This is a genomic window from Burkholderia sp. USMB20, assembly GCF_000949135.2.
In the GTDB taxonomy this organism is placed as follows: domain Bacteria; phylum Pseudomonadota; class Gammaproteobacteria; order Burkholderiales; family Burkholderiaceae; genus Burkholderia.
In genome coordinates, this window is record NZ_JTAN02000012.1 from 793,201 (window position 1) to 848,737 (window position 55,537).

Annotated in this window: 57 protein-coding genes and 1 tRNA gene (2 of these 58 running past the window's edge); 40 read left to right on the forward strand and 18 right to left on the reverse strand. The window is 66.0% G+C overall.

All coding sequences use genetic code 11. From position 1 onward, the window contains the following. The 5 genes from PL79_RS16960 to PL79_RS16980 all read left to right on the forward strand — a co-directional run. Window positions 1-48: the end of a DUF4126 domain-containing protein gene (locus tag PL79_RS16960; RefSeq protein WP_044844688.1), read on the forward strand. It extends 570 nt beyond the left edge of the window; 48 of the gene's 618 nt are visible here — the last part of the coding sequence; the start codon falls outside the window, past its left edge; its stop codon occupies window positions 46-48. Continuing rightward, complete coding sequence (locus PL79_RS16965; protein ID WP_044844687.1) at window positions 45-2,660, forward strand: FtsX-like permease family protein; 2,616 nt, start codon at window positions 45-47, stop codon at window positions 2,658-2,660. The genes PL79_RS16960 and PL79_RS16965 overlap by 4 nt, the downstream gene beginning before the upstream one ends. A gap of 42 nt (window positions 2,661-2,702) precedes the next feature. Beyond that, entirely contained in the window at window positions 2,703-3,113 is a 411-nt protein-coding gene (locus tag PL79_RS16970) for a group II truncated hemoglobin (RefSeq protein ID WP_044844686.1), read from the forward strand. 104 nt (window positions 3,114-3,217) lie between these two features. Continuing rightward, window positions 3,218-3,949: an alanyl-tRNA editing protein gene (locus PL79_RS16975; RefSeq protein ID WP_044844685.1), complete on the forward strand. Its 732-nt coding sequence runs from the start codon at window positions 3,218-3,220 to the stop codon at window positions 3,947-3,949. Continuing rightward, a complete protein-coding gene (locus tag PL79_RS16980) occupies window positions 3,946-4,563 on the forward strand; it encodes a DUF924 family protein (protein WP_044844684.1) in 618 nt (205 codons plus the stop codon). The genes PL79_RS16975 and PL79_RS16980 overlap by 4 nt, the downstream gene beginning before the upstream one ends. Before the next feature lie 101 nt (window positions 4,564-4,664). On the opposite strand, the gene PL79_RS16985 is transcribed toward PL79_RS16980, so the two are convergent. The 11 genes from PL79_RS16985 to PL79_RS17035 form a co-directional block, all read right to left on the reverse strand. Next, window positions 4,665-6,569: a glycosyl transferase gene (locus tag PL79_RS16985; protein ID WP_044844734.1), complete on the reverse strand. Its 1,905-nt coding sequence runs from the start codon at window positions 6,567-6,569 to the stop codon at window positions 4,665-4,667. A 228-nt stretch (window positions 6,570-6,797) separates the two neighbouring features. Beyond that, window positions 6,798-7,559: an SDR family oxidoreductase gene (locus PL79_RS16990; RefSeq protein WP_044844683.1), complete on the reverse strand. Its 762-nt coding sequence runs from the start codon at window positions 7,557-7,559 to the stop codon at window positions 6,798-6,800. A gap of 22 nt (window positions 7,560-7,581) precedes the next feature. Further along, window positions 7,582-8,163, reverse strand: coding sequence for a TIGR00730 family Rossman fold protein (locus PL79_RS16995; RefSeq protein ID WP_044844682.1), 582 nt, complete (start codon window positions 8,161-8,163; stop codon window positions 7,582-7,584). Beyond that, window positions 8,160-8,915 (reverse strand): TetR/AcrR family transcriptional regulator, encoded by a 756-nt coding sequence (locus PL79_RS17000; protein WP_044844681.1) that lies wholly within the window; start codon window positions 8,913-8,915, stop codon window positions 8,160-8,162. The genes PL79_RS16995 and PL79_RS17000 overlap by 4 nt, the downstream gene beginning before the upstream one ends. Before the next feature lie 192 nt (window positions 8,916-9,107). Continuing rightward, window positions 9,108-9,644 (reverse strand): diacylglycerol kinase, encoded by a 537-nt coding sequence (locus PL79_RS17005; RefSeq protein ID WP_044844680.1) that lies wholly within the window; start codon window positions 9,642-9,644, stop codon window positions 9,108-9,110. After that, on the reverse strand, window positions 9,641-10,675 hold the full coding sequence (locus PL79_RS17010) for a glycosyltransferase family 4 protein (RefSeq protein ID WP_044844679.1): 1,035 nt from the start codon (window positions 10,673-10,675) through the stop codon (window positions 9,641-9,643). The genes PL79_RS17005 and PL79_RS17010 overlap by 4 nt, the downstream gene beginning before the upstream one ends. Before the next feature lie 30 nt (window positions 10,676-10,705). Then, window positions 10,706-11,644 carry a UDP-2,3-diacylglucosamine diphosphatase gene (locus tag PL79_RS17015; protein ID WP_044844678.1) on the reverse strand — a complete coding sequence of 313 codons (939 nt, stop codon included), beginning with the start codon at window positions 11,642-11,644 and terminating at the stop codon, window positions 10,706-10,708. Between the two features lie 259 nt (window positions 11,645-11,903). After that, window positions 11,904-12,416 carry an RDD family protein gene (locus PL79_RS17020; RefSeq protein WP_044844677.1) on the reverse strand — a complete coding sequence of 171 codons (513 nt, stop codon included), beginning with the start codon at window positions 12,414-12,416 and terminating at the stop codon, window positions 11,904-11,906. Window positions 12,417-12,422: 6 nt separating this feature from the next. Then, window positions 12,423-13,184, reverse strand: coding sequence for a DUF3106 domain-containing protein (locus tag PL79_RS17025; protein WP_044844676.1), 762 nt, complete (start codon window positions 13,182-13,184; stop codon window positions 12,423-12,425). Window positions 13,185-13,214: 30 nt separating this feature from the next. Then, window positions 13,215-13,640 (reverse strand): DUF3619 family protein, encoded by a 426-nt coding sequence (locus PL79_RS17030; RefSeq protein WP_044844675.1) that lies wholly within the window; start codon window positions 13,638-13,640, stop codon window positions 13,215-13,217. Further along, window positions 13,637-14,200, reverse strand: coding sequence for an RNA polymerase sigma factor (locus PL79_RS17035; protein WP_040144687.1), 564 nt, complete (start codon window positions 14,198-14,200; stop codon window positions 13,637-13,639). The genes PL79_RS17030 and PL79_RS17035 overlap by 4 nt, the downstream gene beginning before the upstream one ends. A 352-nt stretch (window positions 14,201-14,552) precedes the next feature. Here PL79_RS17035 and PL79_RS17040 point away from each other — a divergent pair, with 352 nt between their 5' ends. From PL79_RS17040 to PL79_RS17070, 6 genes are all read left to right on the forward strand, one after another. Continuing rightward, a complete protein-coding gene (locus PL79_RS17040; protein ID WP_044844674.1) occupies window positions 14,553-16,316 on the forward strand; it encodes an acetolactate synthase 3 catalytic subunit in 1,764 nt (587 codons plus the stop codon). Window positions 16,317-16,428: 112 nt separating this feature from the next. Next, on the forward strand, window positions 16,429-16,920 hold the full coding sequence (gene ilvN / locus PL79_RS17045; RefSeq protein WP_034207977.1) for an acetolactate synthase small subunit: 492 nt from the start codon (window positions 16,429-16,431) through the stop codon (window positions 16,918-16,920). 104 nt (window positions 16,921-17,024) lie between these two features. Continuing rightward, entirely contained in the window at window positions 17,025-18,041 is a 1,017-nt protein-coding gene (gene ilvC / locus PL79_RS17050; protein WP_044844673.1) for a ketol-acid reductoisomerase, read from the forward strand. Window positions 18,042-18,168: 127 nt separating this feature from the next. Next, complete coding sequence (locus tag PL79_RS17055; protein WP_039370565.1) at window positions 18,169-18,813, forward strand: phosphatidylserine decarboxylase; 645 nt, start codon at window positions 18,169-18,171, stop codon at window positions 18,811-18,813. Window positions 18,814-18,828: 15 nt separating this feature from the next. Further along, window positions 18,829-19,701, forward strand: a complete 873-nt coding sequence (gene pssA / locus PL79_RS17060) for a CDP-diacylglycerol--serine O-phosphatidyltransferase (protein WP_044844672.1) — start codon at window positions 18,829-18,831, stop codon at window positions 19,699-19,701. Window positions 19,702-20,025: 324 nt separating this feature from the next. After that, window positions 20,026-21,570, forward strand: a complete 1,545-nt coding sequence (locus PL79_RS17070) for a 2-isopropylmalate synthase (RefSeq protein WP_044844671.1) — start codon at window positions 20,026-20,028, stop codon at window positions 21,568-21,570. 79 nt (window positions 21,571-21,649) lie between these two features. Here the strand turns inward: PL79_RS17070 and PL79_RS17075 are convergent, their stop codons facing one another. From PL79_RS17075 to PL79_RS17085, 3 genes are all read right to left on the reverse strand, one after another. Beyond that, window positions 21,650-23,200 (reverse strand): SulP family inorganic anion transporter, encoded by a 1,551-nt coding sequence (locus PL79_RS17075; RefSeq protein WP_044844670.1) that lies wholly within the window; start codon window positions 23,198-23,200, stop codon window positions 21,650-21,652. Window positions 23,201-23,236: 36 nt separating this feature from the next. Beyond that, window positions 23,237-23,878, reverse strand: coding sequence for a carbonic anhydrase (locus PL79_RS17080; protein ID WP_044844669.1), 642 nt, complete (start codon window positions 23,876-23,878; stop codon window positions 23,237-23,239). A gap of 386 nt (window positions 23,879-24,264) precedes the next feature. Beyond that, window positions 24,265-24,777: a hypothetical protein gene (locus tag PL79_RS17085; protein WP_044844668.1), complete on the reverse strand. Its 513-nt coding sequence runs from the start codon at window positions 24,775-24,777 to the stop codon at window positions 24,265-24,267. 190 nt (window positions 24,778-24,967) lie between these two features. Between PL79_RS17085 and PL79_RS17090 the strand changes: the two genes are divergently transcribed. From PL79_RS17090 to PL79_RS17230, 28 genes are all read left to right on the forward strand, one after another. Then, window positions 24,968-26,227: a branched-chain amino acid ABC transporter substrate-binding protein gene (locus PL79_RS17090; RefSeq protein WP_044844733.1), complete on the forward strand. Its 1,260-nt coding sequence runs from the start codon at window positions 24,968-24,970 to the stop codon at window positions 26,225-26,227. A gap of 117 nt (window positions 26,228-26,344) precedes the next feature. Next, window positions 26,345-26,614: a 30S ribosomal protein S15 gene (rpsO, locus tag PL79_RS17095; protein WP_006398792.1), complete on the forward strand. Its 270-nt coding sequence runs from the start codon at window positions 26,345-26,347 to the stop codon at window positions 26,612-26,614. A gap of 291 nt (window positions 26,615-26,905) precedes the next feature. After that, window positions 26,906-29,053 carry a polyribonucleotide nucleotidyltransferase gene (gene pnp / locus PL79_RS17105; protein ID WP_044844667.1) on the forward strand — a complete coding sequence of 716 codons (2,148 nt, stop codon included), beginning with the start codon at window positions 26,906-26,908 and terminating at the stop codon, window positions 29,051-29,053. A 143-nt stretch (window positions 29,054-29,196) separates the two neighbouring features. Next, on the forward strand, window positions 29,197-30,216 hold the full coding sequence (locus PL79_RS17110) for an NAD(P)H-quinone oxidoreductase (protein WP_044844666.1): 1,020 nt from the start codon (window positions 29,197-29,199) through the stop codon (window positions 30,214-30,216). A gap of 140 nt (window positions 30,217-30,356) precedes the next feature. Then, complete coding sequence (tpiA, locus tag PL79_RS17115) at window positions 30,357-31,112, forward strand: triose-phosphate isomerase (protein ID WP_044844665.1); 756 nt, start codon at window positions 30,357-30,359, stop codon at window positions 31,110-31,112. A gap of 72 nt (window positions 31,113-31,184) precedes the next feature. Then, window positions 31,185-31,565: a preprotein translocase subunit SecG gene (gene secG / locus PL79_RS17120; protein ID WP_042977371.1), complete on the forward strand. Its 381-nt coding sequence runs from the start codon at window positions 31,185-31,187 to the stop codon at window positions 31,563-31,565. A 111-nt stretch (window positions 31,566-31,676) separates the two neighbouring features. Further along, window positions 31,677-31,761, forward strand: a tRNA-Leu gene (locus tag PL79_RS17125). A gap of 154 nt (window positions 31,762-31,915) precedes the next feature. Continuing rightward, the gene (locus PL79_RS17130) at window positions 31,916-32,275 is read left to right on the forward strand and encodes an NADH-quinone oxidoreductase subunit A (protein ID WP_006398798.1); all 360 of its coding nucleotides are present in this window, start codon (window positions 31,916-31,918) and stop codon (window positions 32,273-32,275) included. Window positions 32,276-32,337: 62 nt separating this feature from the next. Next, window positions 32,338-32,817, forward strand: a complete 480-nt coding sequence (locus PL79_RS17135) for a NuoB/complex I 20 kDa subunit family protein (RefSeq protein ID WP_006398799.1) — start codon at window positions 32,338-32,340, stop codon at window positions 32,815-32,817. A 21-nt stretch (window positions 32,818-32,838) separates the two neighbouring features. Further along, window positions 32,839-33,441 (forward strand): NADH-quinone oxidoreductase subunit C, encoded by a 603-nt coding sequence (locus PL79_RS17140; protein WP_044844664.1) that lies wholly within the window; start codon window positions 32,839-32,841, stop codon window positions 33,439-33,441. Window positions 33,442-33,450: 9 nt separating this feature from the next. After that, window positions 33,451-34,704: an NADH-quinone oxidoreductase subunit D gene (locus PL79_RS17145; protein WP_044844663.1), complete on the forward strand. Its 1,254-nt coding sequence runs from the start codon at window positions 33,451-33,453 to the stop codon at window positions 34,702-34,704. 180 nt (window positions 34,705-34,884) lie between these two features. Next, complete coding sequence (gene nuoE / locus PL79_RS17150; RefSeq protein WP_006478266.1) at window positions 34,885-35,370, forward strand: NADH-quinone oxidoreductase subunit NuoE; 486 nt, start codon at window positions 34,885-34,887, stop codon at window positions 35,368-35,370. Beyond that, window positions 35,367-36,677, forward strand: a complete 1,311-nt coding sequence (gene nuoF, locus PL79_RS17155; protein WP_006756904.1) for an NADH-quinone oxidoreductase subunit NuoF — start codon at window positions 35,367-35,369, stop codon at window positions 36,675-36,677. The genes nuoE and nuoF overlap by 4 nt, the downstream gene beginning before the upstream one ends. Window positions 36,678-36,761: 84 nt before the next feature. After that, window positions 36,762-39,092, forward strand: a complete 2,331-nt coding sequence (gene nuoG / locus PL79_RS17160) for an NADH-quinone oxidoreductase subunit NuoG (protein WP_044844662.1) — start codon at window positions 36,762-36,764, stop codon at window positions 39,090-39,092. Further along, window positions 39,093-40,160 carry an NADH-quinone oxidoreductase subunit NuoH gene (gene nuoH / locus PL79_RS17165; RefSeq protein ID WP_044844661.1) on the forward strand — a complete coding sequence of 356 codons (1,068 nt, stop codon included), beginning with the start codon at window positions 39,093-39,095 and terminating at the stop codon, window positions 40,158-40,160. A gap of 15 nt (window positions 40,161-40,175) precedes the next feature. Further along, complete coding sequence (nuoI, locus tag PL79_RS17170; RefSeq protein ID WP_011885529.1) at window positions 40,176-40,664, forward strand: NADH-quinone oxidoreductase subunit NuoI; 489 nt, start codon at window positions 40,176-40,178, stop codon at window positions 40,662-40,664. A 114-nt stretch (window positions 40,665-40,778) separates the two neighbouring features. Beyond that, window positions 40,779-41,429: an NADH-quinone oxidoreductase subunit J gene (locus PL79_RS17175; RefSeq protein WP_044844660.1), complete on the forward strand. Its 651-nt coding sequence runs from the start codon at window positions 40,779-40,781 to the stop codon at window positions 41,427-41,429. A gap of 18 nt (window positions 41,430-41,447) precedes the next feature. Next, the gene (gene nuoK / locus PL79_RS17180; protein ID WP_004185739.1) at window positions 41,448-41,753 is read left to right on the forward strand and encodes an NADH-quinone oxidoreductase subunit NuoK; all 306 of its coding nucleotides are present in this window, start codon (window positions 41,448-41,450) and stop codon (window positions 41,751-41,753) included. Window positions 41,754-41,770: 17 nt separating this feature from the next. Then, entirely contained in the window at window positions 41,771-43,828 is a 2,058-nt protein-coding gene (gene nuoL / locus PL79_RS17185) for an NADH-quinone oxidoreductase subunit L (protein ID WP_044844659.1), read from the forward strand. 18 nt (window positions 43,829-43,846) lie between these two features. Beyond that, a complete protein-coding gene (locus PL79_RS17190; RefSeq protein WP_044844658.1) occupies window positions 43,847-45,337 on the forward strand; it encodes an NADH-quinone oxidoreductase subunit M in 1,491 nt (496 codons plus the stop codon). Window positions 45,338-45,373: 36 nt separating this feature from the next. Further along, window positions 45,374-46,828, forward strand: coding sequence for an NADH-quinone oxidoreductase subunit NuoN (gene nuoN / locus PL79_RS17195; RefSeq protein ID WP_193759852.1), 1,455 nt, complete (start codon window positions 45,374-45,376; stop codon window positions 46,826-46,828). Beyond that, window positions 46,828-47,124: a DUF2818 family protein gene (locus PL79_RS17200; RefSeq protein ID WP_044844656.1), complete on the forward strand. Its 297-nt coding sequence runs from the start codon at window positions 46,828-46,830 to the stop codon at window positions 47,122-47,124. Before nuoN ends, PL79_RS17200 begins: the two co-directional genes overlap by 1 nt. A gap of 36 nt (window positions 47,125-47,160) precedes the next feature. Further along, the gene (locus tag PL79_RS17205) at window positions 47,161-47,751 is read left to right on the forward strand and encodes an NUDIX domain-containing protein (protein WP_044844655.1); all 591 of its coding nucleotides are present in this window, start codon (window positions 47,161-47,163) and stop codon (window positions 47,749-47,751) included. A gap of 136 nt (window positions 47,752-47,887) precedes the next feature. Further along, window positions 47,888-48,310 carry a DUF1178 family protein gene (locus tag PL79_RS17210; RefSeq protein WP_006756910.1) on the forward strand — a complete coding sequence of 141 codons (423 nt, stop codon included), beginning with the start codon at window positions 47,888-47,890 and terminating at the stop codon, window positions 48,308-48,310. 54 nt (window positions 48,311-48,364) lie between these two features. Then, entirely contained in the window at window positions 48,365-49,561 is a 1,197-nt protein-coding gene (locus PL79_RS17215; RefSeq protein WP_044844732.1) for an acyl-CoA dehydrogenase family protein, read from the forward strand. Window positions 49,562-49,580: 19 nt separating this feature from the next. Continuing rightward, entirely contained in the window at window positions 49,581-50,714 is a 1,134-nt protein-coding gene (locus tag PL79_RS17220) for an acyl-CoA dehydrogenase family protein (RefSeq protein WP_044844654.1), read from the forward strand. A gap of 34 nt (window positions 50,715-50,748) precedes the next feature. Then, on the forward strand, window positions 50,749-51,210 hold the full coding sequence (locus PL79_RS17225; protein ID WP_044844653.1) for a MaoC family dehydratase: 462 nt from the start codon (window positions 50,749-50,751) through the stop codon (window positions 51,208-51,210). Beyond that, on the forward strand, window positions 51,207-51,683 hold the full coding sequence (locus PL79_RS17230; RefSeq protein ID WP_044844652.1) for a MaoC family dehydratase: 477 nt from the start codon (window positions 51,207-51,209) through the stop codon (window positions 51,681-51,683). Before PL79_RS17225 ends, PL79_RS17230 begins: the two co-directional genes overlap by 4 nt. 51 nt (window positions 51,684-51,734) lie before the next feature. Here PL79_RS17230 and PL79_RS17235 read toward each other — a convergent pair whose 3' ends face one another. Together PL79_RS17235 and PL79_RS17240 are read right to left on the reverse strand one after the other, a co-directional pair. After that, window positions 51,735-52,427, reverse strand: a complete 693-nt coding sequence (locus tag PL79_RS17235) for a glutathione binding-like protein (protein ID WP_044844731.1) — start codon at window positions 52,425-52,427, stop codon at window positions 51,735-51,737. 174 nt (window positions 52,428-52,601) lie between these two features. Then, window positions 52,602-53,393, reverse strand: coding sequence for an oxepin-CoA hydrolase, alternative type (locus PL79_RS17240; protein WP_044844651.1), 792 nt, complete (start codon window positions 53,391-53,393; stop codon window positions 52,602-52,604). 211 nt (window positions 53,394-53,604) lie between these two features. Between PL79_RS17240 and PL79_RS17245 the strand changes: the two genes are divergently transcribed. Continuing rightward, complete coding sequence (locus PL79_RS17245) at window positions 53,605-54,261, forward strand: glutathione S-transferase family protein (protein WP_044844650.1); 657 nt, start codon at window positions 53,605-53,607, stop codon at window positions 54,259-54,261. A 49-nt stretch (window positions 54,262-54,310) separates the two neighbouring features. Here the strand turns inward: PL79_RS17245 and PL79_RS17250 are convergent, their stop codons facing one another. Further along, entirely contained in the window at window positions 54,311-55,483 is a 1,173-nt protein-coding gene (locus PL79_RS17250; RefSeq protein WP_044844649.1) for a pyridoxal phosphate-dependent aminotransferase, read from the reverse strand. Between the two features lie 33 nt (window positions 55,484-55,516). Continuing rightward, on the reverse strand, window positions 55,517-55,537 hold the 3' portion of the coding sequence (locus PL79_RS17255) for a putative toxin-antitoxin system toxin component, PIN family (RefSeq protein WP_044844648.1). 477 nt of this gene lie beyond the right edge of the window; 21 of the gene's 498 nt are visible here — the last part of the coding sequence; its start codon lies off the right edge, out of view; it ends in the stop codon at window positions 55,517-55,519.

Here is a 55,537-nt window from a genome sequence, read left to right on the forward strand (position 1 = left end):
AACCACATGGTGTCGCGGCTCAACTCGATCGGGGGCAAGCGCGATTGAAGGCGCCGTCAACCGCCGAGCGGCAGCGTCCTGACCCTTCGCCGGCCGGGCGGCCCGGCCATGCCGGCCGCTTCGGCTGGCACGACCTGATCCGCCAGGCCGCACGGATGACCGCACGCGACTGGCGTGCCGGCGAACTGACGCTGCTGGTGCTCGCGCTGGTGCTCGCGGTCGCCGCGCTGACGAGCGTCGGTTTCCTCGCCGACCGGTTGCGCCAGGGGCTCGAGCGCGACGCGCGCCAGATGCTCGGCGCCGATTTCGTCGTGCGTGCCGACCATCCCGTCGATCCGTCGTTCGATCGCGAGGCGCGCGCACTCGGCCTGCGCACCGCGACGACCGCGATCTTCCCGAGCATGATCGCGTCGGCCGCCGGCGGGCAGGCGAGCGACGCGGCGCCCGCGCGCCTCGCGGCCGTGAAGGCCGTGTCGCCCGGCTATCCGCTGCGCGGCGCGGTCGAGATCGTGCCGGCCGGCACCGCCGCCGCGCACAAGGCGGTCGCGATTCCCGCGCCCGGCACCGTGTGGGCCGATCCCGCGCTGCTCGATGCTTTGCATCTGAAGGCGGGGGATACCGTGCGTGTCGGGTTGCGCACGTTCACGGTCGCCGCGTCGATCTCCCGCGAACTCGATCGCGGCTTCTCGTTCGTCAATTTCTCGCCGCGGCTGATGATGCGCGCGGACGAGCTTGCCGCGACCGGGCTCACCGGCTACGGCAGCCGCGTCACGTACCGGCTGCTGGTCGCCGGCGACCCGGCGGCCGTCGCGCGCTTCGAGGCCTATGCGCACGGGCGCGTCGACGGCGGCAAGCTGCGCGGCGTCGGTCTCGAATCGCTGCAGGAAGGCCAGCCGCAAGTGCGCCAGACGCTCGATCGTGCGCGCCATTTCCTGACGCTCGTCGCGCTCCTGACCGCATTGCTCGCGGCGGTCGCGATCGCGATGGCCGCGCAGCGCTACATGCGGCGCCATCTGGACGGCTGCGCGACGATGCGCTGCCTCGGCGTGAGCCGGCGCACGCTCGGCGCGCTGTTCGCGCTCGAATTCGCCGGCCTCGGCGTCGTCTCGGGCGTCGCCGGCGCGGTGCTCGGCTACGGCGGCCACTGGGCGCTCCTGGCGGCGCTCGGCGGCCTGATCGACGTCGCGCTGCCGCCGCCGACGCTTTGGCCCGCGCTCGTCGGTATCGGCGCCGCGCTCGTGCTGCTGCTCGGCTTCGCGTTGCCGCCGCTCGCGCCGCTCACGCGCGTGCCGCCGGTGCGCGTGCTGCGGCGCGACTGGGGCGACGCGTCGCGCACCGCGTGGGCCGCGTATGCGCTCGGTGTCGTGCTGTTCGCGGGGCTGCTGATCGTCGCGGCGGGCAACCTGAAGCTCGGGCTGATCGTCACGGGTGGGTTCGCCGGCGCCCTGGTCGGTTTCTCGCTGATCGCGCGGCTCGTGCTGTACGCGGCGGCGCGCGCGGTGCGCGATGCGCGCGTGGCGGCGGGTATCGGCTGGCGCTATGCGCTTGCGTCGCTGCACCGGCGCGGCACGGCGAGCGCGCTGCAGATCACCGCGCTCGCGCTGGGCCTGATGTGCCTGCTGCTGATCGCGATCACGCGCAACGATCTCGTCGCCGGCTGGCGGCAGTCGATGCCGCCCGATGCACCGAACCAGTTCCTGATCGACATCCAGCCCGACCAGCGCGACGACGTCGCGGCGTGGCTCGCCGCGCACGGCGTGCGCGATGCGGCGCCCGCGCCGACGGTGCGCGGCCGGCTCGTCGCGATCAACGGCAAGCCGGTGAACCCGGACGCGTATCCGTCCGACGAGGCGCGCCGGCTCGTCGACCGCGAGTTCAACCTGTCGTATACGACCGAGCTGCCGCCCGACAACCGGATCGTCGCAGGCGACTGGTTCGGCAATTCGGCCAGCCCGCAGATCTCGATCGAGGCCGGGCTGGCGCAGACGCTGAACGTGAAGCCGGGCGACACGCTGCGCTTCGACGTGACGGGGCTGACGGTCGATGCGCCGGTCACCAGCGTGCGCAAGCTCGACTGGGGCACGTTCCGCGTCAACTTCTTCGTGCTGATGCCGCCGCCGGTGCTGAAGGATTTCCCGGCCGTCTACCTGACGAGCTTCCACCTGCCGGCCGAGCAGGCGGCGCTGCTCGATCCGCTGATCGCGCGCTACCCGAACCTGACCGCGATCGACATCGCGCCGATCCTCGCGCAGCTGCAGCGGATGATGCTGCAGGTGGTCGGCGCGGTGCAGTTCCTGTTTGCGTTCACGCTCGCGGCGGGCGTGCTGGTGCTGTACACGGCGCTGGCCGGCTCGCGCGACGAGCGCGTGCGCGAGGCCGCGCTGCTGCGCGCGCTCGGCGCGTCGCGCGCGCAGGTCAATGCGGTGCAGCGCGCGGAATTCATCGTCGTCGGCGCGCTGGCCGGCGCACTGGCTGCGGCGGGGGCGATCGCGGTCGGCTGGGTGCTCGCGTCGCGCGTGTTCGAGTTCCGGCTCGCCATCGATCCGTGGCTCGTGCCGGCCGGCATCGCGGCCGGCGTCGCGTGCGCCGGTGCGGCCGGCTGGCTGAGCCTGCATAATGTGTTGCGGCGCCCGGCGCTGCAGTCGCTGCGCGACGCCTGAGCGTCGCCGGCGGCCCCGACTATCCCGTTTCCGATTATCCGTATGACCGATGTGAATGATGAAGCGCCGTCGCAGCCGACGGCGTTCGAGCTCGTGGGCGGCGAAGCCCGCGTGCGCGAGATGGTGGACCGTTTTTACGACCTGATGGACCTCGAGCCCGAGTTCGCGGAGATTCGCGCGCTGCATCCGGCGTCGCTCGACGGCTCGCGCGACAAGCTGTTCTGGTTCCTGTGCGGCTGGCTCGGCGGCCCCGATCACTACATCAGCCGGTTCGGCCATCCGCGGCTGCGCGCCCGGCACCTGCCGTTCCCGATCGCGTCGGTCGAGCGCGATCAGTGGCTGCGCTGCATGGCGTGGGCGATGGAGGACGTCGGGTTGCCCGAGCCGCTGCGCGAACGGCTCATGCATTCGTTCTACGACACGGCCGACTGGATGCGCAACCGGCCCGGTTGATCGACCGGTACGCCGCTGTCCGGACGCCGGGCGAACTGCGTCTGGGCGGCCGGCGCGGTGCGGCGCGACACTGGTCGTTTCCCCATCGATACGAGGTTCGCCCGATGATGACCCAGGCCCTGTTTCGCGACGATGCCTATCTGACGCAGTGCGAGGCCGTCGTCGCGGCCGTCGGCGAAGACGGCATCCGGCTCGACCGCACCGTGTTCTATCCGCTCGGCGGCGGGCAGGCCGGCGACAGCGGCACGCTGACGCTGCCCGACGGCAGCACGATCGCGATCGTCGACACGCGCAAGGCGAAGTTCGAAGGCGCAACCCCCGACGATGCCGTGCACGTGCCCGAGGCGGGCCAGGAAGCGCGCGTCGCGGCGCTGGCACCCGGCGCGCGCGTGGTCGCGGACATCGACTGGCTGCGCCGCTACCGGCACATGCGGCTGCATACGGCCGCGCACCTGATGTGCGCGGTGCTGCCTTACCCGGTCGACGGCTGCAGCGTGACGGCCGACTACGTGCGGCTCGATTTCGCGACGTCGGACACGATCGACCGCGTCGACGTCGAGCGCCGTCTCGCGGAACTGGTCCACGGCGCGCATGCGGTCACGACCGAATGGATCGCCGACGCGGAGATGGCCGAGCGCCCCGAGCTCGTGCGCACGATGAGCGTGAAGCCGCCACTGGGGCTGGGCCGCGTGCGGCTGCTGCGCATCGAAGGTGTCGATCTGCAGCCGTGCGGCGGCACGCATGTGCGCAATACGTCGGAAATCGGCGACCTGCGGGTCGCCAGACTTGAAAAGAAGAGTGCGCGGACACGGCGCCTCGTGCTGGAGTTTGCATGACGATCGACAACCTGACGGACAGCGCCGCGGCGCTCGATCCGCAAGCGCGCGAGATTCTCGATTTCTGGTTCGGCGAACCGGATTCGGCGGCGTTCGGCCACGCGCGCAAGGTGTGGTTCAACGGCGGCGCGGCGTTCGACGACGTGCTTCGTACGCGCTACGGTGCGTTGCTCGACGCCGCGTGCGACGGCGCGTGCGATCACTGGGCCGACACGCCGCTCGGCGCGCTCGCGCTGATCGTGGTCCTCGACCAGTTCTCGCGCAACATTCACCGCGGCACGCCGCGCGCGTTCGCCGCCGATCCGAGAGCGCTGGCGCTTGCGCGGCGCGTCGTCGCGGCCGGGTGGGACGCGCAGTTGCCGAGCGGCCATCACCGCGCGTTTGCGTACCTGCCGTTCGAACATGACGAGTCGGACGCGAGCCAGCGCGAGGCCGTGCGCCTGTGCGCGGGCATTCGCGGCGAGGCCGGGTGTGCGAGCTATCACGACTTCGCGTTGCGTCATGCGGCCGTGATCGGGCGTTTCGGCCGTTTTCCGCACCGGAACGCGATTCTCGGCCGTGCATCGACCGATGCGGAGGCGGCATTCCTGCGCGAGCCCGGCTCGTCGTTTTGACGGGCAGGGTGGCGGGATGGCGGGCATGAAGCCGCGCTCGCGCGCCGCTTGCCTGGTCTTGCGGATATGACGACGGCGCCGTTTCGCGGCGCCGCCTTGCATTACTTCGTTTCGTGCATTTCGTGCGCCTCGGGCGTGCGCACGTAGACGCGCAGCAGCTCCTCGTCGTCGCCCGGGCGGGCGCCGGTCCAGAACAGTTTCCATTCGCTGCCCGGTGCCGGATCGACGGCCCGCACGCCCTGGACGATCATCCACGTGCAGCGCGTCGTCTTCGCGTCGTCGATCGGCGTGTGCTGGATACCGGAGAAGTAGTACATCATCGGCGCTTCCGATTCGCCGAGCCCGTGCAGGCTCGCCATGCAGTCGCCGTCGCTCCACTCGAGCGCGAGATGCGCGTTCAGGTCGTCGAACACCGATCGGTAGCTCTTCGCGACGTCGAGCCACGGCAGCAGCAGCGTATAAACGAGACCCCACGCGACCAGCGCGCCTGCGCCCCACGACAGCGCGCCGCGCCACAGGCCGGTCGTGCGCAGCTTCGGCAGCAGCGACAGCCAGCCGACCGTCAGCGCGAGCGCACCGATCACGAGCCCGGGCACGATCGGCATGGTCCAGTCGAGCGGCAGCCAGCGGCCGAGCACCGCGAGGTTCGCGCGCGATGCACCGGGATCGGCCATGACCGCCCAGATCATCCACGCGAGCGCGACGACGGTGCCGAACAGCAGGCGGCTCAGGTAGTCCCATGCGAGATGCAGCCCGCGCGGCAGGCGGTCGATCGCCTGCGCGGCGACCAGCGCGAGCGGCGCGAAGAACGGCAGGATGTAGAGCTGGCGCGAGGTCGCGGACACTTGCAGCACCGCGAGGCCGATCCCGGCGAACAGCACGGGCAGCGCGATGCGCGGCGTGCGCCAGTCGCGCCATGCGCCGCGCGCCAGCGCGACGATCGCGAGCGGCGCGACCGGGAAGCCGAGCAGCAGGAACGCACGCAGGATGAAGAACGGCTTGTCGTTTTCCGCACCGAGTTCCGGCACCGAGAAACCGAAGAAGCGGCCGACGTTGTTGTCCCAGAACCACGTCATGAACAGCGTCTCGGAACGCAGGAACAGCGCGGTCGGCCAGATGAGCGCGAACGGTGCGAACACCAGCGCGGCGACGCCGAGCGAGCGTGCGAACGCGCGCGTACGGCAGGCGGGGTAGAGCACCAGCGCGCCCGTGAGCGTGGCCGCGAACACGAGCGGCACGAACAGCCCCTTCGCCATCAGCGCGATGCCGACACCCGCGCCGAAGAGCGGCGCGGCCCAGCGGCCGGACGGCCGCACCGGCAGCCCGTGCCGCATCTGCCGCGCCTGCGCGACGTGCCGCATCACGAGCTCGAGCAGGCCGCAGAAGCCCATTGCGGTACCGGCGAACAGCGCGACGTCCGTCATCATGTCGTGCACGTGCTTGATGACGACGAGCGTGCCCGCGCTCAGCACGACGGGGCCGATCACGCGCAGGTCGAGCCAGCTGTCGGCCCGGCCGGCACTGCGGGCCGCGCGAGCGATGAAGCCGAACGCGAGCGCCGCGAACAGCGCGCTCGCGAGCCGTGCCGCGTCGTGCAGCGGCATTACCCGCTGCAGCAGCCACGCGAGGCTCGTCGCGACCCATGCGTAGAGCGGCGGCTTTTCCATGAACGGCTGGCCGGCGCTGGTCGGCACGACGAAGTCGCCCGTCTCGAGCATGTGCTGGATGATGCCGAACGTATAGGTTTCGTCCTGCTTCCACGGATCGTGGCCGAGCACGCCCGGCAGCGTATACGCGCACACCAGCGCGGCAACCAGCAGCCAGACGCGCCAGCCGAGCCGGAGGACGCGATCGCGGGTGGCGTTAGGCGCGGTGGCGCCGGCCACGGCAGGCGTGCCGGCGCCATCGAGTGTCGCGCTGAGGTTGGGATCGGCGGCTGAGCGTGCGTGCGCGGCCGAAGCGGGCACGGCCGTGCGTCGCCGGCCGGGCGCTGCGGTTCCTGGCATGGAAAAGATCTCGGTCGGGTCAAGCCGGTCCGGCGACATGGGCCGGGACCAATAAGGGTCGCATCGAGGCGAAATGACAGCCGGATGACCGGCCGTTTTTGGCTTGGCGCTAGTAGAACACGGAACCGTTACGGATGTTTACTGAAACAGCCGCGATATTGTGGAGATTTGTGGTGTCGTGACCACGGACGGCCGCGGTCGGCCGTTTTTCCGCCTTTTGGGGCGGGATTACCGGCCGCCGCCGACGTCGAGCAGGGCGCCCGTCGTGTAAGACGCCGCGTCGCCGAGCAGCCAGACGATCGCTTCCGCGATCTCCTGCGCTTCGCCGGCGCGGCCGAGCGGCGTCTGCGCGCCGAGGCGTGCCGCGCGGCCCGGCTGGCCGCCGCTCGCGTGGATTTCCGTCTCGATCAGGCCGGGGCGCACCGCGTTGACGCGTACGCCGTGCGGGCCGAGTTCCTTCGCGAGGCCGATCGTCAGCGAATCGACCGCACCCTTCGAGCCCGCGTAGTCGACGTACTCGTTCGGCGAGCCGAGCCGGGACGCGATCGACGACACGTTGACGATCGCGCCGCCGCGCCCGCCGCGATCGGTGGACAGCCGGCGCGCGGCTTCGCGCGCGCACAGGTAGGCGCCGAGCACGTTGGTGTCGAACATCCGCCGCAGCCGTTCGACCGGCATGTCGGCGAGCGGCAGCGACGGCGCGACGATCCCCGCATTGTTGACGAGCGCGTCGAGGCGACCGAACGCGGTCGCGACCGTATCGAACATCGCGATGACGTCCGCTTCGTTCGCGACGTCGCCGGCGACGACGCACGCGCGGGCGCCGGCGTCGCGAACGGCTTGCGCGGTCAGTTCGGCGGCCGCCGCGTCGCGCGCGTAGTTGATGCCGACGTCCCAGCCGCGCCTGGCCGCGAGCACGGCGGTCGCGCGACCGATGCCGCGGCTCGCGCCGGTGATGAGGACGGCCTTGCGCTCGGACGGTGCGGGCATCGCGTGCGGCTCCTGATGAAGGTTACTTGGCCGCGTCGGTTGCCCATTTGTCCTGGGCGAGCGGCTGGTAGCGGCGCAGCTGTTCGATCAGCGCGACCGGTTCGGCGTCGATGCACAGCGCGTCGAAGTAGGCCGGGCGCATGAAGCCTTCGTCGACCGTATGGCGCAGCAGCGCGATCAACGGATCGTAGAACGAATCGATGTTGTACAGCGCGACGGGCTTGCGGTGATAACCGAGCTGCGCCCACGTATAGACCTCGAAGAATTCCTCGAGCGTGCCGGCGCCGCCGGGCATCGCGACGAACGCGTCGGACAGGTCGGCCATCATCTTCTTGCGGTGGTGCATGTCGGGTACGACGTGCAGTTCGGACAGCCCCGTATGGCCGACTTCCTTGTCGACGAGCAACTCGGGGATCACGCCGACCGCACGGCCGCCGGCCGCCATCACTTCATCGGCGATCACGCCCATCAAACCGACGCGGCCGCCGCCGTAGACGAGCGTGAGGCCCGCATCGACGAGCGCGCGGCCGAATGCGCGCGCGGCGTCCGCATAGACGGGCCGCACGCCGGACGACGAGCCGCAGTAAACACAGACTGCCTTCATTGTTTCGTATCCTTCGCGGCGGGCTTGGCGGCGACCGGGCTGCCCGCGGGGCGCGGCGAACCGTCGCGAGGCGGCAGGTAGTCGGTGAACTGCCGCTTGGGCAGCTTGCCGGAGACGAGATCGTCGAACAGCTGGCGCGAACGGCCGCGCAGGTACGGGGCCATGATCGAGATCACGTGCATGCTCACCTGGTGCAGCTCTTCGCGGATCGCGTCCTGGTCGTTGTACTTGCGCGGATGCATCACGTACTGATACGACAGCCAGTACGTCGAGATCACCGCCATGTTGGTGGCGATGACTTCGATCTCGGCGGGCGTCGCGACCATTTCGGCGTCGGACACGAGCAGTTCGCACATCTCGTGCGCGAAGCGCACCTTGTGGCTGATGATCTGCTTGAAGTGCGTCTCGAGCGTGCGGTTGCGCGCGAGCAGGTCGTTGAGGTCGCGATACAGGAACCGGTAGGTCCACATGAAATCGGCCATGTACTGCAGGTACGACCAGGTCTCGTCGATCGTCGGACGGTGATCTTCGGGGAAGCGCAGCCGCCGTTCGATCTGCTGCTCGAACTGCGCGAAGATGCTGTTGATGATGTCGTCCTTGTTGCGGAAATGGTAGTACAGGTTGCCTGGACTGATTTCCATTTCCTCGGCGATCGTCGTGGTCGTGACGTTCGGCTCGCCGATCTCGTTGAAGAGTTTCAACGACAACTCGAGAATCCGTTCGCGGGTGCGGCGGGGAGGTTTCGCTTCCATGTCGTCCGGCCCTGTGTGTGCCGGACTGGCGGGCGCTGCAATCGATGCTGCGGGATTCGTCCGGCGCGGGTTGCTGTTCTAAGTCTGGCGGACGATTATAAACCGCGGTTTCCTTGCATCGGGCGCATTTCGTGATCGCGATGCGTTCCGCGCATGGTGCGCCGCCGCACGCGGGCGGCGGCGCGGGGGTTGCTAGAAGCCGAGCCAGCGGGCGATCACCGGCCCGAGCACGAAGCCCCACGTCGTCACGCACGCGAACAGCGCGACCGTGACCGCCGCGCTGCCGAGATCCTTCGCGCGCTTCGACAATTCGTGGCGCTCGAGCGAGATGCGGTCGATCGCGGCCTCGACGCTCGAGTTCAGCAGCTCGACGATCAGCACGAGCAGCACCGACGCGATCAGCAGCGCGCGCGATGCGGCGGGGACCGGTGAGAACGCACCGATCGGCAGCATCAGCGCGGCGAGCGTGAGCTCCTGGCGAAACGCGCTCTCCTCGCGGATCGCGACGCGAAATCCGTTCAGCGAATGCTTGAGCGCGTACCACGCGCGCGTGATGCCGCGGTGGCGCTTGTACGGGTTCGGCGGCAGCGGCGCCAGGCGATCGTCGGGGCCGAGCGGTTCGTGCGGGTGCACGTCCGCGTCGGCGTGCGGCTCTTCTTCGTCGAACGGACGATGCAGTGGCGCCGTGATGGCAGGGGACGGGGTCTTGTCGTTCAGGTCTCGTTTCAAACGGCGGCACCTTCGGCGGGCGAGTACGCAGTCTTCGGCAGCGGCTTCAGATGCGACGCGAACTGCTCGGACGCCGCGCGCCACGAGAAGCGTTCGGCCCACGCGCGGGCCGTCTCGCGTTCGATCTTCAGCGCCTCCAGGCAGGCTTCCTGCAGGTCTTCGTGCATCGCGCCGGCAGCGCCCCCGCCGAGCACGTCGATCGGGCCCGTGACGGGGTAGGCGGCGACCGGCGTGCCGCACGCGAGCGCCTCCAGCAGCACGAGGCCGAACGTGTCGGTGCGACTCGGGAACACGAACACGTCGGCCGCAGCATACACCTTGGCGAGCTCGGCTTGCGACAGTACGCCAAGATAGTTCGCTTCCGGGTAGCGCGACTTCAGCTCGGCGAGCGCCGGACCTTCGCCCGCGACCCACTTCGAGCCGGGCAGGTCGAGGCGCAGGAACGCCTCGACGTTCTTCTCGATCGCGACGCGGCCCACGTACAGGAAGATCGGCCGGGCGGTGTTGAGCACCTTCGACTCCATCGGCCGGAAGATGTCGAGATCGACGCCGCGCGTCCACAGCACGACGTTCGTGAAGCCGAACTTCTCGAGGTCCTGCTTCACGACCGGGGTCGGCGCCATCACCGCGAGCGACGGCCCGTGGAACCAGTGCAGGAACTTGTAGGTCGCCGACAGCGGAATCCCGAAGCGCGCCTGCACGTATTCCGGAAAGCGCGTGTGATACGCGGTCGTGTACGGCAGCTTGCGCGCGCGTGCATAGCGTCGCGCGGCGAGGCCGAGCGGGCCTTCGGTCGCGATGTGCAGCGCGTCGGGGGCGAACGCATCGATCCGCGCGCGCAGCTTGCGGTACGGCAGGATCGACAGGCGGATCTCGGGATAGGTCGGGCAGGGCACCGTGCGGAATTCCAGCGGCGTCAGCATTTCGACCCGGTGGCCGAGCGCGGTGAGTTCACGGGTGGTGCTCTTCAGCGTGCGCACGACGCCGTTGACCTGCGGTTCCCACGCGTCGGTGACGATCATGATCTTCATCGCGGCATGTGTCCTGTAAGTGGAGTTGTGTCAGGCAGTGGCCTTGGCCTTGCGCGACGGGGCAGCGGACGGCGCGGTGCGCATCGCCGTCCAGTAGACGACCTTCAGTTCGCCTTCCATCGTCTCGACGAGCGCGGACAGGCTCTCGACCCAGTCGCCGTCGTTGCAGTACAGCACGCCGTCGATGTCGCGGATCTCCGCCTTGTGGATGTGCCCGCACACGACGCCGTCGCAGCCGCGGCGGCGCGCCTCGTCGGTCATCACGGTCTCGAACTGCGAGATGAAGTTCACCGCGTTCTTCACCTGATGCTTCAGGTACTGCGACAGCGACCAGTACTGGAAGCCCAGCCGGCTGCGGATCCGGTTGAACCAGCGGTTCAGCACGAGGATCAGCGTGTAGAGCGTGTCGCCGAGATACGCGAGCCATTTCGCGTGCTGGATCACGCCGTCGAACAGGTCGCCGTGCACGATCCACAAACGTTTGCCGGCGAGCGTCGTGTGGAACGCCTCGCCGCGCACCTGGATGTCGCCGAACGCGAGGTCGCAGAACTGCCGCGCGCCTTCGTCGTGGTTGCCCGGGATGTAGACGACCTGCGTGCCCTTGCGCGCCTTGCGCAGCACCTTCTGCACGACGTCGTTGTGCGCCTGCGGCCAGTACCAGCCTTTCTTCAGCTGCCAGCCGTCGATGATGTCGCCGACGAGGTACAGGTATTCCGAATCGTTGTGGCGCAGGAAATCGAGCAGGTACGGCGCCTGGCAGCCGCTCGAGCCGAGATGGATGTCGGACAGCCAGATCGTGCGGTAGCGATGGGTGGACGGCTCGGGGTCGTCGCGCTGCGTGACGTGTGCGGCCGCCGGTTCGTGCGGCGAAAGGGCATCGGTTGCGGCCGAGCCGGACAGGAAGGCGGTGACGGCGCGGGCGCCGAGCGGTTGACGGAACAGGGAGGTCGCGGACGTTTTCTGGCCCATGCATGACTCGCGCCGGTTGACATTACCGGCATTGCGCCATGCGGGCGTGACCATGCCGTGACAGTCACGAGACGTTCTTATTACTGTCGTCGCGGCGTGTTTAGCAGTGAATGTGGCGGTGTTGCGTAACCTGCCGAACCGACCGGCCTGCGGTTACCGTGCAAGCCGCGCGGGGCGGGCGTGTGGGCGGTTTCGAGGGGTTTTATATGATGAATGCACGGATGCACGGAGCCGTCCCGCGATCACGCGAACCGCGCGGTCAGCGCGGAATCGCGACGACGCGCGTGCGGGCGATGCGGTCGTGCGGAAACTGGCGATCGCTATGCAGGCGGGCGGCGCCGGCCCATACGACGATCCATGCGGCGGCGAGCGCGAGCGTGACGGGCACCGACAGGCCGAGGAGCGGATGCAGTGCGAGCGGCGGCAGGAACCACAGCCAGCCGAGCGCGTAGCGGACGAGCGCGTGGCCGGCGTTCAGCGGCCGGCCGCTCGACGATTCGAGCCGCAGCCGCCAGGTCTTCATCGGCAGCGTCTGGCCGCCATGGGTCCAGAACCAGACGAAGTACGCGCCGACGACGAGTGCGATCCACGCGGCGAGCAGGTTGTGATGGACGAGGCCGTTGCGCTGCTGCGTCGCGAGGCTGAAGGCGAGGGCGGCGAAAAATACGACGCCGAACAGCAGCACGGCTTCGTACAGCATCGCCGCGAGGCGCCGCCGCACGGACGGCGCGGCGGCGACGGCCGGGGCCTCGGGTGCGGGGGCGCTTGCCACGGCGGGTCAGGAACCCTTGAACATCGACGGCGCGTCGGCCGGCGACACGGGCGTGACGGTCGCGGGTGCGGGGGCGGTGCCGGACGTGGCCGATGCGGTCACCGGCGGCGCGCCGGCGCCGACCGATGCGGGCGCCGGTGCCGCAACAGGGTTGCTCGCCGGATGTTCGTGCGAATTGACGAGGCGGCGCACGTCGCGGTCGGCGACGGTCGGCGGCGCGCTGACGACGCTCGGCCGGCGCCGGCGCTCGGTCGCGGCGAGGCGCTGCTTCTGTTCTTCGGGCAGTTGCTGGTAGGCCTTCCATGCGCGCTCGCGCGCCTGCGCGGAAAGCTCCTTCGCGCTCTGGTAATTCTCGCGCGCGACGCGGCGCTGCTCGGGCGTCATCCGCGCCCACTCGGACATCCTGTCCTGCAGGTGTTTCTGCTCATCGGGCGTCAATTTCGCGAAACGGGACGCGATCTTCAGCCATTTGCGCTTGCGCGCATCGCTGAAGCCATCCCACTGATCGGCGAACGGCGCGAGTGCCTCGCGTTGCGCGGGCGTCAGGCGCGCCCACGACAGCGGGCCGTTGGCGGCCGGCAGCGGCAGGGGCAGCGGGGCGAGTTCGGTGGTCAGGCCGGCTGCGGCCGAGGTCGGCGCGGGCGCGCTGCTGGCCGCGGCGGAGACCGTCGCGGGGGGCGGGTTGAATCGGGAATAGGTGGCGACGTAGGAAATGGCGATCGCGATCACGCATCCGAAAAATACGGCCAGGCCGCGTTTCTGATTCACCCGTGCGATCCCCTCGTTATTGTCTGTTTGTTAGCGTGTGTGCGAAAGATACGCGTTGAACCCGTGATCGAGATACGCGTTGAGCGGCAGGTCGTCGCTGAGCATCGCCGCGTCGATGTCGGCGAGTTCGGCGGTGCGCTGCATGTCTTCCCAGTACGCGATGCCGACGAGCCCCGCGAGCAGCAGCGCGAGCGGCCACGCGCGCAGCAGGCGGCGCGCGAACGACGTCTGCGGACGGCTCGCGGGCGGCGTGCCGTATGCGGCGGCGGCACCGGCGAAGGCGGGCACGAACACCGGCGCGGTGGCGGCTTCCGGCTTCTTGCGCGCGAGCGCGGCCCGGCGCGCGACGGCCAGACGATCGGTGGTCGCGGCAGGCAGCGCCGCGGCACGTTCGTCCAGTGCGCGGCGGACCTTCAGCGCGAATTCGTGTTCTCGATTTACGGGAGCGGAGCTCATAGCGTGATTCCTTTGGCCTTGAGCGCTTGCGCCAGGGCATGGGTGGCTCGCGAGCAGTGCGTCTTGACGCTGCCTTCGGAGCACCCCATTGCGGCGGCAGTCTCGGCGACATCCATATCTTCCCAATAACGCATCAGGAACGCTTCCCGTTGACGCGTCGGAAGTTTCTGGATTTCTTCGTCGATCAGGGCCAGAACCTGCTCCCGCTCGAGGCGGTGCTCGGTGCTCTCGACACCTGCATTGTCGTCCGCGGACTCGAGCGTTTCCAGCGGATCGAAGTCCTCGTCGTCCGTATTGTTGAGCGACGAGAACAACGTGACCCAGGTGTTGCGGACCTTCTGCCGGCGGAACCAGTCGTGGATCGCGTTCTGCAGGATCCGCTGGAACAGCAGCGGCAGTTCGGCCGCCGGCCGGTCGCCGTATTTCTCCGCCAGCTTGATCATCGCGTCCTGCACGATGTCGAGCGACGCATCGTCGTCACGCACGGCGTACGCAGCCTGCTTGAACGCGCGCCTTTCGACGCCCGCCAGAAAGTCGGCGAGTTCCTTGTCTGATGCCATTCCGTAAAGGTATGCGCTGCGGACTGCGGCGTGTGAAAGGTCGAAAAATTTCGTAAAACCCGCGGATGCTAACAAATTTTCGCGCGACTTGGCACCGGTTGCGGCTCGCCCCGTTGCTTGCGAGCCGCGTCCGCGGCCCGCCGGGCGGGGCGCATGATGCGCTGCGGGATATTTTGCTTGACGACCCAATCATGACCCGCTATCGTCAGCGATTCGCAACATGAAGTGATGGTCTCATTTGAGGCTGGCCCAAGAAGCCCGCCCTTCAAACTGGACGCGCCGCTTGAACCCGAGCCACAAGCCCGGCAGAGAGCACCCGATCAATTTTTTGCCGAAAATTCGAAAGGTCAAAATGAACATGCCCAGCGCGGAATTCTCCACGTCGGAACCCCTTTCCCCTCCCGATAGCGACTCCATCGGCGCCACCGTGCTCATGAAGGCACTGGCCGACGAAAACGTCGAATTCATCTGGGGCTACCCCGGCGGCTCGGTACTCTACATCTACGACGAGCTTTACAAGCAGGACAAGATTCAGCACGTGCTGGTGCGCCACGAACAGGCGGCCGTGCACGCAGCCGATGCGTATGCGCGTTCCACCGGCAATGTCGGCGTCTGTCTCGTGACGTCCGGCCCCGGTGTCACCAATGCGGTGACCGGCATCGCGACGGCCTACATGGATTCGATCCCGATGGTCGTGATCAGCGGCCAGGTGCCGACTGCCGCGATCGGCCAGGACGCGTTCCAGGAATGCGATACGGTCGGTATCACGCGTCCGTGCGTGAAGCACAACTTCCTCGTGAAGGACGTGCGCGACCTCGCGGAAACCGTCAAGAAGGCGTTCTACATCGCCCGCACCGGCCGTCCGGGCCCGGTGCTGATCGACATCCCGAAGGACATCTCCAAGACACCGTGCCAGTACGAGCCGGTCAAGAGCGTGTCGCTGCGCTCGTACAACCCCGTCACGAAGGGCCATTCGGGCCAGATCCGCAAGGCCGTGTCGCTGCTGCTGTCGGCGAAGCGTCCCTATATCTACACGGGCGGCGGCATCATCCTCGCCGATGCGGCACGCGAACTGAACCAGTTCGCCGACCTGCTCGGCTACCCGGTCACGAACACGCTGATGGGCCTCGGCGGCTATCGCGCGTCGGACAAGAAATTCCTCGGCATGCTTGGCATGCACGGCACCTACGAAGCGAACATGGCGATGCAGCACTGTGACGTGCTGATCGCGATCGGCGCGCGCTTCGACGACCGCGTGATCGGCGACCCGGCGCACTTCGCGTCGCGTCCGCGCAAGATCATTCACATCGACATCGACCCGTCGTCGATCTCGAAGCGCGTGAAGGTCGACATCCCGATCGTCGGCGACGTGAAGGAAGTGCTGAAGGAGCTGATCGAGCAGCTGCAGACGGCCGAGCATGGCCCCGACACCGACGCGCTCGCGCAATGGTGGAAGGACATCGAAAGCTGGCGCGCGAAAGACTGCCTGAAGTTCGACCGCGACAGCGAGATCATCAAGCCGCAGTACGTGGTCGAGAAGGCGTGGGAGCTGACGGACGGCAACGCGTTCGTGTGCTCGGACGTCGGCCAGCACCAGATGTGGGCTGCGCAGTTCTACCGTTTCAACAAGCCGCGTCGCTGGATCAACTCCGGCGGCCTCGGCACGATGGGCTTCGGCCTGCCGGCAGCGATGGGCGTCAAGATGGCGCACCCGGACGACGACGTGCTGTGCATCACGGGCGAAGGCTCGATCCAGATGTGCATCCAGGAACTGTCGACCTGCCTGCAGTACGACACGCCCGTGAAGATCATTTCGCTGAACAACCGCTATCTCGGCATGGTCCGCCAGTGGCAGCAGATCGAATACAGCAAGCGCTATTCGCATTCGTACATGGATGCGCTGCCCGATTTCGTGAAGCTCGCCGAAGCGTACGGCCATGTCGGCATGCGGATCGAAAAGACCTCAGATGTGGAGCCGGCGCTGAAGGAAGCGCTGCGCCTGAAGGACCGCACCGTGTTTCTCGACTTCCAGACCGATCCGACCGAAAACGTCTGGCCGATGGTACAGGCCGGCAAGGGCATCACCGAGATGCTGCTCGGATCGGAAGATCTGTAACGGCGCGACGCGCGTCCAGGCCGGGAGCGGCCGCCTTCACGAAGGGCGGTGCGGCACCGGGCGGCGCGCGGCGCGAGTGAATCGACACGGACACATTCTGGAAGAAGCGAACATGAGACACATCATTTCCGTCCTGCTGGAAAACGAACCGGGCGCGCTGTCGCGCGTGGTCGGTCTGTTTTCCGCACGCGGCTACAACATCGAAACCTTGACGGTGGCGCCGACCGAAGACCAATCGCTGTCGCGGCTCACCATCGTTTCCATTGGCTCCGACGACGTGATCGAACAGATCACGAAGCATCTGAACCGCCTGATCGAGGTGGTGAAAGTGGTGGACCTGACCGACGGTGCACACATCGAACGCGAGCTGATGCTGATCAAGGTACGTGCAGTGGGCAAGGAGCGCGAAGAAATGAAGCGGATGTCGGACATTTTCCGCGGCCGCATCATCGACGTGACCGAAAAGACCTACACGATCGAATTGACGGGCGCGAGCGACAAGCTCGACGCATTCATCCAGGGGCTGGACGCCACCGCGATCCTAGAGACCGTGCGTACCGGCAGCTCCGGCATCGGACGCGGCGAGCGCATCCTGAAGGTGTGATGCCGAAATTGCCAAAGAGGCACGCCGGGTGCGCCGTCATGTCCCGGCCCGCAGTACTCCATCTGAACGAATTGTTGAATTTTTGAATTAGCGAAGGAACCATCATGAACGTTTTCTACGACAAAGACGCTGACCTCTCCCTCATCAAGGGCAAGCAAGTCACGATCATCGGCTACGGCTCGCAAGGCCATGCACACGCACTGAACCTGAAGGACAGCGGCGTGAACGTGACGGTCGGCCTTCGCAAGGACGGCGCGTCGTGGAGCAAGGCTGAAAACGCAGGCCTCGCGGTCAAGGAAGTCGCGGAAGCGGTGAAGGGCGCGGACGTCGTCATGATGCTGCTGCCGGACGAGCAGATCGCCGACGTGTACGCGAAGGAAGTGCACGCGAACATCAAGCAGGGCGCCGCACTGGCATTCGCGCACGGCTTCAACGTCCACTACGGCCAGGTGATCCCGCGCGCCGACCTCGACGTGATCATGATCGCGCCGAAGGCCCCGGGCCACACCGTGCGCGGCACGTACTCGCAAGGTGGCGGCGTGCCGCACCTGATCGCGGTTGCGCAGAACAAGTCGGGCGCGGCACGCGACATCGCGCTGTCGTACGCGGCAGCGAACGGCGGCGGCCGTGCCGGCATCATCGAGACGAACTTCCGTGAAGAGACCGAAACCGACCTGTTCGGCGAGCAGGCCGTGCTGTGCGGCGGTACCGTCGAGCTGATCAAGGCAGGTTTCGAGACGCTGGTCGAAGCCGGCTACGCGCCGGAAATGGCGTACTTCGAGTGCCTGCACGAACTGAAGCTGATCGTCGACCTGATCTACGAAGGCGGCATCGCGAACATGAACTACTCGATCTCGAACAACGCCGAGTACGGCGAGTACGTGACGGGCCCGCGCGTCGTCACGGAAGAGACGAAGAAGGCGATGAAGCAGTGCCTGACCGACATCCAGACGGGCGAGTACGCCAAGAGCTTCATCCTCGAGAACAAGGCAGGCGCCCCGACGCTGCAGTCGCGCCGCCGCCTGACGGCCGAGCACCAGATCGAGCAGGTCGGTGCGAAGCTGCGCGCGATGATGCCGTGGATCGCGAAGAACAAGCTCGTCGACCAGACGAAGAACTAAGCACCGCGTGCTGCTCCGGCCCTTCGAGTGGAGGGTCGGTTTCAAAAAGCCGTCCGAAGGCAGCAGTGCCCCGGGCGGCTTTTGCTATCCTACGGGCTTTGCAATTCACCGAACACCGAACGAACCCATGAACTATCCTCATCCGATCATCGCGCGCGAAGGCTGGCCGTTCATCGCGATTGCAGCCGTCATCGCGTTGTTGATCCACGCCGTCGGGGGCTTCGGCTTCGCGTGGCCGTTCTGGCTGCTGCTCGTCTTCGTCGTCCAGTTCTTCCGCGATCCGCAGCGCCCGATCCCGGCGCAGCCGAATGCGGTGCTGTGCCCGGCCGACGGCCGCATCGTCGCGGTCGAGACCACGCAGGATCCGTATGCGAACCGCGAAGCGCTGAAGATCAGCGTGTTCATGAATGTCTTCAACGTCCATTCGCAGCGTTCGCCGGTCGACGGCGCGATCTCCAAGGTCGAGTACTTCCCGGGCGCGTTCCTGAACGCGGCGATCGACAAGGCGTCGACCGAGAACGAGCGCAATGCGGTCGTGATCCAGACGGCGAGCGGCAAGACCGTCACCGCCGTGCAGATCGCCGGCCTCGTCGCCCGCCGGATCCTCTGCTACGTGCGCGCCGGCGAGCCGCTGTCGCGCGGCCAGCGCTACGGTTTCATCCGCTTCGGTTCGCGCGTCGACGTGTATCTGCCGCTCGGCAGCCGCGCGAAGGTGTCGATCGGCGAGAAGGTCTACGCGTCGTCGACGATCCTCGCCGAGCTCGAACAGTAAGCGGCGGGGCGCACGATGGCCGCATTCAAACCGCGTCGGCCGCGTAACGGCTCGGGCCAGACGCCACGTCCGTTCCGCCGCAACAAGGGAATGGCGCCCGATCCCGCGCCGCTCGAGAGCCGCCGCGCCGCGCGCCAGCGGTTCCTGAAGACACGTGGCATCTATCTGCTGCCGAACGCATTCACGACCGCCGCGCTGTTCTGCGGCTTCTTCGCGGTCGTGCAGGCGATGAACGTGCGCTTCGAGATCGCCGCGATCGCGATCTTCGTCGCGATGGTGCTCGACGGGATGGACGGGCGCGTCGCGCGCATGACGCATACGCAAAGCGCGTTCGGCGAACAGTTCGACAGCCTGTCGGACATGGTGTCGTTCGGCGTCGCCCCCGCGCTCGTGATGTACGAGTGGGTGCTGAAGGATCTCGGCCGCTGGGGCTGGCTTGCCGCGTTCGTCTATTGCTCGGGCGCCGCGCTGCGTCTCGCGCGCTTCAACACGAACATCGGCAGCGTCGACAAGCGCTTCTTCCAGGGGCTGCCGAGCCCGGCCGCCGCCGCGCTGATCGCCGGCTTCGTCTGGCTCGCGACCGACAACCGCGTGCCGATGAAGCTCGGCTGGCTGCCGTGGGTCGCGTTCGCACTGACGATCTATGCGGGCGTGACGATGGTGTCGAACGCGCCGTTCTACAGCGGCAAGGCGCTCGACGTGCGGCACCGCGTGCCGTTCGCGGCGATCCTGCTGGTCGTCGTCGCGTTCGTGCTCGTGTCGTCTGATCCGCCGCTGATGCTGTTCTGCCTGTTCGTGCTGTACGGGCTGTCCGGCTACGTGTTCTGGGCCTACATGGCCGTGCGCGGGCGGGCGAATCCCGCGCGCTCGTCGCAACGCGACCACTGACGCGCAACCTGTCCGGAAACGGCGGCCTCGGAGATGATTCCGGGCCGCCGTTTTCATTTGCCCCTTTTTCGTGCGTCGGAGCCCGGTATCCCGGGTGCCGTCCGATTGCGCACCCGGCGGAATGTCGCTATAGTCTTCGGCATGACTGCATTTCCCCGCCTCTCCCTCCTTCTAGCCGGTGCGCCGCTACGCGCGCTAGCTTTGGCGCGCCTGCCGCGCTGACCGTTCTCGCCCTCCGTCAAGCCTCGTCTGTTGTTGAGCGTCGCCAGCGGTGGCGCGATCTCATTACGTTCGATTCCCGTATAAAGAGCCCTGGAGCCCCCCATGACAGACAAGCTGATCATTTTCGATACGACGTTGCGTGACGGTGAACAATCGCCCGGCGCGTCGATGACGAAGGAAGAGAAAATCCGCATCGCGAAGCATCTCGAGCGGATGAAGGTCGACGTGATCGAGGCCGGTTTCGCGGCCAGCTCGAACGGCGATTTCGACGCGATCCACACGATCGCCGGTCTCGTGAAGGACAGCACGATCTGCTCGCTGGCGCGCGCCAACGACAAGGACATCCAGCGTGCGGCCGACGCGCTGAAGCCGGCCAACAGTTCGCGGATCCACACGTTCATCGCGACGTCGCCGCTGCACATGGAAAAGAAGCTGCGCATGACGCCGGACCAGGTGTTCGAGCAGGCGCGCCTCGCGGTGCGCTTCGCGCGCAAGTTCACCGACAACGTTGAATTCTCGCCGGAAGACGGCAGTCGTTCGGATCTCGACTTCCTGTGCCGCGTGCTGGAAGCGGTGATCGCCGAAGGGGCGACGACGATCAACATCGCCGACACGGTCGGCTACGGCGTGCCGGAACTCTACGGCAACCTCGTGAAGACGCTGCGCGAACGCATTCCGAACTCGGACAAGGCGATCTTCTCCGTGCATTGCCACAACGATCTCGGGATGGCGGTGGCGAACTCGCTCGCCGGCGTGAAGATCGGCGGCGCGCGCCAGGTCGAGTGCACGATCAATGGTCTCGGCGAGCGCGCGGGCAACACGTCGCTCGAGGAAATCGTGATGGCCGTGAAGACCCGCAAGGACTACTTCGGCCTCGACGTCGGCATCGACACGACGCAGATCGTGCCGACCTCGAAGCTCGTGTCGCAGATCACCGGTTTCGTCGTGCAGCCGAACAAGGCGGTGGTCGGCGCCAACGCGTTCGCGCACGCGTCGGGCATCCACCAGGACGGCGTGCTGAAGGCGCGCGACACCTACGAAATCATGCGCGCGGAAGACGTGGGCTGGACCGCGAACAAGATCGTGCTCGGCAAGCTGTCGGGTCGCAACGCGTTCAAGCAGCGCCTGCAGGAGCTTGGCGTGTCGCTCGACAGCGAAGCCGAACTGAACGCCGCGTTCATGCGCTTCAAGGACCTCGCCGACCGCAAGGCCGAGATCTTCGACGAAGACATCATCGCGATCGTCTCGGAAGAATCGGCGCTCGCGCACGAGCAGGAGCACTTCAAGTTCGTGTCGCTGTCGCAGCGTTCGGAGACGGGCGAGCAGCCGCAGGCGAAGATCGTGTTCGCGGTCGAAGGCAAGGAAGTGACCGGCGAGGCACGCGGCAACGGGCCGGTCGACGCGACGTTCAACGCGATCGAGGGTGAAGTCGGCAGCGGTTCCGAACTGCTGCTGTACTCGGTGAACGCGATCACGACCGGCACGCAGGCGCAGGGCGAAGTGACGGTCCGGCTGTCGAAGAGCGGGCGGATCGTCAACGGTGTCGGCACCGATCCGGACATCGTCGCCGCGTCCGCGAAGGCGTACATCTCGGCGCTGAACAAGCTGCATTCGAAGGACGACAAGGTCAACCCGCAGCGCGCGTAAGCGCTGCGCGTCGAGCGCCCGAAGCACACGAAACGCCCCGTGCGGCCTCGCGCCGCGCGGGGCGTTTTTCATGCGCCGCTCATTCGGCGGCCGGCGCGCGGAACGACCAGCGGCGAGCGGCCGGGCGGGGCGCCGGGCTGCGGCGGCGGAATTCGACCGCGATCCCGCGCCGCGGCGCATCGGCGATGAACGCGTCGAGCAGTTCGAGCACGTCGTGGTCGATGTAGTCGGCGCGCGTCGCGTCGATGATCACGGCCGCGCGGTCCGGAATGTGCCGCAGGTGATGCTTGACCTGCACCTTGCCGAGGAACGACACGTCCTTGCGGAACGACAGCAGGAAGTGGTCGTCGTGCTGCGCGAGCGTGACGGGGCTCTTCAGGTTCGCCACCGCGACCGCCAGCACGCTGCAGGCGAGGCCGAGCGCGATGCCGAACAGCAGGTCGACCGCCAGCACGCCCGCGATCGTCGCGGCGAACGGCACGAACGCGGCCGGGCCCTGCTTCAGCACCGAGCGGAACAGCGCCGGTTTCGCGAGCTTGAAGCCGGTGTGGATCAGGATCGCCGCGAGGCTCGCGAGCGGGATCAGGTTGATCAGCCCGGTGAGTGCGAACACGCTGGCGAGCAGCAGGATCCCGTGCACGATCGCCGACATCCGGCTTTGGGCACCCGCGTTCACGTTGACCGAACTGCGCACGATCACCGACGTGATCGGCAGCCCGCCGACCGCGCCCGCGACGAGATTGCCGACGCCCTGGGCCTTGAGTTCGCGGTCCGGCTGGGTCGGCCGGCGCTTCGGATCGATCTGTTCGACCGCCTCCAGGCTCAGCAGCGTCTCGAGGCTCGCGACGACCGCGAGCGTGATCGCGACGCGCCACACGTCCGGATTGACGAGTTGCGCGAAGTTCGGGCCGAGCTCGGCATGCTTCAGCGATGCCGCGAGCGCCGCGAACGATTCGAGCTCCGGCAGCGTGACGCGATGCGCGGCGCCCGGCGCGACCGACGGTGCAACGACGCCGAGCACCAGCGTCGCGCCGATGCCGAACACGACGACCGCGAGCGGCGCAGGCACCGCGCGTACCCAGCCGAAGCGCTTGAGCGCGGGCGTGTCCCACGCGACCAGCAGCGCGAGCGAGGCGAGCGCGATGGCCGTTGCGGCCCAGGCGGTCGGCAGGCCGGGCCATGATGCAAACGATTGCGCGGCCGGCCCGCCGATGCCGAATGCGAACGGAATCTGCTTCACGACCAGCAGCAGGCCGATCGCCGCGAGCATGCCCTTGATGACGGGCGACGGTACGTACGCGGCGAAGCGGCCGGCGCGCAGCATGCCGAAGCCGAACTGCAGCACGCCGGACAGCAGCACCGCGAGCAGGAACGCGGAAAAGCTGCCGAGTTGCGCGATCCCTTCGACGACGATCACGACGAGGCCGGCGGCCGGCCCGCTGACCGACAGTGACGAGCCGCTCAACAGCGCGACGATGATCCCGCCGACGATGCCGGACACGAGCCCGGCGAACGGCTCGACGCCGGACGCATTGGCGATGCCGAGACATAACGGCAGCGCGACGAGGAACACGACGATGCCGGCGACGATGTCGCGCGGCAGGATGGACAGGCGGTCGTTCAGTTTCATGGTTGGGGTGATTTCATTGGCGTAGGGAGGGGCGGGTCAGCCGAGAGCGACGGCCATGGCGGCATGCTCCGGTTCGGCTTCGGCCGGCGCTGTCGTGTAGCCGGAATCGAGTTCCTTCAGGCGGCCGTCGGCGAGCGAAAAGATCCAGCCGTGCACGAGCGGCGGCCGCTGCCGGCCATGCACGATCGGCGAAGCGCGCAGCAGCCGCACCTGTTCGAGCACGTTGAGTTCCGCCAGGCGGTCGGCGGCGGCCGTGTCGTCGAGTCCGTCGAGCGTGTCGCGATGGCGCCGTGCAAGCGCGCACAGCGGCGCGATGCGGCGCGCGACGTGCGGCAGGTCGGCCGGCGGCGGCAGCAGCGACGCGCGCACCCCGCCGCATCCGTAGTGGCCGCACACGATCACGTGGTCGACTTCGAGCACGCGCACGGCGTACTCGAGCACGCTCGCGGAATTGTCGTCGTCGGGATGGAACAGGTTCGCGATGTTGCGATGGACGAACAGCTCGCCGGGCACGCAATGCGTGATGGTTTCGGCTGGCACCCGGCTGTCGGCGCAGCCGATCCACAGCACGCGCGGATTCTGGCCGCGCGCGAGTGCGTCGAAGAAACCGGGCGTATGCTCGTGCGTCTCGCGGGCCCAGGCGATGTTGGCAACCAGCATGCTCTTGGGGCGATTCATGAGGACTCCTTTCTGATAAGGACAAACAAATACCGGACGAAGTGGAGCAATAGGATGCTTTCTAAATTGAAAGGTTCAATTTCATCCGATATTAGGGGTATGCCCTAACATCCGGTGCCAATGATACAAATTGTTTCAACTCGATCTGGCGAGGTGCACCGAATGCACCAATGCAACGCATGACATGTATCGTGCATGCCTGTTTCCCGCCGGCGGCCGCGTGGCGCGGGGCTCGCCGCGATGCTTTGGGCGCATATTCGATCGGAAAGGATTGCTGCTTCAATTCGAAATTAATCGAATATGACGGAAAAAATGAAATGGCCATTCACGCAACGATTCGTGAATGGCCATTGTGAAAATTTCGCGTAAATGCGCAATCGATCCGATCAGAACAGATTGCGGCGGTCGGGATCGTGCAGCGGGTCCGGTGTTTTCTGCGTGGTGCGCAGGATGCCCTGCGGGTCGAAGTAGAAGCTGTACATCATGTACCAGACGTTGTCTTCGAGATAGCGGTAGGTCCATACCTCGCGCTTCATCAGCGGGAAGTAGGACGTCTCGACCGGGCGGCCGAAATTGACGAGCACGTCGGTCTTGGTCCACTTGCCGATATCCGCGCGATAGAACTCGCTCGGCTGCAGCACCTGGCGCACGTTGACGATCCGGTGGGCCGCGTCGACGTCGGCCGCGATGGTGATCTCGCCCATCGGCTGGGTCGGCCACATCAGGCGCTTGCCGCCGCCGGGCAGGTCATAGATCTCGCGCGGCGGGCCCATGCGCGCGACGATCGCCGACTCGTCCTGGCCGGCCTGATATTGCTGCCACGGTTGCGCACAGCCGGCGAGCAGCGCCGCCGCACAGGCGACCAGCACCGGCAGGCGCGCGGAAATGCGAATGCGCATGGGATCCTCCAGAACGCTCTAACCGTTCAGTTGTATCACGGACGGCGCGCGCCGGCGCATCGTGCCGAAAAAATCGGTGCGGATCGCCGGCCGGGTGTCGTCGGGCTATCGTTGCGCGCCGGGCTTGCGGCCGGCGCCGCCCGCGTCCTATGATCCGCGCTTCTCGGACAGGTTGAAGGGCAGGGAGCCGATGCAGCTGTGGAAACGGTACGCGCTCGCATGGAGCGCCGGGTGGATGCTGGCGTCGTCCGCGTTCGCGGCAGGCGAGCCGGTGCGGATCGCGCTGATCGAAGGGATGTCGGGCCCGTTCGCGAACGCGGGCGCGGCCGTCGAGCGCAACCTGCGCTTCGGCGTCGAGCGGGTCAACGCGGCGGGCGGCGTGAAGCTGCGTGACGGCGCGCACCCGCTCGAACTCGTCGTGCTCGACAGCAAGGGCAGCCCGGAGGAGGCGCTGGTGCAGTTGCGCGCGGCGGCGGACCGGCACATCGGTTTCGTCGCGCAGGGCAACAGCTCGGCGGTCGCGGCCGCGCTCGTCGCGGCGCTCGACAAGCTGAACGCGCGCAATCCGGACAGCCGGATGCTGTTCCTCAACTATTCGGCCGACGATCCGGCGCTGACCGGTGCGCGCTGCAGCTTCTGGCATTTCCGCTTCGACGCGCACGCGGGGATGCGGATGGCCGCGCTGGCGGACGTGATGGCGCGCGACCGCCCGCTGCGCAAGGTCTACCTGCTGAACCAGGACTACAGCTTCGGCCACGACGTCAGCGCGCTGGCGCGGCAGGCGCTGGCCGAGCGGCGCCCCGACGTGACGATCGCCGGCGACGAATTCCACCCGATCGGCCGCATCAAGGATTTCTCGCCGTACATCGCGAAGATCCGCGCAAGCGGCGCGGACGCCGTCGTGACCGGCAACTGGGGCAACGACCTCACGCTGCTCGTGAAGGCGGCGCGCGAGCAGGGGCTGAACGCGAAGTTCTATACGTTCTATGGCAACAGCCTCGGCGCGCCGGCCGCGCTCGGCGATGCGGGCGTCGGCCGGGTGGTCGCCGTCGCGGACTGGCATCCGAACGCGGGCGGTGCGCAATCGGATGCGTTCTACCGCGCGTTCCGGACCCGTTTTCCCGCTGCCCCGGACGACTATCCGGTGCGACGGATGAGCCTGATGATCGAGATGCTCGCGGCGGCGATGAATCGCGCCGGCTCGTCCGACCCCATCGCAGTGGCGCGCGCGCTCGAAGGGCTGTCGCTCGACGACGGCTTCCACGCGTCGTCGATGCGGGCGCAGGATCACCAGTTGATCCAGCCCCTTTACATGATGGAAATGGACAAGGCCGGCACGCCGGGCGTGCGCTTCGACAACGAGGGCTCGGGATACGGTTTCCGGACCGTCCTCGCGGTGCCCGCGCAGCGCACGCAGATGCCGTCGACCTGCTCGATGACGCGCCCGTGACAGGAGGCGATGGAACGGCGTGCAGTTGTGCTACAATGCCCGCCGGTTGTAAGTCACGGCACGGCCATTCTTCCGTGTCCGCCTGTTAGTTAGCCAGTAGGAAACAAAGGAAATCTCATGTCTGTTGCAGATATCAAGAAGTCGGAAGTCGTTGCTCAGTTCGCCCGCGGTACCAACGACACGGGTTCGCCCGAAGTCCAGGTCGCACTGCTGACCGCACGTATCGTCGAACTGACGGGTCACTTCAAGACCCACGCGAAGGATCACCACAGCCGCCGCGGCCTGCTGCGCATGGTGAGCCGCCGCCGCAAGCTGCTCGACTACCTCAAGGGCAAGGATGCCGACCGTTACCGCGCGCTGATCGAGAAGCTGGGTCTGCGTAAGTAATCGAGGCGATTGCCGCCAGCAAGATGCCTGTGTCAGTCCGCTGATGCAGGCATTTTGTTTTTGCGCGGTGCGTAGCGTCACGCGCACCGCAGGTCGTCCGGCACGTGGGTGCCGGGCTGCCGGAACGGCTGATACCGGGGTCGGGATTTGTGTCATTCCAGCGCGCCGCTCGTCGAGCGGCGTGCTGGAATGGCATAAAAAACACACCTTGCTCCGGGTGATTCGGTCGGGACGCCGCCGCGCGGGATGGCCCGCACGGCGAATGAAATGAATGAATTCAAAGGAGCAACCATGTCCATGTTCAACAAGGTCGTGAAGGAATTCCAGTGGGGCCAGCACAAGGTGCGCCTCGAAACCGGCGAAGTCGCCCGCCAGGCGAGCGGTGCCGTGATCGTCGACGTGGAAGACACCGTCGTGCTGGCCACCGTCGTCGGCGCGAAGTCGGCGAAGCCGGGTCAGGACTTCTTCCCGCTGACCGTCGACTACCTCGAGAAGACCTACTCGGCCGGCAAGATCCCGGGCGGCTTCTTCCGTCGCGAAGGCCGTCCGTCGGAACACGAGACGCTGACGTCGCGCCTGATCGACCGTCCGCTGCGCCCGCTGTTCCCGGAAGGCTTCTACAACGAAGTCCAGGTCGTGATCCACGTGCTGTCCGTGAACCCGGAAATCCCGGCGGACATCCCCGCGCTGATCGGCGCATCGGCCGCGCTCGCCGTATCGGGCCTGCCGTTCAACGGTCCGGTCGGTGCCGCGCGCGTCGCGTACATCGACAACGCCTACGTGCTGAACCCGACGCGTGACCAGATCAAGGCATCGAGCCTCGACCTCGTCGTCGCCGGTACGGAGCGTGCGGTGCTGATGGTCGAATCGGAAGCCGACCAGCTGCCGGAAGATGTGATGCTGGGCGCGGTCGTGTTCGGCCACGAGCAGATGCAGACGGCGATCGACGCGATCCACGAACTCGTGCGCGAAGGCGGCAAGCCCGAGTGGGACTGGCAGCCGGCACCGAAGAACGAAGCGCTGATCGCGCGCGTGACGGAACTGGCGCACGGCGACCTGCTCGCCGCTTACCAGCTGCGCGACAAGCAAGCGCGTTCGACGAAGCTGAAGGAAGTCTACGCGGCAACCTCGGCGAAGCTCGAGGAAGACGCGCTGGCGGCCGGCACGGTCGCGGCCGACAAGGCGACCGTCGGCAACATCCTGTTCGACATCGAAGCGAAGATCGTCCGTTCGCAGATCCTGAACGGCGAGCCGCGCATCGACGGTCGCGACACGCGCACCGTGCGTCCGATCGAGATCCGCACCGGCGTGCTGCCGCGCACCCACGGTTCGGCGCTGTTCACGCGTGGCGAAACGCAGGCGCTCGTCGTCGCGACGCTCGGCACCAAGGGTGACGAGCAGATCATCGACGCGCTCGAAGGCGAATACCGCGAGCGTTTCATGCTCCACTACAACATGCCCCCGTTCGCGACCGGCGAAACGGGCCGCGTCGGCTCGCCGAAGCGTCGTGAAATCGGCCACGGCCGTCTCGCGAAGCGCGCGCTGGTCAAGTGCCTGCCGAGCGCCGACGAATTCGGCTATTCGATCCGCGTCGTGTCGGAAATCACCGAATCGAACGGTTCGTCGTCGATGGCATCGGTGTGCGGCGGCTGCCTCGCGCTGATGGACGCCGGCGTGCCGATGAAGGCGCACGTCGCGGGCATCGCGATGGGCCTGATCCTCGAAGGCAACAAGTTCGCGGTGCTGACCGACATCCTCGGCGACGAAGATCACCTCGGCGACATGGACTTCAAGGTGGCCGGCACGGAGCAAGGCGTGACGGCGCTGCAGATGGACATCAAGATCCAGGGCATCACGAAGGAAATCATGCAGGTCGCGCTCGCGCAGGCGAAGGAAGGCCGCATGCACATCCTCGGCAAGATGACCTCGGCGGTCTCGGGTGCGAACACGCAACTGTCGGAATTCGCGCCGCGCATGATCACGATCAAGATCAACCCGGAAAAGATCCGCGACGTGATCGGCAAGGGCGGTTCGGTGATCCGCGCGCTGACCGAAGAAACCGGCACGACCATCGACATCTCCGATGACGGCGTCGTGACGATCGCGAGCACGAACAGCGAAGGCATGGCCGAAGCGAAGAAGCGCATCGAGCAAATCACGGCTGAAATCGAAGTCGGCCAGGTGTACGAAGGCACGGTGCTCAAGCTGCTCGATTTCGGCGCGATCGTGAACCTGCTGCCGGGCAAGGACGGCCTGCTGCACATCTCGGAAATCGTCAACGAGCGCGTGAAGGACATCAACGACTACCTGAAGGAAGGCCAGCAGGTGAAGGTCAAGGTGATCCAGACGGACGAGAAGGGTCGCGTGCGTCTGTCGGCGAAGGCGCTGCTGAACGAAGCAGCGGCGGCGTCGCATTCGGATACGCCGCCGCAGCAGTAAGCGGACAGGCGTGAGAACGGCCGGCAGTGCGAAAGCGTGCCGGCCGTTTTTTCTGTAGCATCGTTGTGCGGCGCAGCAGCGCCGGCGAGGCGCCCGTGCCGCGCACGGGTGCGCCACCCGATTCCGATCCTGGAGCGACCACCATGCAAGCCATCGAAATCACCGAATTCGGCGCCCCCGACGTGCTGAAGCTCGCGGAGCGTCCGCGCCCCGAACCGAAGCGCGGCGAAGTGCTGATCAAGGTGGCGGCTTCCGGCGTGAACCGGCCCGACGTATTCCAGCGCAAGGGCGCCTATGCGCCGCCGCCGGGGGCATCGGATCTGCCGGGCCTCGAGGTCGCGGGCGAGATCGTCGGCGGCGACCTGTCGGATGCGGCGCTGAACCCGTTCGGCCTGAAGCTGGGCGATCGCGTCTGCGCGCTGCTCGCGGGCGGCGGCTACGCCGAGTACGCGGTCGCGCCGCTGCCGCAATGCCTGCCGGTTCCCGACGGGCTGACCGACATCGAAGCCGCATCGCTGCCCGAAACGTTCTTCACGGTGTGGAGCAACGTGTTCGACCGCGCGCTGCTCGGCGCGGGCGAGGGCGGCGAGCAGGAAACGCTGCTCGTGCAGGGTGGCTCGAGCGGGATCGGCGTGACGGCGATCCAGATCGCGCACGCGCTCGGCTATCGCGTGTTCGCGACGGCCGGGAATGCCGACAAATGCCGGGCATGCGAGGCGCTCGGCGCCGAGCGCGCGATCAACTACAAGACCGAGGACTTCGTCGAGGTCGTCAAGTCGCTGACGCACGATCGCGGCGTCGACGTGATCCTCGACATGGTCGCAGGCTCGTACGTGCCGCGCGAACTGTCCGCGCTCGCGGATGGCGGCCGCCTCGTGCTGATCGCGCTGCTCGGCGGGGCGAAGGCCGAGGTCAACCTGAACGAGATCCTGCGCCGCCGGCTGACGGTGACGGGCTCGACACTGCGTCCGCGTCCGGTCGAATTCAAGGCGCGCATCGCCGCACAGCTGAAGGCGCGCGTCTGGCCGCTGCTCGCGGACGGCCGCATCAAGCCCGTGATCTACCGCGTGCTGCCGGCCGGCGAGGCCGCGCAGGCGCATGCGCTGATGGAAAGCGGCGAGCACATCGGCAAGATCGTGCTCGATTGGGGTACGACCACCTGACGGCCGTGCGGCCGGACTTGACATGCGCGGTTTGACCGGTTCAAGCCGCGCGCAGTAAAATCGCGGGTTTGCTTCGCCAGATCCAACCTGACGGCCGGTTTCCGGTGCGTTAATGACAAGATAGTGACGAGACAGACACGATGTCGAAACAACGAACGAAGCGAGTGATCGGCAACTGGAAGATGCACGGCCGGCTGGCCGGCAACCAGGCGTTGCTGAACGAAGTGGTGCAGGGCGCAGGCGCGGTGGCGGCCGAGACGTCGATCGGCGTGTGCGTGCCGTTCCCGTATCTCGCGCAGGTTCAGGCGCAGCTCGCCGGCGGCCGTGTCGCGTTCGGCGCGCAGGACGTGTCCGCGCACGAGCAGGGCGCGTTCACCGGTGAAGTGGCGGCCGCGATGGTGGCGGAGTTCGGCGCGCAATATGCGATCGTCGGTCACTCGGAGCGCCGCGCGTATCACGGCGAGCGCAGCGAAGCCGTCGCTGCGAAGACGCAGCGCGCGCTCGCGGCAGGCCTCACGCCCGTCGTGTGCGTCGGTGAAACGCTCGACGAGCGCGAAGCCGGTGCGACCGAGCAGGTGGTCGGTGCACAGCTCGACGCCGTGCTGGCCGTGCTGACGGCCGACGAAGCGGCGCGCATCGTCGTCGCGTACGAGCCGGTCTGGGCGATCGGCACGGGCAAGAGCGCGACGTCGGCGCAGGCGCAGGACGTACACGCATTCCTGCGTGCGCGTCTTGCGGCGAAGGGGGCGGCGGACGTATCGGTGCTGTACGGCGGCAGCGTGAAGCCGGACAACGCGGAAGAGCTGTTCGCGCAGCCGGACATCGACGGCGGCCTGATCGGCGGCGCGTCGCTGAAGGCGGAAGATTTCCTGGCGATCTGCCGGGCCGCGCGTTGAGCGGTCCGGGGTCGAATTGAACCATGATGGCGGCCGGTCGGTCCGGTCGCCTGATCCAATCGGGTGGGTGTGATGCTGTTATTCAAGACGCTGATTATTGTCGTGCAGGTGCTGTCTGCACTGGGTGTGATCGGGCTGGTGCTGCTCCAGCACGGCAAGGGAGCCGACATGGGTGCTGCATTCGGCAGCGGCGCGTCGGGCAGCCTGTTCGGTGCGACCGGCTCCGCGAACTTTCTGTCGCGCACGACGGGCATTCTCGCGACGATCTTTTTCGTCGCGACGCTCGCACTGACGTATCTCGGTTCGTACAAGTCGACGCCGTCGGCCGGCGTGCTCGGCACGGCAGCGACCGCGCCGGCATCGGCACCTGCAGCATCGGCACCGGCAGTCGCGGCGTCCGCCGCGGTTGCTGGGTCGGCCGCAAGCGCGCCGGGCCAGGACGTCCCGAAATAAAAAGTTAAATTTTTTGCGGTTGTGCGTTGAACAAATCTGGAACTCGGGTTAGAATTTAATTCTTGAAGCGATTCGCGGGAAACGAGCAGTACAACCCGAGTTGCATGCAGTGCCGACGTGGTGAAATTGGTAGACACGCTATCTTGAGGGGGTAGTGGCGAAAGCTGTGCGAGTTCGAGTCTCGCCGTCGGCACCAAAGTTACTCAATGCCAGCCGCTTCTAGTGGCTGGCATTTTTCATTTGTGGGGTGTGCCTTGCGATTGTCTTGTGATTGCACGCACTCCGAAATGATTCCTTCCGCCGGAAGTGGTATTCTCCGGACGCTCAGAACCAACCGATAGAGGATTGCCTTGAACCTCGCAGCCTATTACCCCGTCTTGTTGTTCCTCCTCGTGGGCACTGGTTTAGGTATAGCGCTGGTCAGCATCGGCAAGCTCCTTGGTCCCAACAAGCCGGACGTCGAGAAGAACGCACCGTACGAGTGCGGCTTCGAAGCCTTTGAAGACGCCCGGATGAAATTCGACGTCCGGTACTACCTCGTCGCCATCCTGTTCATCATCTTCGATCTCGAAACCGCATTCCTGTTTCCGTGGGGCGTCGCGCTCCGGGACATCGGCTGGCCGGGTTTCATCGCAATGATGATTTTTCTGCTCGAATTCCTGCTGGGCTTTGCCTATATCTGGAAGAAAGGCGGCCTCGACTGGGAGTGATGGGTTAATCGCCGGTTTGCATGGGCGGCCACGCTGGGCCGCTCGTCTGGAGTGGAAAGCAAATGAGTATCGAAGGGGTCTTGAAGGAAGGGTTTGTCACCACGACGGCTGACAAGCTGATCAACTGGACGCGTACCGGCTCGCTGTGGCCGATGACGTTCGGGCTCGCGTGTTGCGCCGTCGAGATGATGCATGCGGGCGCGGCCCGTTACGACCTGGACCGGTTCGGGGTCGTGTTCCGTCCGAGCCCGCGTCAGTCGGACGTGATGATCGTCGCCGGCACGCTGTGCAACAAGATGGCGCCCGCACTGCGCCGCGTGTACGACCAGATGGCCGAGCCGCGCTGGGTGATCTCGATGGGGTCGTGCGCGAACGGTGGTGGCTACTACCACTACTCGTACTCGGTGGTCCGCGGTTGCGACCGGATCGTGCCGGTCGACGTCTACGTACCGGGCTGTCCGCCCACGGCCGAGGCGCTGGTCTACGGCGTGATCCAGCTTCAGGCGAAGATCCGCCGCACCAACACCATCGCCCGTCAATAAAGCCCCGAGCGTCCCCTCAATATGGCAAGCAAAATCGAGACCCTCAAGGCCAACCTCGAAGCCGCGCTCGGCGCGCGCGTGGTGAGCCTCACCGAAGCGATCGGTGAACTGACGCTCGTCGTGAAGGCGAGCGATTACCTCGAAGTCGCAAAGACGCTGCGCGACGATCCGAAGCTCCGTTTCGAGCAGCTGATCGACCTGTGCGGCATCGACTATCAAACGTACGGCGACGGCGCCTACGACGGCCCGCGTTTCGCGGCCGTGTCGCAGCTGCTGTCGGTCACGAACAACTGGCGCCTGCGCCTGCGCGTGTTCGCGCCGGACGACGATCTGCCGATCGTGGCGTCGCTCGTCGACATCTGGACCTCCGCAAACTGGTACGAGCGCGAAGCGTTCGACCTGTACGGCCTCGTGTTCGAGGGTCACCCCGACCTGCGCCGCATCCTCACCGACTACGGCTTCATCGGCCATCCGTTCCGCAAGGACTTCCCGGTGTCGGGCTATGTCGAAATGCGTTACGACCCGGAAGAGAAGCGGGTCGTCTACCAGCCGGTGACGATCGAGCCGCGCGAAATCACGCCGCGCGTGATCCGCGAGGATCGCTATGGCGGTCTGAAACATTAAGGGGGCGTCATGGCAGAAATCAAGAACTACACCCTCAACTTCGGCCCGCAGCACCCGGCAGCGCACGGCGTGCTGCGCCTGGTGCTCGAGCTCGACGGCGAAGTCATTCAGCGTGCCGATCCGCACATCGGCCTGCTGCACCGCGCGACCGAAAAGCTCGCGGAAAGCAAGACCTTCATTCAGTCCGTGCCGTACATGGATCGTCTCGACTACGTGTCGATGATGGTCAACGAGCACGGCTACGTGCTCGCGATCGAGCGCCTGCTCGGCATCGACGTGCCGGAGCGCGCGCAGTACATCCGCGTGCTGTTCGACGAGATCACCCGCGTGCTGAACCACCTGATGTGGATCGGCGCGCACGCACTCGACGTCGGCGCGATGGCCGTGTTCCTGTACGCATTCCGCGAGCGCGAAGACCTGATGGACGTGTACGAAGCGGTGTCCGGTGCCCGGATGCACGCGGCGTACTACCGTCCGGGCGGCGTCTATCGCGACCTGCCTGACGCAATGCCGCAATACAAGGCGTCGAAGATTCGCAACGAGAAGGCGCTCGCGAAGATGAACGAAGCGCGCAGCGGCTCGGTGCTCGACTTCATCGACGACTTCTTCACGCGCTTCCCGAAGTGCGTCGACGAATACGAAACGCTGCTGACCGACAACCGGATCTGGAAACAGCGTCTGGTCGGGATCGGCGTCGTCAGCCCGGAGCGTGCGCTGCAGATGGGCCTGACGGGCCCGATGCTGCGCGGCTCGGGCATCGCCTGGGACCTGCGCAAGAAGCAGCCGTACGAAGTGTACGACCGCATGGACTTCGACGTGCCGGTCGGCGTGAACGGCGATTGCTACGACCGCTATCTGGTGCGCGTCGAAGAAATGCGCCAGTCGGTCCGTATCGCGAAACAGTGTATTGAGTGGCTCCGCAAGAATCCGGGCCCGGTGATGACCGACAATCACAAGGTTGCACCGCCGTCGCGCGTCGGCATGAAGACCAACATGGAAGACTTGATTCACCACTTCAAGCTCTTCACCGAAGGTTTTCACGTGCCGGAAGGCGAAGCGTACGCAGCAGTCGAGCATCCGAAGGGCGAGTTCGGCATCTACCTCGTGTCGGACGGTGCCAACAAGCCGTATCGCCTCAAGATCCGCGCACCGGGCTTCGCGCACCTCGCGTCGCTCGACGAAATGGCGCGCGGTCACATGATTGCCGACGCCGTCACGATCATCGGTACGCAGGACATCGTGTTCGGCGAAATCGATCGCTAATGGTTGCGCCGCCTGCGCGAGCGGGCGGCGAGCAGTCAGTCACACGCGAAGTCACATGCGGTATGCGCCGAGCCGGCGCGGCTTCGCAAGCTGTCAACAGTGAGCGCCAGGTCTGCCGTCCATGCACAGCAGTGCGGCAGGTTGTTCGTTCGGTAGGAATTGAAAGAGTCGTGTCTGAAAATGATCTCAGCTGAAGGCCTGAAGGAAATCGATCGAGCGTTGACGAAGTATCCCGCCGATCAGAAACAGTCCGCCGTGATGTCGGCGTTGGCCGTCGCTCAGGAAGAGCACGGCTGGCTGTCGCCCGAACTGATGCAGTTCGTCGCGGACTATCTCGGCATGCCGGCCGTCGCCGTGCAGGAAGTCGCGACGTTCTACACGATGTACGAGCTCAAACCGGTCGGCAAGCACAAGATCACGCTCTGCACGAACCTGCCGTGCCAGCTTGGCCCGCACGGCGGCGCGGAAGCGACTGCCGACTACCTGAAACAGAAGCTGGGCATCGGCTTCGGCGAAACCACGCCCGACGGCAAGTTCACGCTGAAGGAAGGCGAATGCATGGGCTCGTGCGGCGATGCGCCGGTGCTGCTGGTGAACAATCACAGAATGTGCAGCTTCATGAGCCGCGAGAAGATCGACCAGCTGCTTGAGGAGCTCTCGAAATGACGTCCCTCCACGACCGTCACATCAAACCGCTGATCCTCGCTGGTCTGAACGGCGAGAACTGGCATCTCGAAGACTACGTTGCGCGCGGCGGCTACAAGCAGCTGCGCCGCATTCTCGAAGAAAAGATTCCGCCGGAGCAGGTGATTGCCGACGTGAAGGCGTCGGGCCTGCGTGGCCGTGGCGGTGCGGGCTTCCCGACCGGCCTGAAGTGGAGCTTCATGCCGCGCCAGTTCCCGGGACAGAAGTACCTCGTCTGCAACTCGGACGAAGGCGAGCCGGGCACGTTCAAGGATCGCGACATCCTGCGCTGGAACCCGCATGCGCTGATCGAAGGCATGGCCATCGGCGCGTACGCGATGGGCATCACCGTCGGCTACAACTACATTCACGGCGAAATCTTCGAAGTGTATCGACGCTTCGAGGCCGCGCTCGATGAGGCGCGCGCCGCGGGTTTCCTCGGCGACAACATCATGGGCTCGGAATTCTCGTTCCAGCTGCACGCGCACCACGGTTACGGCGCGTACATCTGCGGCGAGGAAACGGCGCTGCTCGAGTCGCTCGAAGGCAAGAAGGGCCAGCCGCGCTTCAAGCCGCCGTTCCCGGCGAGCTTCGGCGTGTACGGCAAGCCGACCACGATCAACAACACCGAGACGTTCGCCGCGGTGCCGTTCCTGCTGTCCATCGGGCCGCAGAATTACCTCGAGATCGGCAAGCCGAACAACGGCGGCACGAAGATTTTCTCGGTGTCGGGCGACGTCGAGCGTCCGGGCAACTATGAAGTGCCGCTCGGCACGCCGTTCGCGACGCTGATGGAGCTCGCCGGCGGGATGCGCGGCGGCCGCAAGATCAAGGCCGTGATTCCGGGCGGCTCGTCGGCGCCGGTGATCCCGGGCGACATCATGATGCAGACCGATCTCGATTACGACTCGATCGCGAAGGCGGGCTCGATGCTCGGCTCCGGCGCGGTGATCGTGATGGACGAGACGCGCTGCATGGTGCGTTCGCTGCTGCGCCTGTCGTATTTCTACTACGAGGAATCGTGCGGCCAGTGCACGCCGTGCCGTGAAGGCACCGGCTGGCTGTATCGCGTCGTGAATCGTATCGAGCACGGCGAAGGCCGCCAGGAAGATCTGGACCTGCTGAATTCGGTTGCCGAGAACATCATGGGCCGCACGATCTGCGCGCTCGGCGATGCGGCGGCGATGCCGGTTCGCGGGATGCTCAAGCATTACTGGGACGAATTCGCGTACCACGTCGAGCACAAGCACTGCATGGTCGGCGGCCACGCGCACGCGGCGGCAGCCTGAAGCGAAGCACCGGTTGCGGAATTTGAGCGCACGGTCGGGCGAAGGCGCGAACGGGCGGAAATAGGTTAAGGACCATTCACCATCATGGTTGAACTTGAAATAGACGGCAAGAAGGTCGAGGTGCCCGAAGGCAGCATGGTGATCCAGGCTGCGCACAAGGCGGATACGTACATTCCTCACTTCTGCTATCACAAGAAACTGTCGGTCGCGGCCAACTGCCGGATGTGTCTCGTCGAAGTCGAGAAGATGCCGAAGGCCGTGCCTGCCTGCGCGACGCCCGTGTCGGCCGGCATGATCGTGCACACGCAGTCCGACAAGGCCGTGAAGGCGCAGCAGTCGGTGATGGAATTCCTCCTCATCAACCATCCGCTCGACTGCCCGATCTGCGATCAGGGCGGCGAATGCCAGCTGCAGGATCTGGCGGTCGGCTACGGCAAGTCGTCGTCGCGCTACTCGGAAGAGAAGCGCGTGGTGTTCCACAAGAACGTGGGCCCGCTGATCTCGATGGAAGAAATGTCGCGCTGCATCCACTGCACGCGCTGCGTCCGCTTCGGCCAGGAAATCGCCGGCGTGATGGAGCTCGGCATGCTGGGCCGCGGCGAGCACTCGGAAATCACGACGTTCGTCGGCAAGACGGTCGACTCCGAACTGTCGGGCAACATGATCGACCTGTGCCCGGTCGGCGCGCTGACCAGCAAGCCGTTCCGCTACAGCGCCCGTACGTGGGAACTGTCGCGCCGCAAGTCGGTGAGCCCGCACGATTCCGTCGGCGCGAACCTCGTCGTGCAGGTGAAGAACAACCGCGTGATGCGCGTGCTGCCGTTCGAGAACGAAGCGATCAACGAATGCTGGATCTCGGACAAGGATCGTTTCTCGTACGAAGGCCTGAACAGCGAAGAGCGCCTGACGAAGCCGATGCTGAAGCAGGGCGGCCAGTGGATCGAAACCGACTGGCAGACCGCGCTCGAATACGTCGCGAAGGGCCTGAAGGGCATCGCAGCGGATCACGGCGCGAATGCGCTGGCGATGCTCGCGAGCGCGCACAGCACCGCTGAAGAGCTGTTCCTCGTGAAGCAGCTCGCCAACGAACTGAAGACGCCGAACGTCGACTTCCGGCTGCGTCAGCAGGATTTCTCGGCGCCGGTCCAGGGCGCACCGTGGCTCGGCATGCCGATCGCCGACCTGTCGAACGTGGATGCCGCGTTCGTCGTCGGTTCGTTCCTGCGCCGTGACCACCCGCTGTTCGCCGCACGCCTGCGCCAGGCCGCGAAGAACGGCGCGAAACTGCACTTCCTGCACGCGACCGCCGACGACTCGCTGATCCCGACCGCGAAGCGCATCGTCGCCGCGCCGTCGGCATGGCTCGACGAACTGGCCGGCGTGGCCGCAGCCGTCGCGCAACTGCGCAGCGTCGCGCTGCCGGACGCGCTCGCGGGCGTCGCCGCATCGCCGGCTGCGCAAGCGGTCGCCCAGTCGCTCGTGAACGGCGAGCGCCGCGCGGTGCTGCTCGGCAACGCAGCCGTCCGTCATCCGCAATTCGCGAAGCTGCACGCCGTCGCACAGTGGATCGCCGACAACACCGGCGCCACGTTCGGCTTCCTGACGGAAGCGGCGAACACGGTCGGCGCGCACGTCGTCGGCGCACTGCCGGGCGAAGGCGGCCTGAACGCACGCGAAGCGTTCGCGCAGCCGCGCAAGGGTTACGTGCTGCTGAACGTCGAACCGGAATTCGACACGGCCGATCCGGCGCAGGCGCTTGCCGCGCTGAACCAGGCCGAGATGGTCGTCGTGATGTCGCCGTTCAAGCACGGCCTCGATTACGCCGACGTGCTGCTGCCGATCGCGCCGTTCACGGAAACGGCCGGTACGTACGTGAACGCGGAAGGCTCGGTGCAGAGCTTCAACGGCGTCGTGCGCCCGCTCGGCGACACGCGTCCGGCATGGAAGGTGCTGCGCGTGCTCGGCAGCCTGCTCGGCCTGCCGAACTTCGAATACGAAACGGCGGAAGAAGTGCGTCTCGCGGCGCTCGGCGACGCAGGCGTCGCGAACCGTCTGTCGAACCAGGCGTCGGCCGCACCGGCCCGCGTCGCGGCAACGGCCGCGAACGGCGGCTTCGAGCGCCTCGCCGACGTGCCGATCTATCATGCCGACGCACTCGTGCGCCGCGCAGGTGCGCTGCACCTGACGGCCGCCGCGAAGGTAGCGAACGCCGCAGCCCTGCCGGCCGCGCTGTTCGACAAGCTGGGCTTGAAGGAAGGCGACGCGGTGCGCGTGCGCCAGGGCGAGCGTGCGGTGCAGTTGCCGGCCGTGCGCGACGCGAATCTTGCGGAGACGGTCGTTCGCGTGTCGGCGGCAACGCCTGCCGGCGCAGCGCTCGGCAGCCTGTCCGGTGAACTGGTGGTGGAGAAGGCGTAAATGAGCTTGTTCGATACGATCAACGCGGGCGGCGCCCAGGTTCTCGGCGTCGCGTGGCCGACGGTGTGGGCAATCGTGCGCATCCTCGTCGTCTCCGTCGTCATCCTGCTGTGCGTCGCGTACCTGATTCTGTGGGAACGCAAGCTGATCGGCTGGATGCACGTGCGTCTCGGCCCGAACCGCGTCGGCCCCGCCGGCCTGCTGCAGCCGATCGCCGACGTGCTGAAGCTGCTGCTGAAGGAAGTGATTCAGCCGAGCGCCGCCAGCCGCTGGCTGTACCTGATCGCACCGGTCATGACCGTCGTGCCGGCGTTCGCCGTGTGGGCGGTGATCCCGTTCCAGGCCGAAGCCGTGCTCGCGAACGTGAACGCGGGCCTGCTGTACGCGATGGCGATCTCGTCGATCGGCGTGTACGCGGTGATTCTCGCCGGCTGGGCATCGAACTCGAAGTACGCGTTCCTCGGCGCGATGCGCGCCGCGGCGCAGATGGTCTCGTACGAAATCTCGATGGGCTTCGCGCTGGTGCTCGTGCTGATGACGGCCGGCAGCCTGAACCTGTCGGAAATCGTCGGCTCGCAGCAGCACGGCTTCTTCGCCGGCCACGGCGTGAACTTCCTGTCGTGGAACTGGCTGCCGCTGCTGCCGGCGTTCGTCGTCTACTTCGTGTCCGGCATCGCCGAAACGAACCGTCACCCGTTCGACGTGGTGGAAGGGGAGTCGGAGATCGTCGCGGGTCACATGATCGATTACTCGGGCATGGCGTTCGCGCTGTTCTTCCTCGCCGAGTACATCAACATGATCGTGATCTCGGCACTGGCCTCGACGCTGTTCCTCGGCGGCTGGGACGCACCGTTCGAATTCCTGTCGTTCATTCCGGGCATCTTCTGGCTGGTGCTGAAGGTATTCGCGCTGCTGTCGGTGTTCATCTGGGTGCGCGCGACGTTCCCGCGCTACCGTTACGACCAGATCATGCGTCTGGGCTGGAAGGTGTTCCTGCCCGTCACGGTGATCTGGGTGGTCGTGGTCGGCTTCTGGATGATGTCGCCGCTCAACATCTGGGTGAAGTAAAGATCGGACGAAATCATGACGGCAATCCAACACTTCTTTAAGACCTTCTTCCTGACGGAGCTGCTGAAGGGGCTCGCGCTGACCGGTCGTTACACGTTCCGGCGCAAGTTCACCGTGCAGTTCCCGGAAGAGAAGACCCCGATTTCGCCGCGTTTCCGCGGGCTGCATGCGCTGCGCCGCTACGAAAACGGCGAAGAGCGCTGCATCGCGTGCAAGCTCTGCGAGGCCGTGTGCCCCGCGATGGCGATCACGATCGAATCGGAAACGCGCGCGGACAACACGCGCCGCACGACGCGCTACGACATCGACCTGACGAAGTGCATCTTCTGCGGTTTCTGCGAAGAAAGCTGCCCGGTCGATTCGATCGTCGAGACGCAGATTCTCGAATATCACGGCGAAAAGCGCGGCGACCTGTATTTCACGAAGGAAATGCTGCTCGCGGTGGGCGATCGCTACGAGAAGGACATCGCTGCGGCGAAGGCTGCCGACGCGCCGTATCGTTGATTGTGTTTGCAGTGCCGGCCCGGCATGAACGGGCCGAGCCGCCGCGACGGGTGCGGCACGCGAGAGCGTCCCGCAAGCCGCGCCTGACTATGGCCTAACGATGAACCGGTAATCATGGAATTCACGACCGTACTGTTCTACATCTTCGCGCTGCTCCTGGTGGTATCAGGGCTGAAGGTGATCACTTCGCGCAACCCGGTGGCGTCTGCGCTTTTCCTTGTGCTGGCGTTCTTCAACGCCGCCGCGATCTGGATGCTGCTGGAAGCGGAGTTCCTCGCGATCCTGCTGGTGCTGGTGTACGTGGGCGCCGTGATGGTGCTGTTCCTGTTCGTCGTGATGATGCTGGACATCAACATCGATTACCTGCGCCGCGACTTCAAGCGCTTCGTGCCGATGGCGACGGTCGTCGGCGCGATCATCGTGGTCGAGACCGCGCTGATCCTGTGGCGTGGCTACGGCGACACGCACACCGTGCACGCGATGGCGACGGGCGCGATGGCCGACTGGTCGAACACGCGTCTGATCGGCAAGGTGATCTACACCGACTACATCTTCGCGTTTGAAATCGCCGGCCTGGTGCTGCTGGTCGCGATCATCGCCGCGATCGGGCTGACCGAGCGCAAGGGCAAGGACAGCAAGCGCCAGCGCGTGTCGGATCAGGTCAAGGTGCGCCGCGACGACCGCGTGCGCCTCGTGAAGATGGAAGCGGACAAGCCGCAGCCGGAAACGGCGCAGAGCGAAGCCGGTACGAGCACCAACGGCTAAGCGGAGGAAAGGAAAACCATGCTGACTCTTGCTCATTACCTCGTGCTCGGCGCGATCCTCTTTGCGATCGCGATCGTCGGGATCTTCCTGAACCGCCGCAACATCATCATCATCCTGATGGCGATCGAACTGATGCTGCTGGCGGTGAACACCAACTTCGTCGCGTTCTCGCACTACCTCGGCGACGTGCACGGCCAGATCTTCGTGTTCTTCGTGCTGACCGTCGCCGCAGCGGAAGCCGCGATCGGTCTCGCGATTCTGGTGACCCTGTTCCGTAAGCTCGACACGATCAATGTCGAGGATCTCGATCAGCTCAAAGGTTAATTTCAGGCAACGCTGTTATGTCAACGACACTCAATGAAAACCTGCTGCTGGCGATTCCGCTCGCTCCGCTGGCCGGCTCGCTGATTGCGGGGCTGTTCGGGAACGCAGTCGGGCGCAAGGGCGCACACCGGATCACGATCCTCGGCGTAATGATCGCGTTCCTCCTGTCGGCGAAAGTCTTCGCCGACGTCGTGATGGGCGGCGCGAGCTTCAACGCGACCGTCTACGAATGGATGCGGGTCGGCTCGCTGAAGCTCGAAGTCGGCTTCCTCGTCGATTCGATGACGGCGATGATGATGGTCGTCGTGACCTTCGTGTCGCTGATGGTGCACATCTACACGATCGGCTACATGCAGGAAGAGGACGGCTACCAGCGCTTCTTCTCGTACATCTCGCTGTTCACGTTCTCGATGCTGATGCTCGTGATGAGCAACAACTTCCTGCAGCTGTTCTTCGGCTGGGAAGCGGTGGGTCTGGTGTCGTACCTGCTGATCGGCTTCTACTTCACGCGTGAGAGCGCGATCTACGCGAACATGAAGGCGTTCCTCGTGAACCGCGTGGGCGACTTCGGCTTCCTGCTCGGCATCGGCCTGCTGCTCGCGTTCGCGGGTTCGATGAACTACGGCGAAGTGTTCGCGAAGCGTGCCGAGCTCGCCAGCCTGCACTTCCCGGGCACCGACTGGGGCCTGCTGACCGTCGCCTGTATCTGCCTGTTCATCGGCGCGATGGGTAAATCGGCACAGTTCCCGCTGCACGTGTGGCTGCCCGACTCGATGGAAGGCCCGACCCCGATCTCCGCGCTGATTCACGCGGCGACGATGGTGACCGCCGGCATCTTCATGGTGTCGCGCATGTCGCCGCTGTTCGAACTGTCGGATACCGCGCTGTCGTTCATCACGGTGATCGGCGCGATCACGGCGCTGTTCATGGGTTTCCTCGGCATCATCCAGAACGACATCAAGCGCGTGGTCGCGTATTCGACGCTGTCGCAGCTCGGCTACATGACCGTCGCGCTCGGCGTGTCCGCGTACCCGGTCGCGCTGTTCCACCTGATGACGCACGCGTTCTTCAAGGCGCTGCTGTTCCTCGGTGCGGGCTCGGTGATCATCGGCATGCACCACGACCAGGACATCCGCAACATGGGCGGCCTGCGCAAGTACATGCCGATCACGTGGATCACGTCGTTGATCGGCTCGCTCGCACTGATCGGCACGCCGTTCTTCTCCGGCTTCTACTCGAAGGATTCGATCATCGAGGCCGTGAAGGAATCGCATCTCGCGGGTTCGGGCTTCGCGTACTTCGCCGTGGTCGCAAGCGTGTTCGTGACGGCGCTGTACTCGTTCCGCATGTACTTCCTCGTGTTCCACGGCGAAGAGCGCTTCCGCAACCCGAAGCATCCTGAATCGCCGATGGGCATGGCGGCCGCGCACGGCCACGACGATCACGGCCACGGCCACGGTCACGACGAGCACGCGCACGAACCGCACGAGACCCCGTGGGTCGTGTGGCTGCCGCTCGTGCTGCTCGCGATTCCGTCGGTCATCATCGGTGCGATCGCGATCGGCCCGATGCTGTACGGCAGCTTCTTCGAACATGGCGTGGCATTCGACAAGGTGATCTTCATCGGCGAAAACCACCCGGGCCTCGAAGAGCTGGGCAAGGAATTCCACGGCTGGGCCGCGATGGGCCTGCACTCGCTGACGACGCTGCCGTTGTGGCTCGCGATTGCCGGCGTCGTGGTCGCGTGGTTCCTGTACCTGAAGCGTCCTGAGCTGCCTGCCGTGATCCGCCGCGCGTTCGGCCCGATCTACACGCTGCTCGACAACAAGTACTACATGGACAAGATCAACGAAGTGGTGTTCGCCCGTGGTTCGGTGGCGATCGGCCGCGGCCTGTGGAAGGAAGGCGACGTCGTCGTGATCGACGGCCTCGTCAACGGCAGCGCCAAGTTCATCGGCTGGTTCGCCGGCGTGATCCGCTTCCTCCAATCCGGTTACATCTATCACTACGCGTTCGCCATGATCATCGGCATGCTGGGGCTCCTGACCCTGTTTGTAACGCTCGGCGGCAAATAAGGCGAGGGGACAAGAACAATGCACGCTTTTCCGATTCTCAGTACCGCGATCTGGTTGCCGATCGTTTTCGGCCTCCTGGTACTCGCGGTAGGTAACGACAAAAATCCGGGGACGGCCCGCTGGGTCGCGCTGATCGGCTCGCTGCTCGGTCTCGCGGTCACGGTCCCGCTGATCACGGGCTTCGACTCGAGCACGGCTGCGCTGCAGTTCGTCGAGCAGTCGACCTGGATCGAACGCTTCAAGATCTCGTACCACCTCGGCGTCGACGGCATCTCGATGTGGTTCGTCGTGCTGACCGCGCTGATCACGGTGATCGTCGTGATCGCCGCGTGGGAAGTGATCACCGAGAACGTCGCGCAGTACCTCGCGGCCTTCCTGATCCTGTCCGGGATCATGATCGGCGTGTTCTCGGCCGCTGACGGCCTGCTGTTCTACGTGTTCTTCGAGGCGACCCTGATCCCGATGTACATCATCATCGGCGTGTGGGGCGGCCCGAACCGCGTGTATGCGGCATTCAAGTTCTTCCTGTACACGCTGGCCGGCTCGCTGCTGATGCTGGTCGCGCTGATCTACCTGTACACGCAGACGCATTCGTTCGACCTCGCGACGTGGCAGGGCGCCAAGATCGCGATGACGCCGCAGATCCTGCTGTTCATCGCCTTCTTCCTCGCGTTCGCGGTGAAGGTGCCGATGTGGCCGGTGCACACCTGGCTGCCGGACGCGCACGTGGAAGCGCCGACGGGCGGTTCGGTCGTGCTGGCGGCGATCATGCTGAAGCTGGGCGCATACGGCTTCCTGCGCTTCTCGCTGCCGATCACGCCTGACGCAAGCCACTTCCTGGCGCCGGTCGTGATCACGCTGTCGCTGATCGCGGTGATCTACATCGGTCTCGTCGCGATGGTGCAGGCCGACATGAAGAAGCTGGTCGCGTATTCGTCGATCGCGCACATGGGCTTCGTCACGCTCGGCTTCTTCATCTTCAACCAGCTCGGCGTCGAGGGCGCGATCGTCCAGATGATCTCGCACGGCTTCGTGTCGGGCGCGATGTTCCTGTGCATCGGCGTGCTGTACGACCGCGTGCACTCGCGCCAGATCGCCGATTACGGCGGCGTCGTGAACGTGATGCCGAAGTTCGCGGCATTCGCGATGCTGTTCTCGATGGCCAACTGCGGCCTGCCGGGCACCTCGGGTTTCGTCGGCGAGTTCATGGTGATTCTCGCGGCCGTCCAGTACAACTTCTGGATCGCATTCGGCGCGGCATTCACGCTGATCCTCGGCGCGGCCTACACGCTGTGGATGTACAAGCGCGTGTACTTCGGCGCGGTCGCGAACGATCACGTTGCCAAGCTGAAGGACATCGGCCGTCGCGAATTCGTGATGCTGGCAGTGCTCGCCGCGTTCACGATGCTGATGGGCCTGTATCCGAAGCCTTTCACCGACGTGATGCACGTTTCCGTGGAAAACCTCCTCTCCCAAGTCGCGCAGTCGAAGCTGCCGCTGGCCCAGTAATCGCGAGCGGAGGAACTCAAGATCATGAACGCTCCTATGAATGTCCTGTTGCCTGACGCGCTGGTGATGGTCGCCATCGTCGTCGCATGGCTGAACGACACCTTTACCGGTGCCGCTGGCCGCCGCCTGACCTATCTGATCGCGGTGGTTTCGTCGGTCGTCGCCGGCGTGTGGTTCGCGGTGCAGGCGCTCGACCCGCAGCCGTACTACTTCTTCTCGCGGATGGTCGTCGTCGACTCGTTCGCGAGCATGATGAAGGCCGTCGTGTCGATCGGCTTCGCGGTCTCGCTCGTTTATTCGCGCAAGTACCTCGAAGACCGCGACATGTTCCGCGGCGACGTGTTCCTGCTGGGCATGTTCTCGCTGCTCGGTCAGCTGGTGATGGTGTCGGGCAACAACTTCCTGACGCTGTACCTCGGCCTCGAACTGATGTCGCTGTCGCTGTATGCGGTCATCGCGCTGCGCCGCGATGCCGCGCAGTCGAGCGAAGCCGCGATGAAGTACTACGTGCTGGGCGCGCTCGCGTCGGGCTTCGTGCTGTACGGCATCTCGATGCTCTACGGCGCGACCGGCTCGCTCGAGCTGGGCGAGGTGTACAAGGCGGTCGGCGGCAACACCGACGCGGCCGTGCTGATGTTCGGCGTGATCTTCATCGTCGCCGGTATCGCGTTCAAGCTCGGCGCCGTGCCGTTCCACATGTGGGTGCCGGACGTCTACCAGGGCGCACCGACCGCGATGACGCTGTTCGTCGGCGGCGGCCCGAAGGTTGCCGCGTTCGCGTGGGGCCTGCGTTTCCTGGTGATGGGCCTGCTGCCGCTCGCACAGAACTGGCAGACCGCGCTCGTGATCCTCGCCGCGCTGTCGCTGATCGTCGGTAACATCACCGGTATCGTCCAGCGCAACATCAAGCGGATGCTCGCGTATTCGGCGATCTCGAACATGGGCTTCGTGCTGCTCGGCCTGCTCGCCGGCATCGTGAAGGGCGACGCGGCCGCACCGGCGAACGCGTACAGCTCGGCGATGTTCTACGCGATCGTCTACCTGATCACGACGCTCGGCTCGTTCGGCGTGGTGATGCTGCTCGCACGCCGCGATTTCGAAGCGGAAACGATCGACGACTTCAAGGGTCTCAACAAGCGCAGCCCGGTGTTCGCGTTCGTGATGATGGTCATGATGTTCTCGCTGGCAGGTATCCCGCCGACCGTCGGCTTCTACGCGAAGCTCGCGGTGCTCGAGGCGACCGTCAATGCGGGTCTCACGTGGCTGGCCGTGCTGGCCGTGATCACGTCGCTGTTCGGCGCGTTCTACTACCTGCGCATCGTCAAGCTGATGTACTTCGATGCACCGCAGGATACGGCTCCGGTCACCGGCGATTTCTGCAAGCGCACGATCCTCGTGCTGAACGGCCTCGCGGTCGTCGTGCTCGGCCTGATCCCGAGCCCGCTGCTGACGGCCTGCCTGCAGGCGATTCGTCACACGCTGCCGCTGTAATGTCGGCAGCCGGCTGGTTCATCGTGCTGTTGGCGCTCGTCTGCGCCAACCTGCCGTTCCTGAACCAACGCCTCTTCGCCGTCGTGCCGATCGGTGCGACGAAGAAGAACGCGTGGGTTCGGATCGGCGAGCTGATCGTGCTGTATTTCGTCGTCGGCGCGCTCGGCTTCTGGCTCGAGTCGCGCGCCGGCAACCGCTTCGAACAGGGCTGGCAGTTTTACGCGATCACGTTCAGTCTCTTTGTCGTGTTCGCGTTCCCCGGCTTCACGTTCCAGTATCTCGTCAAACGACGCTGACGGCTTCGGCCGTCGCGCTCATTCTTGGAGCCGCCGATGGCCGAACTACCCAATCACGACGCCGCACTGACCGAAACCTGCCTCGAGAGCGAGGCGATTTTCGAAGGCTCGTTCCTCAAGCTGAAGCGCGATACCGTCCGTCTGCCGGACGGCAAGCAGGCCACGCGCGAATACGTCCAGCACCCGGGCGCGGTGATGGTGATCCCGCTGTTCGACGACGGTCGCGTGCTGATGGAAAGCCAGTACCGCTATCCGATCGGCAAGGTCATGGCCGAATTCCCGGCCGGCAAGCTGGATCCGAACGAAGGCGCGCTCGCCTGCGCGGTGCGCGAACTGCGCGAGGAAACCGGCTACACGGCACGCGAATACGTGTTCCTGGCCCGGATTCACCCGATCATTTCCTATTCGACCGAATTCATCGACCTGTATCTCGCGCGCGGCCTGACGGCCGGCGAGCGCAAGCTCGACGAAGGCGAATTCCTCGAAACCTTCACGGCGACGCTGCCCGACCTGCAGGAGTGGGTGCGCACGGGCCAGATCACCGACGTGAAGACGATCATCGGCACGATGTGGCTCGACAAGGTGCTGTCCGGCGCCTGGCCGCTGGGTCCGGTCGAGCAGCCCTGACGACGCGTCAGCGGCGGGTGGGGCGCCGCGTTACAATCGGGTGACGCGGTTGCTGGCCGGCCGCGCGATCCTGGTTTAGCACGATCGTTCACAAAAGCGCGTTTTGCGCTACACTCGTCACACGCCCTGATTCAGCATGAAGGTCCTCGATTTACAGTGCCCGCACGGCCATCGGTTCGAAGGCTGGTTCGCTTCCGCCGATGAGTTCGAAGCGCAGTTGTCCCGCAAGCTGGTCGAATGTCCGGTGTGCGGGACGACCGAGATCAACCGGATGCCGTCGGCGCCTCGCCTGAACCTGTCGGGCGCGACGCAGGCCCAGCCGGCCGATCCGCGTGCGCTGCAGGCGCAGGTGATGCGCGCGCTGCGCGAGGTGCTGGAGAAGACCGAGAACGTGGGCGAGCGCTTCGCCGAGGAAGCGCGGCGCATCCATTACAACGAGGCGCCGGCACGCAGCATTCGTGGCGTCACGACGCCGGAGGATGCGCAATCCTTGGCCGAAGAAGGCATCGACGTGATGCCGCTGCCGATTCCTGCCGCGCTGAAAGAACCGCTGCAATGACGTATGCAGTGTGTCCTTGGCGGCCCGGACGGCCGCGGCCAGGAGACACTGCGCATGGATCTGGATTATTCCCCCGCCGACGACGCGTTCCGCGTCGACGTCCGCGCCTGGCTCGAGGCCAATCTGCCTCACGCACTGCGCGCCAAGGTACTCGATCACAAACGACTCGACCGCGAGGATTTCGCGAGCTGGCACCGGATTCTCGGCCAGCGCGGCTGGTCCGCGCCCGCGTGGCCGGCCGAATACGGCGGCCCGGACTGGAACGCGACGCAGCGGCACATCTGGGATGAGGAGTGCGCACGCATCGGCGCGCCGACCGTACTGCCGTTCGGCGTGTCGATGGTCGCGCCCGTGCTGATGAAATACGGCAGCGAAGCGCAGAAGCGCCATTATCTGCCGCGCATTCTCGACGGCACCGACTGGTGGTGCCAGGGCTATTCGGAGCCGGGCTCCGGGTCGGACCTCGCATCGCTGCGCACGCGCGCCGAACGCCACGGCGATCACTACGTCGTCAACGGCCAGAAGACCTGGACGACACTCGGCCAGTATGCGGACATGATGTTCTGTCTCGTGCGCACCGATCCGGCGGCGAAGAAGCAGGAGGGCATCTCGTTCCTGCTGATCGACATGAAGACGCCCGGCATCACCGTGCGTCCGATCATCACGCTCGACGAGGATCACGAAGTCAACGAAGTGTTCTTCGAGGACGTGAAGGTGCCCGTCGAGAATCTCGTCGGCGATGAAAACCGCGGCTGGACCTACGCGAAATACCTGTTGGGCCACGAGCGCACCGGCATTGCACGCGTCGGCGCGTCGAAGCGCGAGCTCGCATTCCTGAAGCGCGTGGCATCGAACCAGCGCAAGAACGGCAAGCCGTTGCTCGCCGATCCCGTGTTCGCCGCGAAGGTCGCGGCGCTCGAGGTCGAGCTGATGGCGCTCGAGGTGACGGTGCTGCGCGTCGTGAGCCGCGAGACGAGCGGCAAGGGGCCGGGCCCCGAGGCATCGATGCTGAAGATCAAGGGCACCGAGGTGCAGCAGGCGCTCACCGAGCTGATGTTCGAGGCGATCGGGCCGCTCGCCGCGCCGTTCGATGTCCCGTTCCTCGAGGGCGAGCGCGAACACAGCAGCGCGGGCGACGACGATGCGGCGCCGCTCGCCGCGTACTACTTCAATTACCGGAAGACGTCGATCTACGGTGGTTCGAACGAGATTCAGAAGAACATCATCGCGCAGATGATCCTGGGGCTGTGATCAGGGAACGGAGACAACCATGGATTTCAGCTTTACCGATGAGCAGCAACAGTTCGCCGACGCGCTGCGCCGTTATCTCGGCGAGCAATACGGTTTCGACGCGCGCCAGGCCATCGTGCGCAGCGAGGCGGGCGTGTCGGACGCACAATGGAGCGCATTCGCGGAGTTGGGCCTGACCGCGCTGCCCGTGCCGGACGCACAGGGCGGATTCGGCGGCGGCCCGGTCGACATGCTGGTCGCGATGCAGGAGCTCGGCCGCGCACTCGTGGTCGAGCCGTATTGGGCGACGGCGGTCGGTATCGAGGCGCTGCGCATCGCCGGGTCCGGCACGGGCGACGATGCCGCGCTGCTGGAAGCGATCGCACAAGGGCAGAAGCGCGTTGCCGTTGCATTCCACGAACCGCGGGCGCGCTACGACCTGTACGAACTCGAAACGCATGCGCGCGAGCAGGGCGGCACGTACCGGCTGACCGGCATCAAGTCGATCGTTCAGCACGGCGCACAGGCCCATGTGTGGATCGTGCCCGCGCGCGTCGACGGCGGCGGCATCGGCCTGTTCGTCGTCGATCGCGATGCCGCGGGCGTGAAGCTCGTCGACTACCGGACGATCGACGGCCAGCGCGCCGCGACGATCGAGTTCAAGGAAACGCCCGCGCGGCAGTTGACGGGCGGCGCACGCGATGCGGCCGCACTCGAGCAGATTGCCGATTACGCGACCTTCCTGCTCTGCGCGGAAGCGGTCGGCGCACTCGACGAACTGAACCGCGCGACGGTCGAATACACGAAGACGCGCGAACAGTTCGGCGTGCCGATCGCGCGCTTCCAGGCGCTGCAGCACCGGATGGTCGACATGCTGATTCACGCGGAGCAGGCGCGCTCGCTGACTTACCTGGCCGCCGTGCGTTACGCGGGCGGCGACGCCGACGCGCGGCGCAAGGCGGTGTCGGCCGCGAAGGCGCGGGTCGGCGCGGCCGCGCGCTTCGTCGGCCAGCAGGCCGTGCAACTGCACGGCGGCATGGGTGTGACCAACGAGGTCGCCGCCGCACACCTGTTCAAGCGGCTGTCGATCATCGAGACGACCCTCGGCGACACCGATCATCACCTTGCGCGCATCGCGGCCCTGCCGGATTTCGCGCAGACCGACGCGGCATGACGGCGACGCGCGAGCGCGCTACAGGAGATAGACAGTGGGTATCAGTTACGAAGATCTGGAAGTCGGCAGTACGACCGAAATCGGCCGCTATACGTTCGAACCGGACGACATCAAGGCGTTCGCGCAACGCTACGATCCGCAGCCGTTCCACCTCGACGAGGAAGCCGGCAAGGCCTCGCCGTTCGGTGGACTGGTCGCGAGCGGCTGGCATACGTGTTCGGTGTTCATGAGCCTGCTCATCAAGAAGCTCGGGCCGGATTCGACCAGCATGGGCTCGCCCGGCATCGATTCGATCCGCTGGCTCAAGCCCGTGCGTGCCGGCGACACGATCACGATGTACCAGAAGGTCCACGACAAGCGCGTGTCGGCGAGCAAGCCCGATCGCGGCATCGTGTCGACGGAGTGGATCGGCCTCAACGGTGCCGGCGACACGGTGATCACCGTGCATACCAAGGTGATCTTCGGGCTGCGCCACCCGCAAGGAGCGGGTGCATGACGGACGTGACATTGCCGCTGATCGCGTCGACGCAAGCGTTGCTCGAGCGAGTCGGCGCGGAACCGCTCGCGAGCGGCTGGGTCGAGATCGACCAGCGCCGGGTCGACGGGTTCGCCGACGCGACCGGCGATCACCAGTGGATTCACGTCGATCCCGAGCGTGCGCGGCGCGAGTCGCCGTTCGGCGGCCCGATCGCGCACGGCTTCCTGACGCTGTCGCTGATTCCCGCGCTGATGACCGATGCGATGCGCTTCGAGCAGAAGATGGGCGTGAACTACGGACTGAACCGCGTGCGGTTCCTGAAGCCGGTGCCGGTCGGCGCACGCGTGCGCGCGCTGTTCGCGGTGAAGGAAGCCGCGCAGGCCGCGCGGGGCGGCGTGCAGGTGACGTGGTCGGTGTCGATGCAGGTCGAGCGTCCGGATGCGCCGTTGCCCGTTTGTTCGGCGGAATTCATTACGCTGCACTACTTCTGATGCGCGCGGCGGCAGCGACGGATGCCGCTGCGTCGCACGGCGCGCGGTGCTTCAGTGCTTCGCGTATTGCGTCGCGCCGAACAGCATCTCGCGTGCCTTGTCGTCCTGCAGCGGCTTGCGCAGCGACGCGAGTACTTCGACGCCTCGCTGCACGGCGGCACGCGCGGCAATGGCTTCATGCCAGCGCTTCACGTTCGGCAGTTCGTCGAGCACGATGCCCTGGTTTTGCCACGAACGCGTCCACGGGAACGTCGCAATGTCCGCGATCGTGTACGTGTCGCCCGCGAGATAGGCGGATTCGCCGAGGCGCTTTTCCATCACGTTGTACAGGCGCTTCGCTTCGTTCGTGTAGCGATTGACCGCGTACTCGATCTGCTCCGGCGCATACAGCCGGAAGTGATGCGCCTGGCCGAGCATCGGGCCGACGCCGCCCATCTGGAACATCAGCCATTCGAGCGTCGCGTAGCGCGCGGCCGGCTCGGTCGGCAGGAACTTGCCGGTCTTTTCCGCCAGGTAAACGAGGATCGCGCCGGATTCGAACAGCGAGATCGGCTTGCCGCCGGGGCCGTCCGCGTCGACGATCGCGGGGATCTTGTTGTTCGGGCTGATCTTCAGGAATTCGGGCTCGAACTGGTCGCCCGCACCGATATCGACCGGATGCGCACGATACGCGAGGCCTGTTTCCTCGAGCATGATGTGTACCTTGTGGCCGTTCGGGGTCGCCCAGCTGTAGACGTCGATCATCGTCAACTCCTTTATTGCATGCGCGAAAACGGCGCCGACAGGGCGCCGCGACAGGCGGTCATTAGAGCATGGATCGATGCGGGCTGCAGGCGACGGCAACGTGCGGCCACGCGCCTGCGCGCGCGTGTCGCCGAGGCAGCGGAACCGGCGTTCGAGCGGTGGCCGCGAGCCGGATCAGCGCTTGTAGCGCGGCTGGCGTTTCTCGAGGAATGCGGTAATGCCTTCGAACGCGTCCGCGTGATGCAGTGACGCGACGAAGTGATCGCGCTCGGTGCCGAGGTGCGCATCGAGCGGCTGCGCGGTCGCATCGTCGAGCAATGACTTGATGCGTGTCAGCGCGTTCGGCGAGATGCCGGCAAGCGAGTCGGCCCACGCGAGTGCGTCGGACAGCACGGCACCGGGCGCGGCGAGCCGGTTGACGACGCCGAGCGCATGCAGGCGTTCGGCCGCGACAGGCTTGCCCTCGAACAGGATTTCGGCGGCGAGCGCACGCGGCAGCGCACGTGCGAGGAACCACGAGCCGCCGCCGTCGGGCGTGAGGCCGACGCGTGCGTACGACATCACGAACTTCGCATCGTGCGCGGCAACGATCAGGTCGCACGCGAGCGCGAGCGAGAAGCCCGCGCCGGCCGCGGCGCCTTCGACGGCCGCGATCACGGGCTTCGTCGTTGCGCGCAGCGCCGTGATCCACGCGCCGAGCTGATCGATGCTGTCGGCCTGGTAGGACGGATCCTTCGAGCGGTTGTCGAGCAGCCGGTTCAGGTTGCCGCCCGCGCAAAAGAAGCGATCGGCCCCCGTGAGCACGACCGCGCGAATCGCGGGATCGCGCTCGGCGGTGGCGAGCGCTTCGACGCCGGCCGCATACATGTCGGGATGCAGCGCGTTGCGCGCGCCGGGATTGGACAGCGTGAGGACGAGCGTCGATTCGCTTTCGGGCGGACGCGAGGCCAGCAGTTCAGCACTCATGCGAGTGTGTCTCCATCGAATGGCGGGGTTGCGGCGTCGCATGTTGTGCGGGCTTGCGCGCCTACCCGTGAGGATGATGCCGCAGCGGATGTATCGTTGTCTTGACGGACGCGAAACTGCTTTAGACTAGCACGAACGTGCTTTTCAGCGCGACGCATCCCGATGCGGCCGGCATCACTGCGGCCGCGCCTCAGCAACGAAGGAGACTCCGATGCTACAGCTGTGCGGTATTCCGTTGTCCAACTATTACAACAAGGTGAAGTTTGTCCTGCTCGAGCATGGCATCCCGTTCGAGGAATCGGCATGCGGTCTGCCGATCAACGATCCGGCACTGCTTGCCGATTCGCCGCTCGGCAAGATTCCGTTCCTGAAGACGGAAGAGGGCGCGCTGTTCGAGTCGCAGGTGATCATCGAGTATCTGGCGGCGCGTTATCCCGACAAGGCCATTTTCCCGGCCGGGCCGTTCGCGGCCGCGAAGGTGCGCGAACTCGTCGAGACGCTCGAGCTGTATCTCGAATGGACCGCGCGCGAGGTCTATACGGAAGCGTTTTTCGGCGGCAAGGTCAGCGACGGGATGAAGGCGCACGTCGAGAAGCGCCTGCCGCGCGCGATCGATGCGTTCAAGCGGATGACGCAGTTCTCGCCGTACGTGCTCGGTGACACGTTCGGTCTTGCGGACATTGCGGCAGCGATCCATCTGCCGGTGATCGGGATGGCGACGAAGGCCGTCTTCGGCCGCGATTTCCTGCTCGACGCCGGCATCGACTGGAAGGCGCACGTGAAGCTGGTCGGCGAGCGGCCGGCCGCGCAGCGCGTGGCGGCCGATCGCAAAGCCTACGTCGAGGCGGCGAGCGCCGCGCGTTCGTAAGCGCGGTGCAGGCGCGGTGTCGTACCGCGCCCGGCCGCCGAGGCAAGCCTTACAGGCGCGCGAGCCGTTCGAGTGCGGATGCGAGCGTGCTTTCCTGCTTTGCAAAGCAGAAGCGCACGACGCCCGACTCGTGCGGCTCGTGGTAGAACGCCGACACCGGAATCGCCGCCACGCCGATCTCCGACGTGAGCCACTTCGAGAATTCCGCTTCGGGCAGATCGCTGATCGCCGAATAGTCGACGCACTGGAAGTACGTGCCGGTGCACGGCAGCAGTTTGAAGCGCGTGCGCTCGAGGCCGGCGCGGAAGAAGTCGCGCTTGTTCTGGTAGAAGCCGGCCAGCGTCAGGTACGGCGCCGGATCGCGCAGGTAGTCGGCGAGCCCGATCTGCATCGGCGTGTTCACCGTGAACACGTTGAACTGATGGACCTTGCGGAACTCCGCGGTCAGCGCGGCAGGCGCCGCGACGTAGCCGACCTTCCAGCCCGTCACGTGGTAGGTCTTCCCGAAGCTCGACACGATGAAGCTGCGCGCGGCCAGGTCCGGGTAGCGTGCGACGCTCTCGTGCCGCGCGCCGTCGTAGACCATGTGTTCGTACACTTCGTCCGACAGGATCAGCACGTTGGTGCCGCGCACGATCTCCTCGAGCCTGCGCATGTCGGCCTCGCGCCACACGGTGCCGGTCGGGTTGTGCGGCGTGTTGATCATGATCATCCGCGTCTTCGGCGTGATCGCGGCGGCCAGGCGATCGAACGGGATCGCATAGTCGGGCGCTTCCAGCGTGACGAACACGGGTTTGCCGCCGGCCAGTTCGATCGAAGGCAGATAGCTGTCGTAGGTCGGTTCGACGACGATCACTTCGTCGCCGGGATGCACCGCGCACAGGATCGCCGTCAGCAGGGCCTGCGTCGCGCCGGCCGTGACCGTGATCTCGGTGGCCGGATCGTAGCGCCGGCCGTAGACCTGCGCGATCTTGTCGGCGATCGCATCGCGCAACGGCGCGACGCCGGCCATCGGCGGATACTGGTTGTGACCGTTGCGCATCGCGGCCGCGACCGCGTCGACGATGCGCGGGTCGCAGTCGAAATCCGGGAAGCCCTGGCCGAGGTTCACGGCGCCTTTCTCGGCGGCGAGCGCGCTCATCACCGTGAAGATCGTCGTGCCGACGTTCGGCAGGCGCGAGGGGAAAACGGGAGTCGTAGGCATGTCGGTAGGAGCGTTCATCGATACGGTCGCAAGCGGGTGGCGCCGGGCTCGTCAGGCCGGCGTGGTGGGGGT

What these genes read in the sequence shown, in the direction of transcription:
- PL79_RS16970 (WP_044844686.1), top strand. Translation starts at nt 2,703, where the DNA reads ATGACCGATGTGAATGATGAAGCGCCGTCGCAGCCGACGGCGTTCGAG.
- PL79_RS16975 (WP_044844685.1), top strand. Translation starts at nt 3,218, where the DNA reads ATGATGACCCAGGCCCTGTTTCGCGACGATGCCTATCTGACGCAGTGC.
- PL79_RS16980 (WP_044844684.1), top strand. Translation starts at nt 3,946, where the DNA reads ATGACGATCGACAACCTGACGGACAGCGCCGCGGCGCTCGATCCGCAA.
- PL79_RS16985 (WP_044844734.1), bottom strand. Translation starts at nt 6,569, where the DNA reads ATGCCAGGAACCGCAGCGCCCGGCCGGCGACGCACGGCCGTGCCCGCT.
- PL79_RS16990 (WP_044844683.1), bottom strand. Translation starts at nt 7,559, where the DNA reads ATGCCCGCACCGTCCGAGCGCAAGGCCGTCCTCATCACCGGCGCGAGC.
- PL79_RS16995 (WP_044844682.1), bottom strand. Translation starts at nt 8,163, where the DNA reads ATGAAGGCAGTCTGTGTTTACTGCGGCTCGTCGTCCGGCGTGCGGCCC.
- PL79_RS17000 (WP_044844681.1), bottom strand. Translation starts at nt 8,915, where the DNA reads ATGGAAGCGAAACCTCCCCGCCGCACCCGCGAACGGATTCTCGAGTTG.
- PL79_RS17010 (WP_044844679.1), bottom strand. Translation starts at nt 10,675, where the DNA reads ATGAAGATCATGATCGTCACCGACGCGTGGGAACCGCAGGTCAACGGC.
- PL79_RS17015 (WP_044844678.1), bottom strand. Translation starts at nt 11,644, where the DNA reads ATGGGCCAGAAAACGTCCGCGACCTCCCTGTTCCGTCAACCGCTCGGC.
- PL79_RS17030 (WP_044844675.1), bottom strand. Translation starts at nt 13,640, where the DNA reads ATGAGCTCCGCTCCCGTAAATCGAGAACACGAATTCGCGCTGAAGGTC.
- PL79_RS17035 (WP_040144687.1), bottom strand. Translation starts at nt 14,200, where the DNA reads ATGGCATCAGACAAGGAACTCGCCGACTTTCTGGCGGGCGTCGAAAGG.
- PL79_RS17040 (WP_044844674.1), top strand. Translation starts at nt 14,553, where the DNA reads ATGAACATGCCCAGCGCGGAATTCTCCACGTCGGAACCCCTTTCCCCT.
- ilvN (WP_034207977.1), top strand. Translation starts at nt 16,429, where the DNA reads ATGAGACACATCATTTCCGTCCTGCTGGAAAACGAACCGGGCGCGCTG.
- ilvC (WP_044844673.1), top strand. Translation starts at nt 17,025, where the DNA reads ATGAACGTTTTCTACGACAAAGACGCTGACCTCTCCCTCATCAAGGGC.
- PL79_RS17055 (WP_039370565.1), top strand. Translation starts at nt 18,169, where the DNA reads ATGAACTATCCTCATCCGATCATCGCGCGCGAAGGCTGGCCGTTCATC.
- pssA (WP_044844672.1), top strand. Translation starts at nt 18,829, where the DNA reads ATGGCCGCATTCAAACCGCGTCGGCCGCGTAACGGCTCGGGCCAGACG.
- PL79_RS17070 (WP_044844671.1), top strand. Translation starts at nt 20,026, where the DNA reads ATGACAGACAAGCTGATCATTTTCGATACGACGTTGCGTGACGGTGAA.
- PL79_RS17075 (WP_044844670.1), bottom strand. Translation starts at nt 23,200, where the DNA reads ATGAAACTGAACGACCGCCTGTCCATCCTGCCGCGCGACATCGTCGCC.
- PL79_RS17080 (WP_044844669.1), bottom strand. Translation starts at nt 23,878, where the DNA reads ATGAATCGCCCCAAGAGCATGCTGGTTGCCAACATCGCCTGGGCCCGC.
- PL79_RS17085 (WP_044844668.1), bottom strand. Translation starts at nt 24,777, where the DNA reads ATGCGCATTCGCATTTCCGCGCGCCTGCCGGTGCTGGTCGCCTGTGCG.
- PL79_RS17090 (WP_044844733.1), top strand. Translation starts at nt 24,968, where the DNA reads ATGCAGCTGTGGAAACGGTACGCGCTCGCATGGAGCGCCGGGTGGATG.
- rpsO (WP_006398792.1), top strand. Translation starts at nt 26,345, where the DNA reads ATGTCTGTTGCAGATATCAAGAAGTCGGAAGTCGTTGCTCAGTTCGCC.
- pnp (WP_044844667.1), top strand. Translation starts at nt 26,906, where the DNA reads ATGTCCATGTTCAACAAGGTCGTGAAGGAATTCCAGTGGGGCCAGCAC.
- PL79_RS17110 (WP_044844666.1), top strand. Translation starts at nt 29,197, where the DNA reads ATGCAAGCCATCGAAATCACCGAATTCGGCGCCCCCGACGTGCTGAAG.
- tpiA (WP_044844665.1), top strand. Translation starts at nt 30,357, where the DNA reads ATGTCGAAACAACGAACGAAGCGAGTGATCGGCAACTGGAAGATGCAC.
- secG (WP_042977371.1), top strand. Translation starts at nt 31,185, where the DNA reads ATGCTGTTATTCAAGACGCTGATTATTGTCGTGCAGGTGCTGTCTGCA.
- PL79_RS17135 (WP_006398799.1), top strand. Translation starts at nt 32,338, where the DNA reads ATGAGTATCGAAGGGGTCTTGAAGGAAGGGTTTGTCACCACGACGGCT.
- PL79_RS17140 (WP_044844664.1), top strand. Translation starts at nt 32,839, where the DNA reads ATGGCAAGCAAAATCGAGACCCTCAAGGCCAACCTCGAAGCCGCGCTC.
- PL79_RS17145 (WP_044844663.1), top strand. Translation starts at nt 33,451, where the DNA reads ATGGCAGAAATCAAGAACTACACCCTCAACTTCGGCCCGCAGCACCCG.
- nuoE (WP_006478266.1), top strand. Translation starts at nt 34,885, where the DNA reads ATGATCTCAGCTGAAGGCCTGAAGGAAATCGATCGAGCGTTGACGAAG.
- nuoF (WP_006756904.1), top strand. Translation starts at nt 35,367, where the DNA reads ATGACGTCCCTCCACGACCGTCACATCAAACCGCTGATCCTCGCTGGT.
- nuoG (WP_044844662.1), top strand. Translation starts at nt 36,762, where the DNA reads ATGGTTGAACTTGAAATAGACGGCAAGAAGGTCGAGGTGCCCGAAGGC.
- nuoH (WP_044844661.1), top strand. Translation starts at nt 39,093, where the DNA reads ATGAGCTTGTTCGATACGATCAACGCGGGCGGCGCCCAGGTTCTCGGC.
- nuoI (WP_011885529.1), top strand. Translation starts at nt 40,176, where the DNA reads ATGACGGCAATCCAACACTTCTTTAAGACCTTCTTCCTGACGGAGCTG.
- PL79_RS17175 (WP_044844660.1), top strand. Translation starts at nt 40,779, where the DNA reads ATGGAATTCACGACCGTACTGTTCTACATCTTCGCGCTGCTCCTGGTG.
- nuoK (WP_004185739.1), top strand. Translation starts at nt 41,448, where the DNA reads ATGCTGACTCTTGCTCATTACCTCGTGCTCGGCGCGATCCTCTTTGCG.
- nuoL (WP_044844659.1), top strand. Translation starts at nt 41,771, where the DNA reads ATGTCAACGACACTCAATGAAAACCTGCTGCTGGCGATTCCGCTCGCT.
- PL79_RS17190 (WP_044844658.1), top strand. Translation starts at nt 43,847, where the DNA reads ATGCACGCTTTTCCGATTCTCAGTACCGCGATCTGGTTGCCGATCGTT.
- nuoN (WP_193759852.1), top strand. Translation starts at nt 45,374, where the DNA reads ATGAATGTCCTGTTGCCTGACGCGCTGGTGATGGTCGCCATCGTCGTC.
- PL79_RS17200 (WP_044844656.1), top strand. Translation starts at nt 46,828, where the DNA reads ATGTCGGCAGCCGGCTGGTTCATCGTGCTGTTGGCGCTCGTCTGCGCC.
- PL79_RS17205 (WP_044844655.1), top strand. Translation starts at nt 47,161, where the DNA reads ATGGCCGAACTACCCAATCACGACGCCGCACTGACCGAAACCTGCCTC.
- PL79_RS17210 (WP_006756910.1), top strand. Translation starts at nt 47,888, where the DNA reads ATGAAGGTCCTCGATTTACAGTGCCCGCACGGCCATCGGTTCGAAGGC.
- PL79_RS17215 (WP_044844732.1), top strand. Translation starts at nt 48,365, where the DNA reads ATGGATCTGGATTATTCCCCCGCCGACGACGCGTTCCGCGTCGACGTC.
- PL79_RS17220 (WP_044844654.1), top strand. Translation starts at nt 49,581, where the DNA reads ATGGATTTCAGCTTTACCGATGAGCAGCAACAGTTCGCCGACGCGCTG.
- PL79_RS17230 (WP_044844652.1), top strand. Translation starts at nt 51,207, where the DNA reads ATGACGGACGTGACATTGCCGCTGATCGCGTCGACGCAAGCGTTGCTC.
- PL79_RS17235 (WP_044844731.1), bottom strand. Translation starts at nt 52,427, where the DNA reads ATGATCGACGTCTACAGCTGGGCGACCCCGAACGGCCACAAGGTACAC.
- PL79_RS17240 (WP_044844651.1), bottom strand. Translation starts at nt 53,393, where the DNA reads ATGAGTGCTGAACTGCTGGCCTCGCGTCCGCCCGAAAGCGAATCGACG.
- PL79_RS17245 (WP_044844650.1), top strand. Translation starts at nt 53,605, where the DNA reads ATGCTACAGCTGTGCGGTATTCCGTTGTCCAACTATTACAACAAGGTG.
- PL79_RS17250 (WP_044844649.1), bottom strand. Translation starts at nt 55,483, where the DNA reads ATGAACGCTCCTACCGACATGCCTACGACTCCCGTTTTCCCCTCGCGC.